The organism is Streptomyces carpinensis (genome assembly GCF_002154505.1).
In the GTDB taxonomy this organism is placed as follows: Bacteria; Actinomycetota; Actinomycetes; order Streptomycetales; family Streptomycetaceae; genus Streptomyces; species Streptomyces carpinensis.
The window spans coordinates 1-42909 of sequence record NZ_MUBM01000173.1; the positions used below are offsets into that span (position 1 = coordinate 1).

Sequence of the window (42909 nt, forward strand, 5' to 3'; positions counted from 1 at the left end):
GGATACAAGTCCTTCAAGGGCTCGTGGTCCCGCCAACGACCCGCTTGAGGTCAGCTGAACGAACCGCCGGATGCGGGCCCGCATGTCCGGTGGTGTGGGGGGCGGGCCGGGAAAACCGGCCCGCCTACCCGATAAAGCTGCACCTCCGAACCGGAGAGCCCGTAAGGTGCCCCCAATGCCGGCACTCCCGGCGGGCCCATGGCGCAGGGCGGGCGGTCGTCAAGACCGTCCGCCCCGTTTCCCTGTCGTTCCGGGAGGTCCGAGCCTCCCGCTCAGCTGCTCGCGGGAGTGCCGTATATCCCCATCTCGTAGATGGAGTAGCCCCAGCCGGTACGACGCTTGACGCCTTGCATGCGGACGTAGCTGACGGGCTGGTCGCCGGTGAGACGGATGACGTCGGTCCCGCAGGCCGTAGGAGTCAGGGTGGCGGCGGTGGTCCAGTGCACGCCGTCGTCGGAGGTCTCGACAAGGTACTCGGTCGCACAGGCGCTCTCCCAGGCGAGAGTCACCGCGGCGACCTTCGCGGGTGCGGCGAGTTTGACCTGGACCCACTCGTCGTCACTGTAACTCGAGGCCCAACGGGTGCCGGTGGAGCCGTCGTTGACGAAGCGCGCAGCCAGCCGGTCGAGGTCTTGCTCCACGCTGGACGCGCTTGCGGTGCCCGTCAGGGCGAGGTTCTCGCCGCCGCCCGCGGAGTCCCACAGTTGCAGCATCGTGTCGGCCTGGACGAGGAAGGCGTCGAGGACACCGTCACCGACCTTGACCGGAGCCTTCCCCCAGGCGTTGCGCGACGGGTCGACGCGTACCGCCTCGGCCTGCTGCTGGAGCGTGCGGGAGTCGGCGAGCAGTGCCTGTGAACGGTCCGCGTCGCCGTCGACCCGGGCGGCGAGGGCGTCCACCATGGACACCGCCGCCCTGCCCCACAGCGCGGTGGCGTCCAGCCACGGCCCGGCGTCGGCGACGAAGCCCGCCTGCACGGCCCCGCCGCGGATTTCCGCCGGTGCCTGTGCGATGGCGTCGGCGTACGCCCGAAGGTCCGACAGGGCGGCGGTCCGGTTCCCGGCCTTCCACTGCTTCCAGAACCGGGCGAGGCGGTCGCTCAGTTCCGGAGCCTGCGGCTGCCACGGCGTCGCCCCGAAGGTGGGGGCGAGGTGCTCGAGGTCGGCGAAGACGCGGAGGGCGCCAGCCGCGTTGCGGTCGCCGCCCGCGAGGTAGGCCAGGGCCTGCGTCCAGTTGCTGTTCGCGTCGTAGGCGCGGTCGTTCCAGGCGAAGCCGGCCGCGCCGAACACGGCGATCTTGCTGGCGTAGGGCTCGTTCATGGGGTTGGCGACGATGCCGCTCAGGTGCTCCGACAACCCGGCCTCGCGCTTGTCGTACGGTGCGAGCAGCAGCCGGCCACTGGTGTTGCCGTAGTCGTTGACCGGGTAGTTGTCCCAGACGAAGACCTTGCGGCCGAACAGCTTGGAGGCGGCGTCCGCCTGCTGGTTGGTGATGGCGGGCGGAACGACGTCGGTGCCGGTCCACATGACGACGACCGCGGGATCGAGTGTGGCCCGCATGGTCTGCTTGTACGGGGTGTCGGTGAGGTCCCCGTACTCGGTGGGCACCATCTGCAACGGCTGTGTGCCGGGGTGGGTGGCGACGAAGGTGCGTTGGATGTCGTTGAGCAGGTCGACCTGGGCCTTCGCCGCGGCGGTGCGCCCGGGCGCCCCGAAGGCCGCTTGGTCGCCGGCGCAGTTCCACCGGGTGTAGCTGATGTCGTCCAGCGGGATGGAGAATGCGCGTCCGCCCAGGTCGTAGACCGCCTGGAGCTTCGCCTTCAGGGTTGCCCGGTCGGCGGGGTCGGAGTAGCAGATGGAGCCGCCGGGGGAGACGGCGAAGGTGAACCGGACGTGGTTGGCGTTCGCCCGGTTGATCAGCTCCCCGAGTTCGGCGAGCTTGTCGGCCGGGTACGGCTGGCGCCACTTGTCGCGGTGGTAGGGGTCGTCCTTGGGGGCGTAGACGTAGGTGTTCGCCTTCACGTCGCCGTAGAAGTCCATCTGGTCGAGGCGCTCTGCCGGGGACCAGGGCTGGCCGTAGAAGCCCTCGATGGTTCCGCGCAGGGGCATCGAGGGGTGGTCACTGACCTGGGCACCCGCGATGCGCCAGCCGTCGTGGGTTTGGACGAACAACTGCCGCAGCGTCTGCACGGCGTAGAACTGCCCGGAGGCGTCCGTGCCCCCCAGGGCGACCTGCTTCTGCGAGCCCTCCGAGGTCACCCGCAGCGCGTAACCCTCGGCCTGGCCGGGCACGGCTGTGCCGTGGAGGTCCGCGGCGATGTCGGGCCGGGAGGCGGGTCCCAGACGCACCGTCAGCAACCCGGCCGGTATCCGGGTGCCGGGAGCGACGACGTCGACCCGGTCGGCGCCGTGCGCGCGCAACTCGCTCGCCAGGTGGTCACGGGCGGCGGGGTCGGTGTGGTCGTCCGCGACGACGACCGCGCGTTCGGTGACGTCGGCGTCCGCGCCCGCCCTGGCGATCCACTGCGGCGTCGGGGAGACCACGGGGAGGGCCTGTCCGGATGTGGCCGCGGGGGCGGGCTCGGCGTGCGACGGCGCCCCGAGACCGAGCTGGCCGGCGGCGAGGCCGACGAACAGGACCGACGTGCTGATGAGGGAACGGGATCTTTTCACGGGTCTCCGATCCGTTGCAGGGGTGGACGGACCGACGGGCCGTCCAGGTCTGGATCCGCGGAGCCGGCACCGGCTCCGCACACGGCCGTCCGTCTCCGCGGGAGCGGACACCGGCGTATCCGGAGGCGCGTCAACGCCCTTAGGGCTGTGTCCAGTTGTCGAACAGTGCTGGTGACTGGTGGCCTGCTCGTCACGGTTGCACAGAAGAGAACATGATGTCTAGACCTCTTGGTATAGACCAGTTCACCCCATCTCGCTGGACCGGAGCCGTCCAGGGTGGGCAGTGGGCGAATGAGGACTGCGTTCTGCGGTGTGGGCCATCGTTGTTTCCGGTGCGACGGCCGTGCGACCCGTCAGTCGTCCGCCGGGTCCGTCTCTTCCTGGAGGTGTGCGGCGATGCCGTCGTCAACTGCCGGGTCCAGCCGTGCAGCCGAGCGGATCACCGACCGACCGGCAGCCCTGCTGGTTCAGGCCCTGTACGCGACCGGCCCCGGTCGGGCGGAGCGCCGGTGACCTCCGGCCGCGCGCCACCTCGCCCGCCGTGGGAGGTCTGGTGCTCCTCGTCGGAGCGGGCGCGTTCGCCGCCGGGTGGCTGTGGATGCTGGGCTGCGGGCCCATCGCGCCGGAGTTCTTCCGCGGGGCGCCCCGGCCCGCCGAGGCGTCCGGCGGATCCGTGCCGAGCGCGTCGTGTCCCGCACAACCGAACTGACTCATCATTCAGTACCCACACTCATTGACATGGGTGATCCGCACTCCGAATACTGACTCACGATTCAGTAGCAGGACGTCCCTGTCGTGTCTGGAGAAGCCATGTCAGAGCTGCCCACCGAGCTGGTCCCGCTGAGCCGGGAACAGCGGGACATCATCGAGCTCGCCCGCTCCTTCGCCCAGGAGGAGATCCGGCCACGGGCCCGCGCCGTCGACGAGGCCGACACCGAAACCCCTTGGGACCTGTGGCGCAAGGCTGCCAAGGTCGGCATCACCGGCTTCATGCTTCCGGCCGAGTACGGCGGGGGCGGCTTCACCGACGTCTTCCCGCAGGTCCTGGTCCAGGAGGAGCTGTGCGTCGGCGACCTGGGCATCGGCAACCTGCTGTGCTCCAACGGCTTCTTCGCGGACCCGATCCTGGAACTCGGCACCGAGGAGCAGAAGCGCACCTGGCTCGCCCCGCTCGCCGGCCCCGACACCCCCATGACGTCGCTGGCCACCACCGAGCCCGGCGCCGGCTCCGACGCCGCCTCCATCACCACCACGGCCACCCGCACCACCGGCGGTTACCGCCTCAGCGGCCAGAAGGCCTGGATCTCCAACGCCGGGGAGGCCGAGCAGTACGTCGTCTTCGCGAAGACCGATCCGGCCCGGCGCTCGCGCGGCGTGACCGCGTTCCTCCTGCGCAGGGGTGCGGAAGGGATGGAATTCGGCGCGCCGATGCGGAAGATGGGCCAGCGCGCCATCGTCTGCCGCGAGATCTTCCTCGACGACGTCTTCGTCCCCGAGGAGGACCGGCTGGGGGAGGAGGGCCGCGGATTCCACGGCCTGATGCGCACCTTCGACATCTCCCGCACGGTGCTGGGCGCGGCGGCCACGGGCGTCGCCCGGGCCGCGTACGAGTACGCCCGCGACTACGCGAAGAACCGTGTGCAGTTCGGCAAGCCGGTGATCGAGCACCAGGCCGTCGCCTTCCGGCTCGCGGACATGCGCACCCGCATCGAGCAGGCACGGCTGATGACCTGGCGCGCGGCCAAGCGGCTGGACGCGGGTCTGGACGCCACGGCGGAGGCGGCGATGGCCAAGCTCACCGCGTCGGAGACCGCCGCGTACTGCACCTGGGCGGCCGTCCAGACGCTGGGCGGCTGGGGCTACTCGCGCGAGTACCCGGTGGAACAGTGGATGCGCGACGCCAAGCTGGAGGAGATCGAGGAAGGCACCTCCGACATCATGCGCCTGGTCATCTCGCGGAGCATGTGATGACGTCTGCCTTCCCGGTGACGAAGTCCGGGCCCTCGGTGCCCGGCGGCACCGTTTCCACCGGCGGTGAAGCCCTGGTGCGGGCACTCGCCGCGCACGGGGTGACCCGGGCGTTCGGCATTCCCGGCACCCACAACCTCGAGATCTACCGGCACTTGGCCGCCTACGGGATCGACCACCTCAACCCCCGCCACGAACAGGGCGCAGGCTACGCCGCCGACGCCTACGCCCGTGTCAGCGGGAACCCCGGCGTGGCGATCACCACCACCGGACCGGCCCTGCTGAACATCGCGGCCGCCGTCGGCCAGGCGTACTCCGACAGCGTCGCGCTGCTCGTCGTCTCGCCGGGCATGCCCCTGCGCCACCCCCGGCAGTCGACCGGTCTGCTGCACGAGATGCGCAGCCAGACCGAGGCGCTGCGGGGCGTCGCGGCCTTCAGCCACCGCGTGTCCTCGAACGAGGAGATCGGCGTCGCGGTCGCCCGTGCCTTCACCTTCTTCCGTACACGACGGCCCCGGCCGGTCCACATCGAGGTGCCGCTGGACCTCCTCACCGCTCCGGGCCCCGCCGCCGGACCGGTCAGGACCGCCCCGGCGGCCGGGCCCGCGGTGGCCGACGCGGACGCCCTCGCGGCGGCCGCCGAGAAGCTGCGCTCGGCCGCCCGCCCAGCGCTCGTCCTCGGCGGCGGCGCGCGCGGAGCCGCCGAGGAATGCCTGCGGCTGGCCGAGGAGCTGGGCGCCGCCGTGGTGACCACGGCCAACGGCAAGGGGATCGTCGCGGAGACCCATCCGCTCTCGCTCGGGGTCTCCCTGCACACCCGGGCCGTGCGACGCTGGCTGGGGGAGCGGGACACGGTCCTCGCGATCGGCACGGAGCTCGCCGAGTCCGACCTGTGGGACACCCCGCCCGCGCTCGGTGGCATCCTCATCCGGGCGGACATCGATCCCGCGCAGATGTACACGGGAGTGCCCGCGGACATCCCACTCGTCGGCGATGCTCGCGGCACCCTGCGAGCGCTGCTCGCCGCCGGATCCCTGGCGGGTGGACACGACGGTCGCACCGGTCAGGACACCCGCAGCGGCGGGGGCGCCGGCACCGCGGAGGGCACCGGCACCGCCCAGCCCGACGCCGACGCTCTCCACCGGGCCGTCGCCGCGCTGCGCGCCGAGCGGGACGAGGAGACGCAGAGCCAGGACGCGCATCTGCTGCCGTATCTGACGGCGATCCGGTCGGTGCTCCCCGCGAACGCGGTGATCACCTCGGACAGTGCCCAGTGCTGCTACTTCGGCGCCATCCCCCACCTGCCCGTCGCCCCGGAGGGCCGCTATCTGCACCCCACGGGCTTCGGCACGCTCGGCTACGCGCTGCCTGCCGCCATCGGCGCCAAGACCGCCGATCCCGGGCGAGCGGTCGTCGCGCTGAGCGGCGACGGCGGCCTGCAGTTCTCCGTGCAGGAGCTGGCCACCGCCGTACAGCTGCAACTGCCGTTGCCCGTCGTCGTCTTCGACAACGGCGGATACGGCGAGATCCGCGACGAGATGCGCGCCCGGGGCGACCGCCCCACCGCGGTCGACCTGCCCCCGGTCGACCTGCCCGCCCTGGCCCGCGCCTACGGCGGCCACGGCGCGCGAGCCGCCTCGCCCGACGCGCTCGCCGAGGCACTGGCCAAGGCCCTGGTGACCCCAGGTCCCACCCTCATCACCGTCCCCGAGGAGCACTCCCGATGACCACGCCCCCCACCACCTCGCCGACGCCCACCGGGTCAGAGACCAGCGGACCCCGGCGGCCCGGGACGGCCGCCCCCGCCCCTCTGGTCTCGCTCACCTGGACCGACCAGGAGACCGGGTACCAGGGATTCCTGGTCATCGACCGGCTGGTGCGCGGCGTCTCCAGCGGCGGCCTGCGCATGCGCGCCGGCTGCACGCTGGAGGAGGTCACGGGCCTCGCCCGGGGCATGACGATGAAGGAGGCGCTGCACTACAACCCGCAGGGCCGCTACATTCCGCTCGGCGGCGCCAAGGGCGGCATCGACTGCGACCCGCGCGAGCCCGCCGCCTACGGCGTCCTGGTCCGCTATCTGCGCGCCGTGCGCCCCTACATCGAGCACTTCTGGACCACCGGCGAGGACCTCGGCCTCACCCAGGACCTCGTCGACCGGGCCGCCGCCGAGGCGGGCCTGGTCTCCTCCATCCAGGCCGTCTACCCCCTCCTCGACGACGAGGAGGCCGCCCGGCGGCGCCTGGCCGACGCGTTCGCCATCGACGTGGACGGCATCGGCCTGGACGAGCTGGCGGGCGGCTGCGGCGTGGCCGAATCGGTGCTCACCGCGCTGGACCGGGCCGGTGTCCCGCACCAGGGGACCCGTGTCTCGGTGCAGGGTCTGGGCACCATGGGCGGCGCCACCGCCCGCTTCCTGGCCCGCGCCGGGCTGCGCGTCGTCGCGGTTGCCGACATCAAGGGCACCATCGTGAACCCGGAGGGCCTGGACGTCGAGACGCTGCTCGCCGCCCGCGACGGTCACGGTTGCGTGGACCGTGCCGCACTGAGGGCCGAGGACCGGGAACTGCCGGCCGGCGCCTGGCTGAGAGCCGACGCCGAGGTGCTGGTGCCGGCCGCGGTCTCCTACGCCGTGGACACCTCCAACCAGGCCGAAATCACCGCCCGTTGGATCATCGAGGCCGCCAACATGCCCGTGGTGCCCGAGGCGGAGGCGCTGCTGGCCGCCCGCGGTATCACCGTCCTGCCGGACGTCGCCGTGAACTCCGGCACCAACGCCTGGTGGTGGTGGACCCTGTTCGGCGACATCGGCGCCGACGCCGACGAGGCGTTCGCCCACATCCGCCGCTCGATGCGCGCCCTGGTCGACCAGATCCTGGTCCGAGCCGAGTCCGAGGGCTGCACGCCCCGCGCCGCCGCGCACGCCCTGGCCGCAGATCGGCTGCCGGTCATCGCGGAGCGTTTCGGATGGTTTCGTTGACAGCCCGCGACACTGAGCGGGCCGCCGGTCCCGGCCCGCTCGACACACTCTTCGACCCCCGGTCGGTCGCCGTCGTCGGCGCATCCGACAACCCCGAGAAGTGGGGTTACTGGCTCGCCTCGGGCGCGCTGGCCGGGCGCCACCGCCGCACCGTCCACCTGATCAACCGGCGGGGCGGCGCCCTGGACGGGACGCCGTTCCTGCCGGACCTGGCCGCGCTGCCGAGCGCACCGGAACACGTGGTGGTGGCGGTGCCCGCCCCGCACGTGCGCACGGTCGTCACCGACGGGCTCGCGGCCGGCGCGCGCTGTTTCACCGTCATCACCTCGGGAGGCGCCGGCGCCGACGAGGAACGCGCACTGGCGTCTGCGGTGACCGGGCACGGCGCGCGCCTGCTCGGCCCCAACTGCATGGGCGTCGTCGACACCACGGCCGAACTGTGTCTGAGCTGGGGCGACTTTCCGGCCGGACAAGTCGGCCTGGCCTCACAGAGCGGCAACCTCGCCCTGGAGATCGGCCGCCTGCTGGCCCGCGCCGGACAGGGCTTCTCCCGCTTCGTGTCCCTGGGCAACCAGCGGGACATCGACGCCACCGACGCCCTGGAAGCCCTGATCCACCACGAGCCGACGAAGGTCATCGCCGCGTACGTGGAGGACTTCCGTGACGGCCGGCGCCTGGCGCGCGCGCTCGCCACCGCGCACGCCGCGGGCAAACCGGTGCTGCTGCTGACCCTGGGCCGCAGCGAGGCCTCCGGGCGGGCCGCGGCCTCCCACACCGGCGCCCTGGTCAGCGCCCGGGCGACGGTGGCGGCGGTCTGCCGGGACGCCGGCGGGCTGCTGCTGGAGTCGGCCGGCGAGGTCGTGGACGCCGCGCTGTGCCTGCTGGCGGGCGCCGCCACGCGCCGGCGCGCGACCGGCGCCCGCCCCGCCCGGGTGGCCGTCGTCGGCGACAGCGGTGGCCAAGGTGCTCTGGCCGCGGACGCGTTCGCCGCCCGCGGCCTGGACGTACCGGCGCTGTCGGAGCACACCCGTGCCGCCGTCGCCGCACGCCTGCCGCCCGGTGCCGGCTGCGGCAACCCTGTGGACCTGGCCGGCGCGGGCGAGGCGCAACTGGACACCTACGCCCGCATCGCCCGGGTTCTGCTGTGCTCCGGCGAAGCCGAAGCCGTCGTGCTGACCGGCTACTTCGGCGACTACGCCACCGCCAACCCCGCGCAGGAACACCACGAGTGCGCCGTCGCCGGCCAACTCGCCGACGCAGCCGAGGAGTCCGGCCGTATGCTCCTGGTTCACACCATGGCCCGGGACACGGCCGCCCTGACCGTGCTGCGCGAGCGCGGCATCCCCGTCTACGAACGTATCGAGAATGCCGCGACGGCCCTCGCGGGCACCGAACGGGTCCGCACGGCGTCGTCCGTGCCCCCGGCCCCCGGGCAACCGGCGCCGGCCCCGGACCCCGTGACCGACGGCGGCTACCGCACCGCCCGGGAGATGCTGCGTGGATACGGACTGACGTTCCCCGACGCGGAGTTCGTCCGGACCGCCGACGAGGCCGTCCAGGCCGCCCGCCGCATCGGCCACCCGGTCGTCCTCAAGGCGATGGGCCTGGCCCACAAGACCGAGGCGGGCGGTGTGGCACTCGGGCTCGGTGACGAGCACGCGCTCCGCTCCGCCTTCACCGCGATGCGCGCCGCGACCGGCGCCGCCGAGTACGCCGTCGAGGCCATGGTCACCCCGCCCGACGCGGTCGAACTCATCGCGGGCGTACGGCAGGACCCGGCCTTCGGTCCGGTACTCATGGCCGGGATCGGAGGCGTACGCGCCGAACTCCTCGGCGACGTCGTGCTCGCCCTCGCCCCGGTCTCCCTGGAGCACGCCCGCGACCTGCTGGGTTCGCTGCGCCACGCGCCCCTGCTCGCGGGCTGGCGCGGGGCACCCGCCGTCGACCTGGACGCGGCGGCGCACGCACTGTGCGCGCTCGCCCGGGCCGCGGTCGACCACCCCGAGCTGACCGAACTCGAAGTCAACCCGCTGCTCGTCCACCCGGGCGGCGCCCTTGCCCTGGACGCACACGCGGTCCTCACCCCGACCGAAAGGCCCCGTACATGAGCCCCGAGACGGCCCCGCACAGCGGCGCGGAGTTCGCCGACCGCACGTACATCGTCACCGGCGGCGGCAGCGGCATCGGCCGCGCGATCGCCCTCGCCCTCGCGGAGGCCGGCGCCCGGCCCGTCGTCGCCGGACGCACCCCCGAGCGCCTGGACGAGACCGTCGCGTTGATCGAGAAGACCGGCCGCAGCGCGCTCGCCGTCCCCACCGACGTCCGCGACCCCCAGGCCGTCGACGCCCTGGTCGCCGCCGCCGTCGACCGGTACGGACGACTCGACGGCCTGGTCAACAACGCCGCGGGCAACTTCGTCGTGCCCGGCATCGACCTCAGCCCCAATGGCTGGCGCGCGGTCGTCGACATCGTTCTCAACGGCTCGTACTACTGCACCCGCGCGGTCGCCCGGCATCTGCGCGAGGAGGGCAGGGGAGGCTCGATCCTCTCCGTGATCGCGTCGTACGCCTGGCACGGCCACCCGGGCACCGTCCACTCCGCCGCCGCCAAGGCCGGGGTGCTCGCCATGACCCGTACCCTCGCGGTCGAACTGGCACCGCTCGGCATCCGGTTGAACTGCGTCGCGCCGGGACCGACAGAGACGGACGGGGCCGGAGCGGCGCTCTGGGCGACGCCCGAGGCACGGGCCGGTGTACTCGCGTCCGTCCCGGCAGGCCGCTTCGCGGCCCCCTCGGAGGTCGCGGACACGGCACTCTTCCTGCTGAGCGACCGGGCGTCCTACCTGACCGGCGAGTGTCTGACGCTCGACGGCGGACAGTGGCTGGGCAAGCAGATCTACGGCCGCACCACGGCGACCGCGTAGGCGGGAGCGCTCGGATCCCCGCGCCGGCTGTCCCGGCCCACGAGGGAAGGTCGGATGACGGAGCCCGGCCCCTGCCGACCGGCCAGGCTTGGGCTCTGCTGCCCCCGGGCACTGCCCAGGACCGCCGGACCGGTGCCGCCGCCGCCACAGGCCGGCGAAGGCGCGCTCTTTGGGGAAGGTCCGGCGATCACAGCGGCGAACCGGGTTGATGGGGCGCGGCGTGGCCTCCGGGGTGATCGGTGGCGCCACCAGCGTCCCGGCGCGTTACGTCCCCGACGACCGCCTGTGGGGAGAACGCTCACCCCAATCGGTGTGCCGCCGAGGGTCCGTGGGACGGGACGGGTACCCAGGGCGCGAACTGCCCCTCCGCACTGCACCGGGCCTTGGGGCCTCCGTATCGGGGGAGGACTGGCATGTGAGCCGAGCCGCGCGTGCCGGCGGCGGCCGGACCCGGTCAGTCGGCCATGAGGTCACTCGGCGCGAGTCCCAGTTCACGGGCCAGCGCCTCCTCGGCCCACGCCTGTGCGGTGCGCTTCGGCAGGCCTCCGGCGTAGGCGGTGGCCTGCACGGCGAGCCCGTCCAGCAGAGCGGTCAGCCGCCAGGCGGCCACCTTCGGGTCCGGGCAGACGTACTCGCCGGCCGCGACTCCCTCGGCGATCACCTCGCTGATCGCGGCCTTCCACCGCCGGTCCAAGTTCTCCGCCACCGCGCGCAGTTCGGTCTCCCGCAGGGACGCCGCCCAGCCCTCGATCCACAGCCTCCAGCCCTTGGCCTGGCCGGTGGGCGAGTACCACTGCACCGCTGCACGCAGCCTCCGTCGGGCGCTGCAGGAGCGCCCCAGGATGGACCGCAGGCGGGCCAGATCGCTCTCGGCCGCGTACTGGAAGGCCGCTGCGACCAGCTTCTCCTTGGTCTCGAAGTGGTACAGGACCAGCGCACTGCTGACGCCCAGTGCGGCGGCGACGTCTGCTACGCGCAGGGCGGCCACCCCTCGCTGCTCGATCTGTTCGACAGCCGTGCCCAGGATCTCCCTGCGCCGCTCCTCGACGCTCAGCCGCACTCTCGCCATCGGCCCATCCTACCCACCGGGAACACCACCCAGGTCGCGAAAAACCTGCTCACGCAGTCTTGACCGGCCTGTGCGACGCACGCCACAGTCTCCCTTACTGACTGTACGTTCAGTCAGTTCCCAGCGGTCGTCCATCCCAACGCCACGCCCGTAGGAGCCGTGCCCGTGACCCAAGCGACCTCATCGCCCGACCCGAGCACCCCCGACCTGTCCGAGGGATGGAGCGAGCAGCGCTCCCGCCTCCGCAAGGACCTGGGCCGTCTCGATGTGCTCTTCTTTCTGATCTGTACGCTCGTCGGCCTCGACACCATCGGCTCGGTCGCCGCCCAAGGACCGCAGGGACTGACCTGGATGGCCGTCCTCGCCCTCGTCTTCTTCCTGCCCTACGGCCTGCTGGTGGCCGAGCTCGGCTCGGCCTTCCCCGTCCAGGGCGGACCCTACGTCTGGACCCGGCTCGCCTTCGGCCGCCTGGTCGCGGGTCTCAACCAGGTGCTCTACTGGCTCTCCAACCCGGTGTGGCTGGGCGGCAGCCTGTGCATCATCGCCCTGACCACCTGGGAGGAGTTCTTCACCCCGCTGCCGGGGCTGTGGAAGTACGCGGCCGGGCTGGCCTTCATCTGGATCGGCGCCCTCGCCGTCGTCCAGTCCGTCCGCGTCGGCAAGTGGGTGCCCACCGCCGGAGCCGTGGCCCGGATCGTGCTGCTCGGCTTCTTCCTCGTCTCGGTGGTCGTCTACGCCATCGAGCGCGGCGTGCACCCACTTCCCGCAGGCGACTTCAACCCCACGTATGCCGGGTTCGTCGCCCTGGTGCCGGTCCTCATCTTCAACTACGTCGGCTTCGAACTCCCCAGCTCCGCAGCCGAGGAGATGACCAACCCCAAGCGCGACATCCCCCTGTCGATCCTCCGTTCCGGCTTCGCCTCGCTGGTCCTGTACGGCGGTCCCATCCTCGGCATCCTCTTCGTGCTGCCGGCCAAGGAGATCGGCAGCCTCGCGGGTTTCATCGACGCCTGCAAGGCGGTCTTCACGGTCTACGGGGGCCACATAGCGGCCGACGGCACCGTCGTCCTGACCGGCGCAGGCGCGGTGCTCGGCGGCATCGCGGCAGCCGGGCTCATCATCGGCCTCCTGACCAGCGGTGTCACCTGGGCGATGGGCGCCCACCGCGCGCAGGCGGTGGCCTGCGCGGACGGGGCGGGACCTGCCTGGCTGGGAAGGATCTCCGAGCGCTACGGGACTCCCGTCCGCGTCAACCTGCTCTCCTCCGTCCTCGCCTCGGTGCTGCTGATCGTCGCCCTCAACCTCACCGACGGCAACGGCGAGAAGTACTTCGCGGCCGGACTCGGCCTCGCGATCAGCACCACCTTCATCTCCTACGTCATCACGTTCCCGAGCCTCGTGGTGCTCCGCCGCAAGTACCCGGCCACTCCACGGCCGTACAGCGTGCCCGGCGGCCGGTTCGGCCTGTGGACGGTCACCGCCCTCGCCACCGGCCTGGTCGCCTTCACAGTCGTGGTCCTCATCTGGCCGGGCTTCGGCGTCGGCTGGTTCGGCACTGCCGGATCGGCCGCCGACTCGCTGCCGCCGAGCTTCGCGGGCGAGCGGCTTCAGTACACCCTGAGCCAGGTCGTCCCCCTGCTGCTCTTCCTGGCGGTGGGCGGGCTCTTCTACGCCTGGGGCACCCCGACGCGCCGCCGGGCACGGGCCGAGGCCGCCCACGATGGCCGCGACCTGGCGCACCAAGTGACGGGGGCGCCCGATCACCGACAAGGCACCGCCGCACGCGGAGGCCTTCGGTGACCGTTCCTGAAGACTGAGCATGAGTTGCACAGACTCAGCCGTGCGCCCGAACGGTGTTGGGCACGCTGGTCGCCCGCTTCCGTTCCGCATCCGGCTGCACGCTTGGTGCGCGTGGTCCGGGAATGCAGGGCGGGTTCCCTCACACCCGCGGGTGCCGTGTCCGGCCCGGGCGGCCGATGCCCCGTACGATCCCTCTGGTCGTGCGGGGCGGCGCCGTCCGTCGCCGCATGCGGTGCCCGAGGGCGCGTCGTCCGATCACCACACCTGCGGCGTGGTGCCGGGTGGTCTTCCTGGCCCAGCTGGTGAGGGGGTTGTGCCAGTGCTGGGCGCCCCACTTTCCACTTCTGCGACATCTCCAGCACTGGTTAGCGTGAGCTGGTCGAGGGAGAGAAGGCGACCCTCGACGTGACGCAGCGCCAGAAGGGGCCCCAGGCGGAGAACATCGTCCGCGGCTGACCTGGGCGCAACCTGCCCTCTCTGGCGTGTAGTGTTACTGGTGCCGACGCGGGGTGGAGCAGCTCGGTAGCTCGCTGGGCTCATAACCCAGAGGTCGCAGGTTCAAATCCTGTCCCCGCTACCACATGAGAGGGCCCGGTCTCCGGGCCCTCTCGCATGCCGCCGCTGATCAGGCGGTCGGCTCCTGGCCCCCGACAGCTCCCTGTCTCCCCGGAGAACGGCGCACCGGAGCGGCGATCTATCTGGAGCTGTGCCCGGTCGGGTCGGAGGCTTCTGCACCGCCGCCCGCGGCCACCGATGTGATCTCGCCTCTCGACCTCGATCACCTCGAAACCGAGCCCGCGCAGCTGGTTCGGTGATCGCCATGTTCGCCGGCTACCTGCTCGCGCTGTTCATCCTGGGCCAATAGGGCAGGCGGTGGGGTCCGCCGTCGGGGCTGCACATCGACGTGCTCGTGCTCGTGCTGGGCCGGCCGCCGGCGCTGTTGCTGTTCCTCTCCACGGGCTCCGGTGCGGTCGGGATCGTGGCCGCGACGGGCATGCTCGCACCGCTCGCCGCGCTCGGGTCGAGGCTGCACACCTCGGTGCTCGTGGCCGCCGTCCGTGCCGGATCGCTCGGCCTCAACTACCTGAACCACGCCGGTCTCTGGTCGGTGAAGGCGTCGTTCGGCATGACGCTGGGGCAGACGACCAAGTCGCACGTGGCGATCCGGACCAGCGTGAGCGCCTGCGGACTGCGGATGGCGCTGCTGGGGCCGACGGTGCGGTGACCGCGGCGCCCGGACCGGCGGGGGCCGGTCCGGGCACACTGGTCCGGATCAGGTGCGGACGCCCAGCGCAGGCAGGATGGTCTCCGCCACCCGGTAGGCCTCCTCCAGCAGTGGGTTGGCGGACAGGATGAAGGTGTCGACGCCCAGGTCCTCGTACTCCTTGAGGCGCTGCACCACCTGGGCGGTGGAGCCGACCACCGCGGTGCCGGGGCCCGGCCGGAACAGGCTCATGCCCGGCCACAGGTTCGGGTGGATCTCCAGCTCGCGGGCCCTGGCCGGTACCCGGCCGCCGTGCTGGCGGAACTGCCGCTGCCAGCCGACGCCGTCCTCCCCGGCGCGGTCGCCGAGCTGCCGGGCGTACGTCGCCTCGCTGGTGACGTCGAGCAGCCGGTCGGCCGCCGCCCACGCCTCCTCCTCGGTGTCGCGGACGATCAGGTGCAGGCGCAGACCGATGCGCAGGGTGCGGCCGTGGGCCGCCGCGCGTTCGCGCACCCGGTCCAGCTTCTCCTTCAGCAGGTGCGGCGGCTCGCCCCAGGTGAGGTAGACGTCCACGTGCTCGGCGGCCATCTCGATGCCCGGCGCGGAGGAGCCGCCGAACCACAGCGGGACGTGCGGGCGCCGCACGGGCCCGAGGTCGCCGAAGGAGCCGCCGGCGTTCTTCAGATCGTAGAAGCGGCCCTTGTGGTCGAAGACCTCGCCGGCAGTGAGCCGCTTGACGATCGACCAGTACTCGGCGCTCAGTTCATAGCGCTCGTCGTGCTCCACGTTCAGGCCGTACTCGCGCAGCGCCTTCGTCGAGCCGTTGACGACGTTGAAGCGCAGGCGGGGGCCGAAGAGGGTGTCGAAGGTGAGCGCCATCTTGGCGAGCAGGGTCGGGGCGATAAGGCCGGGGTGGACGGCCAGCAGCGGCTGGAAGCGGGCGCTGGTGGCGGCGGCGAGGGCGCTGCCCAGCGGCCACACGTCGTACAGGTCGGTCGCGAGCAGCGCCCCGCTGAAGCCGAGCCGTTCCACGGTGCCGGCGAGCTGCTGCAGGTAGCCGAGGTCGACCGGGCGCCGCCCGTCGGGCTCCCAGGGATAGGCGCCCTCGCGCGGGATGATGTACCAGAGGACTTCCGAGGCCATGTGCGGTCTTCCCTCAGTCTCGTCGGGCGACCGCGTCGGCGACCGTGACCGGCCGCTCGATGAAGCCGGTGCGGACGAAGACGTCGGCGGCCTGCTGCTGTTCGGCGAGGAACGCGTCGCTGACGTCCTCGATGCTCCAGGGCAGGGCACGCAGGGCGGTCTCCCAGTCGTCGACCGTGCCGCCCTGGTGGTCGGCGGCGATCGCGGCGGCCTCGCGCGGGTGGGCCTTCGCCCAGGCGTCGGCCCGGCCGAGGGCACGGACCAGCGCCTCGATAACCTCGGGCCGCTTCTCGGCCAGGTCCCGCCGGGTGAAGAACACGGAGCGGTCGGTGATGACGTCGCCGGTGCGGACCAGGATCCGTACGCCTCCGGTGCGCAAGGCCGCCGCCAGCTGCGGGCCTTGGGCGACCCAGGCGGCGACGGCGCCCTGGCGCAGTAGCCTCTCGCTGTCCTCGCCGCCGCGTACGGGGGTGATGTCCTCGGCGTAGGACAGTCCGGTGTCGTCGAGGGCCTTGGCGACGAGGTGGGTCTGCCAGGAGCCGATGGCCAGGTGCACGGTGCCGCCCTTGAGGTCGGCGACCGTCCGCGCGGGGCTGTCCTCGGTGACGAGGAGGGCGCCGTGGTCGGGGCGCGGGGCGGAGACGGCGACGTAGACGATGTCGTGGCCGGCGGCCTGGGCGGTGACCGGCGGGGTGGAGCCGGTGCCGCCGAAGTCGATCACGCCCTCGGAGAGCAGCCGTCCGGTGCGCACGCCGTCCGTGTAGGGGTGGAAGACGACGGTCTCCCCCACCTTGGCGAGTTCCTCGGCGGCGTGGTCGAGGCGGGAGAGGTAGTAGAGAGTGGGGTTGCTGTTGTGGACGCCGATGGTGACGGTCATGCGGAACGCTCCGGTGGTGTGGTGGTGGCGGGCGGCACGCCCAGGTCGGTCAGCAGGCGGCGGCGCAGGGCGGTGAAGGCCGGGTCGCCGGGATCGCGCGGACGCGGGACGTCGACGGTCTCGTCCGTGACGAGCCGGCCCTCCCGCAGGACGCAGACGCGGTCGGCGAGCCGTACGGCCTCGTCCACGTCGTGGGTGACGAGCAGCACGGCGGGCCGGTGGACCCGGCACAGCTCGCTGACCAGATCCTGCATGCGCAGCCGGGTCAGGGCGTCCAGGGCGGCGAACGGCTCGTCCAGGAGAAGGAGTTCCGGCTCGCGGACCAGGGCCCGGGCGAGCGCCACACGCTGGGCCTCGCCGCCGGAGAGGGTGGCGGGCCAGGCGCGGGCGTGACTCTCCAGGCCGACCTCTGCGAGGGCGCGGCGCCCCCGGTCCGGGTCGGTCCTCCGCAGGGCGACGATGACGTTGGCCAGCACCCGCTTGGACGGGATCAGCCGCGGTTCCTGGAAGACGATGGTGCGGGTCTCGGGCACCAGCACCTCGCCCGCGTCGGCGCCGTCGAGGGCGCCGAGGATCCTCAGCAGGGTGGTCTTGCCGCTGCCGCTCGCGCCGAGCAGGGCGACGAACTCGCCGGACCCGATGGTGAGATCGAGGCCGTCGAGGACGGTCCGGTCGGCGAAGGTCTTGACGAGGGAGCGGACTTGGACGGCGGTGGTGGCCGTCGGGCCGGCCGCGGTGGTCATCGCTCCGCCCTCCGCCACGGCATCAGCACTCGTTCGAGCAGGCGGACGAGCGCGTCGGCGAGCAGGCCGAGCAGGCCGTAGACGAGGATGCACACCGCGAGGACGTCCGTACGGGCGTAGCTCTGCGCCTGGGCCATCAGGTAGCCGATGCCGGCGGTGGCGTTGATCTCCTCGGCGGCGATCAGCGCGATCACGCTGAGCGTCATCGACAGCCGCAGCCCGGCGAGCAGCGAGGGCAGCGCTCCGGGCAGGACGACCTCGCGGACGATCGCGAACCGGCTCATGCCGAAGCTGCGCATGGCCTCCACCAGCCGGGCGTCGGTGCCGCGGACGCCGCTGGAGGTGGAGACGTACATCGGGAAGGTGGTGGCGACGGCGATCAGCAGGATCTTGGCGATCTCGTTGATGCCGAACCACACCATGAACAGCGGGACGAGGGACAGGAAGGGAACGGTCCGCAGGGTCTGCATGGTGGAGTCGAGCAGTTCGTCGCCGAGGCGGGTGAAGCCGGTGACGACGCCGGCCGTGAGGCCGACGGCGAGACCGAGCAGCAGGCCGAGGCCGGAGCGGGTCAGGGAGGCTCCGAGCGCGTCGGGCAGCTGGCCGTTGCCCCACAGCTCGCCGACCGCGCGGACCACGTCGGCGGGCGAGGCGAGCACGTCCGGGGTGAGGGCGCCGGTCGCCGAGGCGGCCCACCAGAGCACGAGCAGCGCGAGCGGCCCGAGGGCGCGTACGGCCGTCCTGAACCGGCGCGGCCGTGGGCGGCGTGCGACGGGCCGGGGCGTCACCAGCTCCCGCTTCTGGGCCGGCGCGGCCGGGATGTCGTGAACGGCGGTCATGACAGCTCGGTGACGTCGATGAGATGGGCGGCGACGTCGACCTCGGTGCGCGTGACCTCGTGCTCGGCGTAGAAGCGGGCGACGGCCTCGAACCGCCTGATGTCGGCGTCGGTGATCGGCTCGACGGTCCCGCCCTTCGCGGTGAACTCGCTCTGTACGCGCTTCGCCTCGCCGGTGAGGGCCTGGGGGCCGGCGCCGGTGTTGACGTTCAGGTAGGCGGCCGGGTCCTGCTTCTCCTTGACGCTGCCCTCGTGCAGGTAGGCGTAGAGCGCCTTGACCACCTCGGGGTGCTTGTCCGCGAAGGCGGTGCGCACGGCGTTCAGGCTGTAGTTGTCCGAGCCGATGGCCGCGCCGTCGGTGAGGAAGTGCGCCTTGCCGGTGCCGAGTTCGGCCACGGAGTACGTCGCCCACACCGCCCAGGCATCGACCTTGCCGCTGTTGAAGACGGCCGCCGTCTGGTCGGGCCGCAGATAGACCCGTTCGACCTTGTCCTCGGGGACGTCCGCCTTCTCCAGGGCCTTGAGCAGCAGGTACTCACCGGTCCCGCCCTGGTTGACGGCGACCTTCTTGCCGATCAGGTCCTTGACGGACGCGATCGAGGAGCCGTTCTTGACCAGGATGCCCTCGCCGGCGCCGTCGGGTGCGGTGGCGGTGAAGAACTTGAAGCCGGGGTTCTGCGCCAGTGAGGTGATGCCGGAGGTGATGGAACCGGTGGCGATGTCCAGCTGGCCGGCGGTGAGGGCCTGCGCGGCCGGCGCGAACGGGCCCGCGCTGCCGGTCCAGGCGACCTTGGCGTGCACCTTGGCCAGGGCCTTGGCGAGCGAGCCGTCCTTCTTGCCGACGGCGAGCACACCGGAGTTGCCGGGGTCGGGGATGCGGACGGTGACCGTGGCGGTGGAGGCCGGGCCGGTGTCGGCCTGCGAGGTGCCGCAGGCGGTCAGGGCGGCGAGCGCGGTGACGGTGGCGAGGGCGGCTGGGAGGAATCTGGAGGTGCGCATGGAAGTCCTACGGGTGGAGTGAGCGGGGTCGGGACGTGGGCTCGGCGAGCCGGCGGCGGGCTCGGCGCAGGGGTTCCGGGTCGGCCCAGGCGTGGACGTCGACGGGTTCGGCCAGGAAGCCGTGCCCGCGCAGCGCCGTTTCCTGGAGGGCCAGCAGGGAGAGACGTTCGGCGGAGAGGTCGGGGTGCAGGGTGCGGTGCGTGCCGGGGCGGTAGGCGCCGCGCACGCCCTCGGCGCCGGCCCCGGTTTCGGCGCCCAGGATGCGGGCGACCTCGTCCGGCTGCTCGGCCGCCCAGTCGGCGGCGCGCAGCAGCACCCCGAGGAACCGGTCGACCAGGTCGGGGTGTTCGTCGAGCAGCCGCTGGTGGACGGTGATGGGGCGCGGGGTGCCGTTGTTCACGCGGTGGCGGCGGTCGGGCAGTCCGTCGAGTTCGACGGCGACCTCGGCACCGGCCCGACGCGCCGCCTCGACGGCGACGGCGCCCTTGACGTACACGGCGTCGACGTCACCGCGGGCCAGCGCGGCCAGTTCGGCCTGCCACTGCCCGGTGTGGCCGTCGGCGGGCACGTCGACCGGCCGGGTGTCGTCGAGGTCGAGTCCGGCGGAGGCGAGCGCGCCCTCGAAGCCGCGCAGCGCCATGGCCCGCCAGAAGTCGATGGGCAGTGAGTGCCGGGGCAGGGCCGGCCGCAGCCCGCGCAGGGCGGCGGCGCCCCGGATCCCGGATCCGGGCCGGACCAGGATCACTTGGCGTTCCTCGATCCAGGTCAGGCCGATCAACCGGGTCTCGGCACCGCGTGAACGGGCCCACAGGGCGGGCACGTTGCCGCCCTCCCGGAACAGCGCCGGCAGTTCGTGGGTGTAGTGGGTGCCGCGGATGTCCGCGCCGACGGCGGCCTCGGTGTCCTGAAGGGACCGCACGGTGATCCCCTCCGGCGCGAACTCCTCGGCCAGCCACCGCCGGTCGGCGGCGATACCGGTCGCGGTGGGCACAGGACAACGGGTGAACCACAGGGTCTCGGGCAGGGGTGGGTGCGTCATGAGTTCCTTCCCCGGAGGGCTGCTCACCGCTGGGACGGCGAGAGGGAGGTGGGTGCTGTGCGGGGCGCTTCGCCCGCCGGCTGCCGGGTGGCGCGTCTGGCGGCGGGCAGCACAGCGGCTGTCGCGGCGAGCGGAACCCCACCGTGCGGTGAGGCACGGAGGTGTCGTCGGTCTGGTGCGGGGCATGCCGACGTCCGGCGCGGCGGCTGTCCCGAGCGGCCTGGCATGGAGGGACGAGCGGCGGGGTGCGCCGCGACCACGCCGATGGCCGACGTCACGGGGTGGCTGTGCGGCGGTGCGGGGCAGCGGGGCCGCGAGGGGCAACCGCGGACGGCCGCGGGGACCTCGCGGTGCCGGTCAGCGACAGATGGCGCTGGCGACGCGGCCGAGGTCGACGTGGCGGCGCAGCGTCAGCGGAGGCGTGGCCACGGCGTGCATCGCTACGCCCCTTCCGACAACTCGCGCCGGACCCGTTCCGGCGGCGTGACGGCAGCCTGGCATGCGCCGCGAGCGGGCGGCAAGTTGCTTCCCATGATGTGGGAGCGAGCGTGAACAGACTGTTTCAGCAGGGAGTGAGGGGCCCTCCGGCTTGCCGCCATGTGGGAATCTCGAAGCGACCTGAGGGGCCCGTGACCGGGCTCGTATCGCCCGCGCCGAGGCCCGGGCGGGCGAGGGGAAGCCGATGAGGGGAAGGGGTACGCGATCGTGGTGCAGACTCCGGTCGCCGGGGCCCAGGCGGTGCGACGGGCCCTGGACGTGCTGCACTGCTTCCACGACAACGCCCCCGACCTCAGCGCCTCGGAGATCTCCCGCAGGCTTGGTCTGTCCACGTCCACGGCGCACCGGCTGGCCCGCACCCTGCTCGGCGCCGGGTTCCTGGAACAGGACCCGCGTACCGCCCGCTACCGGCTCGGTCCCGCCGTGACCGAACTCGGGCGGCTCTCCTACCACCAGCGCGGGCTGCACCTGGCGTCGCCCGAACTCGCCGACCTGGCCCGGCGCACCGGCGCGACCGCCGACCTGGCGCTGCGCAGCGGTCCGCACGCGGTGATCGTGGCCGGCGGCTCGGTCACCCCGAAGGTGGGTCTGCGCCGCCCGCTGCACTCCACCGCGCTGGGCAAGGTTCTGCTGGCGTGGCCACGCCCGGGAGAGGCGGGGACGCAGTCGCTGCCGCCGTTGCGCGCGTTCACCGACCGCACGATCGTCGACCGGGAGCGGCTGGCCGAGGAACTGGAGCGGGTGCGTGCGCAGCGGTACGCCCTCAACGACGGCGAGTCCGCCCTGGGCGTGCGCACCGTCGCCGTGCCTGTCCTCGACAACCTGGGGTCGGCGCGGTGCGCGCTCGCTGTGCGGGGCACTCCCGACCTCATCGCCGGTGACCGTGTCGAGTGGTTCCTCGAACAGGCGCGGGCGTGCGCGGGGGCGCTGGAGGTCCTGCTGCTCCCGCCGTCGCAGCGCAGCACGGCCGCCGCCGCGTGACCAAGCGGTCTGCGGCGGCGCCCTCGGACACCGCGGGCACGGGCAGGAAGGTCCCGGCGGCATCAGGTCGGCGTCCGGTGGTGCGGCTCAGATCCTCCAGGACCGCAGTGCCTCGGCGACGGCGTACACACTCAACCTTGTGTCTCGAACCTTTCGAACGAGATCGGACAATGCGCCATAAGGCGGGTCGATGCCCTCACCGGACTGGACCATGTACTGGGCGGCGACAAAAGCGGCAAAAAGGCTGTTGCGATGTGGCAGCGGCTCAAGGCGCACCAGGGTGTGCAGGAGAGCGGCCGCACGCCAGGCCGCATCCGGATCGGAGGCCTCAAGGGTCGGCATCCGCGTCTTGTGCCGCGCTACGGCCGCCACCAGCGCGGAGTAGTCAGTGACCGAGACGTCCTCATGCCCCAGGGCGGCCTCCTGGACGTCGAGCAGCCAGGAGACGTCGATGTGCAGAACCATCAGGCGGCCGTGACCCCACGCTCCGAGGGCGGGATCTCCTCGGGGAACGCCTCGTCGAACTCACCCCGCAGCCTGTCAGCCCACACGGCGGCGCCGGCGACGAACCGCTTGCGGTGCATCTCGCGCACGCCCAGATCGTGAAGGTACGCCTTCAGGCTCTTGCCCTCCGCAGCGGCGGCCGCGCGGACGCCTTCCATTTCCTCGTCGGAGAAGGACACGTTCAGTGATGGCATGCACCGCATGGTACCTAGTTGGTGCCAATGTCGACAGGCCACATCTCTGAGCGCAGCAAAAGGCACCAGCTCCCCACGGCTGGACGGCGAAGGCCGGGTAGAGGTTCTGCGCGGCGCTCGACGAGGTGTTGATCAGGTCGGCCACGCCGCGCTCGCTGGCGGCCCGCACCAGCTGCGGGGCGGTGCTCCACGACCTCAACCAGGCGGCCCGCTACGCCGACCACCTCTCGCCATGGAGGCGGAGCGGATCGTCGCGCAGGGGCGCCGCGCGAGATCGTGACGGCGGAGCTGGTCCGCGATGTCCTCGGACTGAGCTCGTTGGTCGTGCCGGACTCGGTCACCAGCAGCCCGCTCGTCGTCCCCGGGGCGTTCTGGCGGCCGGCCGCGGCGGGCTGACCACGGGGCCGGCGAGGCAGCCTCGCGATCCGCCGGCCGCGGCGGGCAGCCGGCGGCCCGCCCGGACGGGCGGCCTGTCGGTCGCGGCCGCCCGTCGACCCATGCTCAGCGCCAGCCGAGTTCCGGTGCCACGTGGGTGAGGATGCTCTCCAGTAGATGGGCGTTGTAGTCGACCCCGAGCTGGTTCGGGATGGTCAGCAGCAGGGTGTCCGCGGCCTGGATCGCCTCGTCGTCCCGCAGCAGCTTCACCAGTTCCTCCGGCTCCGCGGCGTAGGAGCGTCCGAAGACGGCCCGGGTCGTGTCGTCGAGCATGCCGACCTGGTCCCGGGAGTTGCGGTCGCGGCCGAAGTAGGCCCGGTCGAGGTCGTCGGTCAGGGCGAAGATGCTGCGGCTGACCGACACCCGTGGCTGCCGAGTGTGGCCCGCCTTCCGGTACGCCTCGCGGTACGCCTCGATCTGCTTGCGCTGCTGGACGTGCAGCGGCTCGCCCGTCTCGTCGTCCTTCAGCGTCGAGCTCTGCAGGTTCATCCCCAGCTCGGCGGCCCACACGGCGGTCGCGTTCGACCCGGAGCCCCACCAGATCCGGTCGCGCAGCCCTTCGGAGTGCGGTTCGATCCGCAGCAGCCCGGGTGGGTTGGGGAACATCGGCCGCGGGTTGGGTTGGGCGAAACCCTCGCCGCCGAGGACCTTGAGGAATGCCTCGGTGTGGCGGCGGGCCATGTCGGCGTCCGTCTCGCCCGGCGCGGGGTTGTGGCCGAACAGGCGCCAACCATCGATCACCTGTTCCGGTGAGCCGCGGCTGACGCCCAGTTGCAGGCGTCCGGCCGATATGAGATCGGCGGCGCCCGCGTCCTCGGCCATGTACAGCGGGTTCTCGTAGCGCATGTCGATCACGCCGGTGCCGATCTCGATCTCCGAGGTCCGTGCACCGATCGCCGCGAGCAGCGGGAACGGGCTGGCCGCCTGCCGGGCGAAGTGGTGCACCCGGAAGTACGCGCCGTCCACGCCGAGCTCTTCGGCGGCGACCGCGAGGTCGATGGACTGGTGCAGGACGTCCGCGGCCGACCGGGCCTGGGAATGCTCGCTGGGCGACCAGTGACCGAAGGAGAGGAATCCGATTTTCTTCACCCGGTGCCCAGCGTCCGGAGGCCGCGTTTGATTCCCGCCCGGACGAGCGCGCCCGCATCCGTAGTGAGGAGGGCATCCGCTGGGGCGGGCGACCGGCGAGAGCCGCGCGACCATGCGAACAGCACCGACGACGCTGACGTGAAGACCCTTGATCGCGAGGCACTTCAGGCCAGTTGGAACCGGACCCGCGGCCACCTCGACGCCGCTCGGGCCCGCCTGATGGGCCTGCCGAGCGTCGACCTCTCAGCAACGCTTGAGTTCCTGGAGCACAACGAGCTGGAACTCGCCTTCGACGGTCTCAGTGACGACCTTGACCTGCCGCTCGCCTTCTGGCAGCACCTCGACCGGGCAGCTCGTGAGATGCGGCTCTGCAGCGATGCGCTGCACACACCCCACCTCACGGCTGCCGACATCTGACGCCGCCATCTCGCAGCTGCCGCGGAGAAGGAACGACCAGGCTACTGATGCAGGGCGACCGCGAGTGCCTCGGCCAGGGTCACGGGCGGGCGGCCGATCAGGCGGCGCAAGTCGCCGGAATCGGTGTACATCTCGCCGCGCTTCATGCCGCGGTCAGCGTCAGCGAGGACCTCCGCCAGCTCGGCGGGTAGGCCCGCAGTGGCCAGTACCTGGGCGAAGTCGGTCACCGGGAGGTCGGCGTAGGTAACCTGCTTTCCGGACGCAGCGGAGATCGCGGCGGCGAGCTCAGTCAGGGTGAAGGATTCGTCGCCGCCGAGCTCGTACACGGCGCCGGTGTGGCCTTCGGTGGTGAGGACGACCGCTGCGGCGTCGGCGTAGTCGGCGCGGGACGCGGCGCTGATCCGCCCCTCGCCTGCGGCGCCGACGACGGCGCCGTTCTGCAGGATCTGCGGCAGTTGGCTGGTGTAGTTCTCGAGGTACCAGCCGTTGCGCAGCATCACGCTGTGGATTCCGCGGTCCCGCAGATACTCCTCGGTCTCGCCGTGCGTGGCACCGATGACGGTGGTGGCCGTGTCCGCGTGCGTCGTGCTCGTGTACGCCACTAGCGACACGCCTGCGGACGCTGCGGCGTCGATCACGCGGCGGTGGTTGGCGACCCGCTCGCCCACGGGGACCGAGGCCGAGATCAGCAGCAGCCTGTCCGCCCCTGCGAATGCCTCGGCCAGGCCGTCGGTGTCCGCGAAGTCGGCGCGGCGTACCGTGATGCCTCGGTCGGCCAGGTCCTTGATCCTGGTGATGTCCCGGCCGGTCGCGATGATGTCCGCGGCCGGGAGCCCGCGCCGCAGCAGTGCCTCGACGGTGAGCCTGCCCAGTTGGCCGGTGGCTCCGGTGACGACGATCGACATGATGGTCATTCCTTCCTTCCGCGCACCTCGCACGCCTGCCGCGGTCCGTCCGCGGCGGGATGGAACACACAATGACCTGGGCACTCTCTTTTAGGGAGTAGCCACCTGTTGGTACGGTACTTACCTGAGCGAAAGCATTGAGGTGAGCCGTATGGCTGCTGTCGAGAACGTGACCGGGCCCATACCGTCATTCGATCCGTACGAGCGCGGCTGCCCGTCGCGGGACCTGCTCGACCAGATCGGCAGCAAGTGGGCGGTCCTCGTGCTGGGCGAACTCGGCCGGAACGGGACCTCCCGGTTCGGCCATCTCCGGCAGGCGCTGGCGGGCGTGAGCGAGAAGATGCTCACCCAGACGCTGCGCACCCTCGAACGCGACGGGCTGGTCAGCCGGACCGTCTACCCAGAGGTGCCGCCGCACGTGGAGTACGAACTGACCGCGCTCGGCCAGACGCTGCGGGAACCGCTGAAGGCGCTCACGGAGTGGTCCGTGCTGCACATCGAAGAAGTCATCACCGCCCGCGAAGAGTACGACGACCGCACTGAGCGCACCCGGTAATCGGCGGCGGCCGGCAATTCTTCCCTCAGCCCAGGTCGCAGGCGGCGGCTCCGGTGTCGGCATCGCGCTGCGCGGGGGACACTGGGATGCGTGCAACGCCCGGGGCCAGTGGGAGTTGATCACTATGCATCCATGCCACGTGACCGACCGAAGCGGCTCGCCGGACGAGCCCGGGGCGCGACAGCAGGCCCATGTCGTGATCGACCGGCGGGGCAGGGTCGTCGAGTGGGATTCGCAGGCCGAGGCGCTGCTCGGCTATCCGGGCGAGGAGGCGCTGGGACGTTCGGCAGCAGACCTGCTGGGCGCCCTGGCCGCCGGGGTCTCGGCGGCCGCCGGTGACGGCCCCGCCGTCGTGTTGCGGCGCCGCGACGGCGGCCTGCTCACCTGCCGACTGACGGTGACCCCCGATCACGCGGGTGACGCCGGCACGCGCTTGGCCGTGGCAATCTCGCCCGTCCAGCCCGAGGAACAGGGCCGGCCCGACGAACTCGAACGGGCGCTTCTCGAGACGCTGTTCACCCTCTCTCCCACGGGTTTGTACCTCCTTGATCCTCAGTTGCGGGTCATCCGCTTCAACGTCGCGGCCGAGGGCATGCAGGGCACCTCGGTCGAGGAGGCCGCCGGCAGGCGTCCCAGGGAAGTCTGGCCCGGCTTCGCCGCTGCGAAGGTGGAGCGGGTGATGGCACGGGTGCTGGCGACAGGACAGCCGGCGATCGGCGTCGAGAAGCGGATGCGCCCGCCGGGCGACCCCCACCACGACCACGTGTACTCGACTTCCGTCTTCCGTCTGGAAGACGCCCAGGGCCGGATCCTCGGCCTGGCGGACGCCACGGTCGACGTCACCGACCTCCATCTGGCCCAGGAGCGGCTGACCGTACTCGCCCGGGCCAGCGACCGGATCGGGTCCACGCTCGACGCGCTGGACACCGCCCGGGGCCTGGCGGAGGTGTCGGTGCCGGTACTCGCCGACAGCATCGCGGTCGACGTGGTGCAGGCCGTGCTTGCCGGCGAGGACGTCGAGCCCGGACCGGTACGACCCGGCGCGGTGCTGCGCCGGGCGGCCTCCCGGTCCCGGAACGACCAGGCTCCGGGGACCGGAACCGACCAGGACGGTGACCTTCCACCGGTGTCCACCGCCGGGGCCCTCGCCGGCCTCGCACCGCGGCTCGTCGACCCGCAGGGCCCCGAAGGAGAGCCGATGTTGCGGTGCCTGTGGACGCCGGCTGGCGAAGAGGTCCATTCGCTGATGGTCATGCCCCTGGTCACCCAGGACCGTACCCTCGGGCTCGCCACGCTCTGCCGCTGGGGCGACCAGAGGCCGTTCGAGCCCGGCGATCTGACCCTGGCCGGCGAACTCGCGCGACGCACGGCCGCATGCCTGGACAACGCCCGTCGCCATCTGCGCGAGCACAACTCCCTGGTCGCGTTGCAGCACATCCTGGGCCCAGCCGTACTCCCCTCGGACCAGGCGCTGGAGGTGGCGCACACATACGTGCACGCGGGATCCGGCGGGGACTGGGTCGACGTCCTGCCGCTCTCCGGGGCCCGCGTGGCACTCGTGGCCGGCCGGGTACCCGGGCGCGGCATCCAGCCGGCGGCCGCGGCAGGACGCCTGCGAGCCGCCGTGCACACACTGTCGGAACTGGACCTGGAGCCGGACGAACTGCTGGCCCGCCTCGCCGACTCGGTAGGCCCGCCCGGGACCGCCGACGGCTTGGAGGAGAACAACGGCCGACCACGGCCGGTGCCGGACGCCGCAACGACCACGCACGGCCCGGACTCCAGCGCCACATGCCTCTATCTGATCTACGATCCGGTGTCGCGGCGCTGCTCGGTCTCCAGCGCCGGCCACCCCTGGCCCGTTGTGCTGCACCCCGACGGCACGGTGAGGACCATGGACCGTCCGCTCGGCGACACCCTGCGCTCCCTCGGCGCGCCCTTCGGCAGTGAGGAATTCGAGCTTCCCGAGAATTCCACGTTCATGCTGTACACCCCAGGGCTCCTGCAACAGGAACAGGAGCAGGAGCACGACCAGGACCAGGAACAGGAGCACCAACATGAGCCGCCCGGGGCCGGCCGGGAGCGCCTGATCGCCCAACTCGCCGGTACCGCCGGTTCCGTGCAGGCGATCTGCACCACGCTGACGAAGGCGCTGGTCCCGGCCCACCCCCGCGACGACGCCGCACTTCTGGTCGCCCGCACACACGCCTTGGGCCCGTCCCACGTGGCGTCGTGGGACCTGGCGAGCGACCCCGCTGTCGTCTCCGAGGCCCGGACCCTCGCCGCGCGACAGCTCGAGTCGTGGGACATGAACGATGCGGCGTTCACGACAGAACTCGTCGTCAGCGAGCTCGTCACCAACGCGATCCGGCATGGCAAGCCGCCCGTGACACTACGACTCGTCCGCGGCCATGTCCTGACGTGTGAGGTGTCCGACGGCAGCAGCACGTCTCCGCGGCTGCGACACGCACGCAACACCGACGAGGGCGGCCGCGGACTGCTCCTGGTGGCACGCTGCTCCGACCGGTGGGGAACCCGCTACACGCAGGACGGCAAGATCGTCTGGGTGGAGCAACGCCTGCCCTGAGGCCGCGGACGCGAACGGCAGGAGCCGCACCGCACAACGTGTCAGGGCCATGGGTCTGCCGCGGTGGTTGGGGCCGCGGTCAGGACGGCCGCCGCCCTCGCCGCGGGTACGCCGGTGCTGCCCATGCGGCAGAACGAACGGTATGTCGGCCACCCGGGACGGCGTTCACGAGGGCCGGGTATTGTCTCCCCCTGTTCGTGACCCTTCAGCTGTGGGACCTCGGCCGTGGTATGAGCGGTTGACGTCTCTCCTGGGGCCTGCCCGCACCGGGCCCGGCCCGCCCCCGCGCCAGGACGGTGGCCCGGGATTGACGAGAACCGAAGGCAAGGCACATTCAGTGAAGATACGCAACCAGTGGTCGGCCCTGCCCATCACGGCGGGGGTGGCCTGCGGTCTGTTGACCGGATGCGGCTCCCAGAGCAGCGGGTCCGACGCCGCGGGCTCCCACGTGGTCGTGGGGATGTCCGACGACGTGCTGGCCACGGATCCGGCCTCCGGCTACGACCCCGGCTCCTGGCTGTTGTTCGACAACGTTTTCCAGACATTGCTCGGCTTCCCCAAGGGCGGCACCGAGCCACAGCCCGAGGCGGCCAAGTCCTGCTCCTTCACCGACAGCCGGACCCGGATCTACCAGTGCACGCTCAAGGACGGTCTGAAGTTCAGCAACGGTGACCCGCTGACCGCCCAGGACGTCAAGTTCTCCTTCGACCGTACGCTGAAGATCAACGACGCGGCCGGACCGGCGATCATGTTCTCCGTACTCGACTCGGTCCAGACACCCGACGACAAGACCGTCGTCTTCAAGCTGAAGGCCCCCGACGCCACCTTCCCCAGCAAGATCGCCTCCGGTGCCGGCTCCATCGTCGACCACAGGCAGTACGACGCGAATGGACTGCGCAAGGACGACCAGGCGGTCGGCTCCGGCCCCTACAAGCTGGACTCCTTCAGCAAGGACGAGGCCGTCTTCTCCGCCAACCGGAGCTACAAGGGCACTGCGCAGGTCAAGAACGCCGGCGTGACCCTGAAGTTCTTCCACGGCGACCAGCCCGCCCTCAAGCAGGCCCTGCTCGACGGCAAGGTGGACGTCGCCTACCGCGGCCTGACCACCAAGGACATCGCCGGCATCGGCGCCCAGGACGACACCAAGGGCATCGAGGTCGTGGAGGGCAGCAGCGCAGAAGTCCAGCACCTGGTCTTCAACATGGACGACCCCGTGGCCGGAAAGCTCGGCGTGCGCAAGGCCATCGCCTACCTCCTCGACCGCGACGCCCTCATCCGGGACGTCTACCAGGACACGGCCACCCCGCTGTACTCGATCATTCCGGCCGGCATCGCCGGCCACAGCACGGCCTTCTTCGACACCTACGGCGCCCGTCCCTCCAAGGCCAAGGCCACCGCCGCGCTGCACGCCGACGGCATCACCGGCAAGGTGCACCTCACCCTCTGGTCCACCCCGTCACGCTACGGCCCGGCCACTGACGACGAACTGAAGGCGATCGCCACCCAGCTCGACGCCAGCGGACTCTTCCAGGCCGACGTCAAGTCGGTGCCCTTCGACCAGTACGAGAAGGACATCGCCAAGGGCAAGTACGGCGTTTACGTCAAGGGTTGGGTGCCCGACTACCCGGACGCCGACAACTTCACAGCGCCCTTCTTCGGTCAGGGCAACGTGCTGGACAATCACTACACGAACAACACCATCACCGGCAGGCTCATCCCGCGCACCGCCGCCGAGAGCGACCGCGCCGGCACCGACAAGGACTACGGACAGCTCCAGGACATCGTGGCCCAGCAACTGCCCGTCCTTCCCATCTGGCAGGCCAAGCAGTACGCGGTCGTCCGCGACGGCGTGTACGGCCTGGAGTACTGCCTCGACGCCTCTACCGTGTTCCGATTCTGGGAGCTCAACAAGAGCTGACCACCGCATCGCGCGCGGTCCTGCCCGCGGCCGGCACGTGGCCGCGGGCAGGACCGCCGAACTAGCCCGTCTAATAAGGCGCACCGTTCGAGATCGCCAACCGTTACCACGTGTGCCACCGCCGAGCGGACCAGCGCGGCGACTACGACGAGGCGTTCCTGGACTGGATCAACTGGTACTACCTTCCCACGGCGGAGCTGACCAAGGTGTTGACCGCATCGCGGGGCTCTGTTTGAGCCCAGCGGGTCGGATTGCTCGATCGGTGGATCTCGCGTCAGCGGCGTGTGTAGGGGGCCACGAGCGCCGCCGAGGCGAAGGCTCGACTCTTGATCTCCTGCAGCGTCCGGGCAGGCTGCGTACTGCCGTCGAAGGATGCGGGCATCGGTTCGTGGAGCACGTACAGCGTCAACTGGTACCTGTGGGTGCTGCCATGCGGTGGGCATGGTCCGTGGTAGGCGGCCTCACCGAAGTCGTTGAGCGCCTCACGGGTACCTGCGAGAAGGCGGTGGGCGCCGATTCCGTGGGCACTTGGGGGGATTCCGAGCAGGAGCCAGTGAATCTTGTGGATATCGAGGTCGACCATGGTCAGGGCGAGCTCCCGAGTTCCGTTCGGCATGTTCGCGAAGTTCAGCCCCGGCGAGTAATCCCTTGGATCATCGCAGGTCATGAGCGAGGTGAACGCTCCGGTGCGGTCGAATCCCTCTCCCCGAGCAAGGGCGAGGGGCCGCCCGGCAGGCGAAGTGGTGGCGCGTGTGGTTTCCGTGGCGAACGTGTGTGCGCTGGGCGCGGGCTCTGATGTGCCGGAGCAGGAAGCGCAAGCCAGCAGTGCCGCCGTGACCGCGACGGTTGCCAGGGTCGGGTGTCCTCGCATGCCGCCCACTGTAGAGACGCGGATTCGCAGGACGAGTCATCCACGCTGGGCCGCCCCCCAAACGACACATCGTCGCGTCCACGCGACTGCGGCGTTCCAGTACGCGGTCTCCGGTCGCCTCGGCGTCCAGCCCGTCTTGACCGCGTCGACGGCTTCTCGGATCGAAACGGCGGTCTCGAAGGGGGCGTCTTGCTCCTCGGTGCCGAGCTGGTAGACGACAGTACGGCCGCAGCATGCTCGGGCTGCGTCGCCGCAACGATTTCCGATCCGCGGGATGGAGTCGACGTTGATCTTCCCTGACCTCGTGAGACGCCGAGCCGCACCTTCCTGGAGCGCTCACCGGCGTTCCCCGTCACTTGCTGCCGGATCGGGCACGTAAAGGCACGTGCGGCCTGGTGATGAGGGAACTGCTCGCTCGCGCGAAGCTCCGCGCCAGCGACTAGGCGGTGGCCGCACCGATGCCGCCCACGGGCCGCGTCGGCGTCGAGCCGACCTTCTCGACGTGCCCACCTCCCCGACCTTGACGAACGTCGGGCCCGTGGAGTGCTCGGAGCCCAGCCTGCGGCACCCCGGGGCCCGCGCCGCACCATCGGAGCCGACGGCCGGCAGGACGACGATTCGACCCAGAGTCTCGGCTGACGAGCCCTCACCACCGGGCCGCGGCACGGGTCGGTCCGACGTCACAGCCAGCCCGACGGGTTCCTCAGTCCGGGGGGCCCGGCCAGTACGCCAGGCCGTCGTGCGATGGCGGCTGGCTGGTCGCTTCCTGCGGCGAGTCGTAGAACTCGTAGGCTCCGCGCAGGCCGCCGTGCCGGAAGACCTTGAGTATCTGGGCGGACGGGCACGTGATCCGCAGGGAGCCCTCCTGTTTTCTGATGTGCTTGGTGATCGCCACGACCGTGCTCAGGCCCATCGAGTCCAGGAAGGGCACGAAACACAGGTCCAGGACGAAGTGGCGGTGCCCCTGGTCGAGGAGCCGGGCCACGGCTGTGCGGATCTCGGCGTGGGTGCGGATGTCCACTTCGCCGTCGATCTCCAGCACGGTCCAGCCGTTGATCACGTCGTAGCTGACGGTGATGTGCTGGTCGCGGATGAGGGTCGTTCGCATGGCCACCCCTCTTCCCGGCTTCGGGCGGGCACAGGTTCCCCCAGCGACGCGTTGCGCGGCGGTCGGGAAGTGTCTGTCCTGCCGGCAGATGCCGCCTGCCTCCATCCAAGACGTCCGTCCGCTGATCGCAAGCCCAGCGGCATCTCGATCACCTCAGGGGTATCCCTGGGGGCGGTGTAGAGGTTTCCGGAGAGTGCGGGGTGTGTCGGCCTGAGGAGGAGTTCCAGCCGCTGACGGAGGACGGTCCGCGGCTGGTCCAGCGCGCGCGGGAACTCACGCAGGGATACTTGACGGCCCTGGCACCCGGCCGGCGGCGATGTGGCGGTGTCGGTGCTGCTGGTAGGCCTGAGCTGGTCAGTAATGCAGTGCGGCATGTCGTGGGATGACCGGCCGGGCCACACCGCGGGACGGCCGTCACCCGATCCACGAGGCAGAAGCCGCGGGGGTCGTCAGGCTTCTCTCCGCCGCCCCGGCGCGCGGACTGCGGGAGGTAGGATACCCGCAGGGGTATACGGAGGAGTGCGTTGTGGAACTGGCGATGGCGGAGAAGGAACTGAAGTCGGTGGTCAACCGCCTGCGCCGGGCGCAGGGCCAGATCGCCGGCGTGATCAAGATGATCGAGGAGGGGCGGGACTGCGAGGAGGTCGTCACGCAACTCGCGGCGGCTTCCCGGGCTCTGGACAGGGCCGGATTCGCGGTCATCGCCACCGGCCTGCAGCGCTGCCTCAGCGACTCGGAGATGGCCGCCGGCGGAGACCAGGAGCAGATGCGGGCCCGGCTGGAGAAGCTCTTCCTGTCGTTGGCCTGAGCCGAGTGCCCTGATGGGCGCGCCCGGTCAGGTCGCAGACGGGCAACCGAGCCCTCGACGAAACCGTGCGCTCACGGCCTGCCCCACCGTCTCGGGCGCGGCTCGTCATCCATGAATCACAACTAGCTGCCCGGCGTCGAGGCACGGGCTTCCAGAATCCGGCGGGATCAAGCAGAGGCGGCGGGCTTCCAGAATCCGCCGGGATCAAGCAGAGGCGGCATTCCATCCGGGCCGCTCCAGGGAGCCGGGAGGGGATGCCGCCGAGCGCTCGATACCCTGCCCCGGTATGGTCGGTGGCGGGTGCCGAGCGAGACGGAAGAGAGGGCAGGACCGTGGACAGCGTGCGGGCGCGAGCGGGCAGGCGGGGCATGACCCGGCTGCTGGCGGTGTGCGCGGTGCTGTGCGGCCTGTTCCTCATGCACGGCGCCCCGGCCACCGCCGCGGAGGGCTGCCACGGCGCCATGACCGCTGCCTCCGCCATCTCGACCTCGCCGATGCCCAGCGGCCACGACGCCGCCCCCATGCCCACGGCCCAAGGGCCCGACGCACACGGTCAGGGTTCAACGGTCCGGGCCGCCGGCACATCGCAGATGTCCGGGGAGCTGTGCGTCTCGACCCCGGCCCATGAGCGGGTCCCCTTGCCTGCGCCCGCCCTGCTCGCCGTGGCAGGCGCCGGCGTGCTCGCCCTGTGGGCGCCGGCGCGACTGCGGGCGGCGGCCGGCGGGACGGGGCGGCGGGGGCCACCGGGCGGCGGACGACATCTCCTGCTTCAGGTGTGCATCGCGCGGACGTGACAGGCACGCGCCGGAGCCCGGCCCAGGCCGGAGCCGGCACCGTGTCCTGCTCGTCTCCGCGCGCCACCGGTGTGGTGCGCCCACCCGGAAAGACCCACGTCGATGTCCACCTCTTCCCGTTCCACCGCACGCCGCGGCTCGGCCGCGGCCGGTGCCGCGGCCGCTCTGGCGCTGACCCTGGCCGCCTGCGGCTCCTCCGGCGACTCCTCCTCCATGCCCGGCATGGACCACGGCGCCAAGGCCTCCGCGCCCTCCTCGCCCAGCCCATCTCAGGCGATGGGCGACATGCCCGGCATGGATCACATGGCCACCGGCGACGGCCTGTCCGACGCCCAGGACGGCTACCGCCTCACCTCCACGGACGCCACGCTGCCGTCGGGTAAGCGGACCGCCTACCGGTTCACGGTCGCGGGCCCGGACGGCAAGCCGGTCAGCGACTTCGCCGTCGACCAGACGAAGCGGATGCACTTCTACGCCATCCGCTCCGACCTGACCGGCTTCCAGCACATCCACCCTGCCATGGCCGCCGACGGCACCTGGAGCGCCGACCTGGCCTCCCTCGCCCCGGGCTCATGGCGCATGTTCGCCTCCTTCACCCCCGCCGCCGGACCCGGCAAGGGCAAGGACCTCGTGCTGTCGCGCACCCTCACAGTGCCCGGCGACGCCACGAAGACGACGCTGCCCGCGCCCGCGGGCAGCACGCAGGTCGACGGGTACACCGTCACCGTCAAGGGCGAGCCCATGGCGGGGATGTCGCACCCGCTGACCGTCTCCGTCGCCAAGGACGGCAAGCCCGTCACCGACCTGCGGCCCTACCTCGGCACCTACGCCCACCTGACCGCCTTCCACGAAGGCGACGCCGCGTTCGCCCACCTCCACCCGACCACCGAGGTGACCGCGGACCACGGCGGCCCGGACCTGAACTTCCAGGCCGAACTGCCCACCTCCGGCAACTGGCGGTTGTTCCTGCAGTTCCGGACCGGCGGCACGCTCCACACCGCCGCCCTGACCCTGCGCGTGGGCTGACCCCCGGCGGGGCGCCGCCTCTGCGGCGGCGCCCCGCACCCCGGTCGGCAGGCAACTACTCCGGCCCATGGAGTGTCCGCCGGTCGTACGCCGCACTTCGGAGGGAACGCTTCACAGATGCACGCCGTACTGCACGCACTGTCGATCACCGGTTCCATGACCTGGGAGATCACCTGGGCCCTCATCCTGGGCTTCGCCCTGTCGGCCATCGTCCAGGCCGTGGTCCGCAAGTCCACCGTCGTATCCCTGCTCGGCGACGACCGGCCCCGCACCCTCGCCGTCGCCGCGGGCCTGGGCGTGGCGTCCTCGTCGTGCTCCTACGCCGCGGTGGCGCTGGCGCGCTCGCTGTTCCGCAAGGGCGCCGACTTCACCGCCGCGATGGCCTTCGAGATCGCCTCCACCAACCTCGTCGTCGAGCTCGGCGTCATCCTCGCGCTGCTGATGGGCTGGCAGTTCACCGCCGCCGAGTTCGTCGGCGGTCCCATCATGATCGCCCTGCTGGCAGTGCTGTTCCGGCTGCTTCTGCGCGCGCGGCTCCTGCGCCAGGCCCGCGAGCAGGCGGAACGCGGGTTGGCCGGGTCGATGGAGGGCCACGCCGCGATGGACATGTCCGTCCGAGGCGAGGGTTCCTTCACCCGGCGGCTGCTCTCCCGTGAGGGCTTCACCGCCACCAGCCACGTGTTCGTCATGGAGTGGGCGGCGATCCTGCGCGACCTGGTCGTCGGCCTGCTCATCGCCGGCGCCGTCGCCGCCTGGGTCCCGGACTCCTTCTGGCGCACCTTCTTCTTCGAGGGCCACCCGCTCGCCGCCAAGCTGTGGGGACCCGTCGTCGGCCCGCTGGTGGCGATCGCCTCCTTCGTGTGCTCCATCGGCAACGTGCCGCTGGCGGTGGTGCTGTGGAAGGGCGGCATCAGCTTCGGAGGCGTGGTGGCGTTCATCTTCGCCGACCTGCTGATCCTGCCGATCCTCAACATCTACCGGAAGTACTACGGCGCGAGGATGGCCGTCTTCCTCCTGGGCACCTTCTACCTGGCGATGGTCATCGCCGGATACGTCGTGGAGTTCGCCTTCGGCGGCCTCGGTCTGATCCCCGACCAGGCCGCCGCGAAGGTTCCCATGCAGGGCGTCAACTGGAACTACACCACCTGGCTCAACATCGCCTTCCTGGTCCTCGCCGCCGTGCTTCTGGTGCGGTTCTGGCGGACCGGCGGGCTGTCCATGGTGCGCATGATGGGCGGCGCTCCGGACACCGGCCGCGACCACACCGCACACACGCAGCACGGACACCACGCGGGCGACCACGCGAACCTCGACGAGGAACGCCAATGACGGAGCAGCCCTCCACCAGCGGGTCGACGGCCGACCCCACCCCGGGGCCGGTCCGCCGAACGGCACAGTCCGCAACCCGCCCCGCCGGAGCTGCCGCCGGCCGTCGGGGTCAGCCGTCGGAGCGAGGGGCCGCAGGCGGAGAAGAGCGGTAGGTGCGGAAGAACTCGGTGATGTCCTGGGCCAGCAGGTCGGGTTCCTCGTGGGCGGCGAAGTGCCCGCCGCGGGGCATCTGCGTGTAGCGCGTGACGTTGTACGTGCGCTCTGCCCAGCTCCGCGGTGGCCGGCTCAGATCGGCGGGGAACAGTGCGACGGCCGTCGGAACGCCGACCCGCTCCACGCGTCGGGTCAGGCCGTGGGCGTACTAGTAGTACGGCCGGAATGAGGTGGAGATCGTGCCGGTGAACCAGTAGAGGGAGGCTTGGGTGAGGAGGAAGTCGTCGCTGAAGCGGGCGGACAGGTCGCCGCCGCAGTCGCTCCAGGCACGGTACTTCTCGACGATCCAGGCGAGCAGTCCGGCCGAGGTCGGCGAGGTGTGAGGGGAGGGCGTTGATGGCGGCCTCGTGGGCTCGCCAGTCGTAGCCGCGGGCCCAGTGGGTGACGAGGCGCCGGAGTTCTGTCGCGTCGGTACCCGCCTCCCAACCCTCGACCGGCCAGGGCTCGGCCCATCGTGTGGCCTCCAACCGGGCACGGAGGTCGGCGAGTTCACCGTCACTGACCGCGATCATCGGCGGGTTGCTCGGCATCGGATTCTCCTTGGTGTACTGAGGGTCTCGGCGTGACGGGGGAGGGGCGGTCCGAGCCGGTGCGGGTGAGACCGGCAGGTCGGGGCGGTCGGCGCCGGCGAGTCCCGGGCCGGCTTCCTGGCCGTCGAGGACGGACAGCCGTGCATCTCCGCCTGGAACGTTCCGTAGCGGCGTGCCTACCGCGTCTCACTCCCGCCGGGAGAAGCGCCGGGGCGGAGATCGGGTTGGACGGCGTTCGCCCGAGTGGCCAATTATGGGTGGCTCATGTTCCCGAACGCGTCAGGCGGCGACAGTGACACCCCCCGCGCCCTCCATGAACCGGCGTCGACTGCTCACCCGGACCCTTCCCGCGGTGGCGGCCACTTTGCTGACCACCACCTCTGGCTCCCGGCGTGAGGCCGAGCCGCTGTCGGCGTTGGTCTACCGCGGTCCGGGTGCCTGCGACGGATGCGCGGAGGCGGTGGCCGCACTGCTGAAGCTGGGCCCTCGCCCGTTCAAGGTCAGGTACGTCGGTCCCGGCGAGGAGGTGCCGCTGACCGCGGCCGGTCTGGCGGAGGCCGATGTGTACGCCCAGCCCGGTGGCGACGACGACCTCGACGGGACCTGGGAGGGGCTGAAGGGCGCCGCCGGCGCGATCCGCGACTGGACCCGCGGCGGCGGCCGCTACCTCGGGTTCTGCATGGGCGGCTATCTGGCTGGGAGCGATCCGGGCTTCGGTCTGCTGCCCGGTGACACCGACGAGTACATAGCCTCGTCCGGGGCCTCGGTCCGCGACGAGCGGGACACGGTCGTGCCGGTGATGTGGAAGGGCGCGTCGCGGCACATGTATTTCCAGGACGGCCCGGTCTTCGTTCTGGACGACGGTGCGGACGCGTCCGTACTCGCCAGGTACGACAACGGGACCGTGGCGGCCGTCGTCGCGCCGTACGGCAAGGGCCGGGTCGGAGTGGTCGGGCCGCACCCGGAGGCCGACAGCTCCTGGTACTCGGACGCGGGGCTGAGCAATCCCGACGGCGTGCGTTTCGATCTGGCCCACGACCTGGTCGAGGAGACCCTCAAGGGCCTGTAGCGACCGGTCCGCGGCCGGGAGCGTGTGCGTGCCGGTCAGTCGGCTCCGCCGAGGACGGTGGCGAGGCGGTCCAGGACGTGGGGCCAGCCGTGTCCCATGCCGTTGTACGCCTGCCGGCCCATCGGGGAATCGAGGTCGAAGCCGGCGTGGGTCAGGCGCAGGCGGGTGCCCTCGCCTTCCGGCTCCAGCCGCCAGGTGATGGTGGTGTCGAGCGTGCCCTCGGCGAACCGGTAGGCCAGCAGCCGCTGTTCCTCCACTTCGGTCACCTCGCAGGGCTGGGCGCCGAAGTCGCCCATGTCCAGGGTGAAGCGGTGGCCGACCACCGGTTTGACGTCTCCTGCGGCCCACCAGCGGGCGTGGAGGTGGGGATCGGTCAGGGCGTTCCACACCGCGGCCGGGGGGTGGGGCAGAAACCTGTCGAGGTTGATCGTGTTGTTCTCGGTCACTTCTCGCTCTCCTCGTCCAAAAGATCGGCCAGCGCGTCCAGGCGCTGGTTCCAGTAGTGCTCGAAGGGGTGCAGCCACTCGCTCACCTCGGCCAGCGGTGCCGGCTGCAGGTGGTAGAAGCGGTGCCGGCCACGCGGCTCCTCGCGCACCAGTCCGGCGGTGCGGAGCACCGCGAGGTGCTCGGAGACCGCCGGCCTCCCGAGCTCGAACATCCCGGCCAGCTCACCGGTGGAGCGTGGCCCTTCACGCAGGGTCTCCAGCAGTTTGCGACGCACCGGGTTGGCCAGCACGCCGAACACGTCGGCAGGCATGACGGAACTGTACGTCGGGAATATCCGACGCGTCAAAGATTTCCGACGGGTCAGTGAGGGAGATCGTGGAGGGGCGAGGTCCACCCGCGTCGGGCCCCCAGACGCGCGGCTGCCCTGGCTGGACAGCCGCCCCTGGCCGACGGGGGCCAGGGGCGGCTGGAGAGGCGGGGCTGGGTGCGCGGCTTCGAGCGGGCCGCGCAGGCGGGTGGCCGACCTGCGCACCAGCCGGCCCGGCCGGAGGAGTGCGCGCCACGCTGTGCGAACGCCTCCCGCAGACCGCCGCGCCGACGCAGAGCCCGTAGCCGAGACGCATCGAGCCGGGCACGGCTTCATCACCGGCACCCCGCAACCCGCCACCCGGGCGTCCGGGCCGCGCTCGCCGTGATCATCACCACGGCACGGGCGTGCCGTCCCAGGAGAAGAACCCGCCGTTCGGCCCGTCGTCCGGCAGGAGCGCCAGCCGTACGGCACCCTGAGCGGCCTCCGCCGGGTCCCCGCCCGCCGCGGCTGCCCGGGAGTTGAGGTCGGTGGCCCTCAGGCCGGGGGCGAGCGCGTTGACCTTGAAGCCCTCCTCGGCCAGCGTCTGGGCGTACAGGACGGTGAGGGCGTTGAGGGCGGCCTTCGACGATCGGTACGCGGCCGCACCGCCGCCGGTGGTGGCGAACTGGGGGTTCGGGGTCGTGCTCCAGGTCAGGGATCCGGTCCCGCTGGACACGTTGACGATCCGGGGATGCGGGGAGCGGCGCAGGGCCGGCAGGAAGGCGTTGGTGACCGCGACGACCCCGAACACGTTGGTCTCGTACGTGCGCCGGAAGTCGTCCGCGGTGGTTTCGGCCGGCGGCGCGAGCGAGGGCGAGATGCCCGCGTTGTTGACCAGGACGTCCAGGCGGTCGAGTTGCCCTGCGGCCGCGGCGATGCTGTCCGGGTCCGTCACATCGAGGACCAGCGGACGCGCGGCCCCGCCGATCTCCTCGACGGCCCGGCGCCCGCGCCCGGCGTCGCGGGAGCCCACGTACACGCCGAACCCCTCCGCGGCGAGCAGGCGGGCGATCTGCTTGCCGATGCCCTTGTTGGCACCGGTGACCAGTGCTGTGCGATCGTTCATGGCAGCCACGGTCCCCTGGCGGCGACACCCCTGCCAGGGACAACCTGTACCAGGCACCGGGAGGAGAGCCCATGGCGCGGCAGGAACTGGCCCGTTTCCTGCGGGATCGCCGCACGGCCCTGCGTCCGCACGAGCTCGGCCTGGCCACCGGCGCCCCGCGCCGCACCCCGGGCCTGCGCCGCGAGGAGGTCGCGGAGCTGGCCCACATGTCCGTCGACTACTACGTACGGCTCGAGCAGGCCCGCGGCCCTCGTCCGTCGCCCCGCATCCTGGACGCGCTGGCCCGAGCCCTCCGCCTGACCCCGGCCGAACGCAGCCATCTGTTCCGCCTGGCCGGGACGACCGCGCCGCCGCCCGCCACCGGCGCCGTACGGCGCGTTCGCCCCCACGTGGCCCGGATGCTGCAGCGCCTGCCGGAGACCGGCGCGATCGTCACCGACGCCGCCTACGGCGTCGTCGCCTTCAACCCGCTGGCCCAGGCCCTGCTGGGCGGCGACCTCGGGCAAGGGGCGGCGAACCTGGCCCGGCGCCGGTTCCTCGGCGAGGGACGGTTGTACGAGAGCTCCAGCGCCGAGGAGTTCGGCCACATCGTGGTGGCACGCCTGCGCCGGGCCGCCGACCGCTACCCGCACGACCCGCAGCTCGCCGCCCTGCTGGCGGAACTGCACACCGGCAGTGAGGAGTTCCGCCGGCTCTGGGAGACCCGCCCGGTCCACGCCCCGGGCCACCGCACCAAGACCCTCGACCACCCCACGGCGGGCAGGCTCCGGCTGAACTGCGACGTGCTCCTCGTCCCCGAGGACGACCAGGAAGTCGTCCTGATCACGGCCGACCCCGGATCACCCTCGGCCCGAACCCTGCGCAGGCTCGCGGCGGCGGCCTAGGCGTGCCGGCGCTGGTCACTGCGCAGGCAGGCCCGGTTACCACGGGTGTCGTAGCGCCGTACCGTCGGTCGCATGACCGACGAGATCTTCGGGCACCCGCGGCTGGCCGCGATCTACGACATCCTCGATCCGGACCGCAGCGATCTGCATTTCTACCTCCGTCTCGCCGAGCAGTCGGACGCGAAGCGAGTACTGGACGTCGGCTGTGGGACAGGGGTGTTCGCGCTCGCGCTGGCCGATCGCGGAGTCGAGGTCGTAGGAGTTGATCCCGCCCGGGCATCGATCGAGGTCGCACGGGCGAAGCCGGGCAGCGATCGAGTTCGCTGGGTGTGCGGTGAAGCCACGACCGTTCCACCGCTGCAAGCCGACCTCGTCACCATGACGGCCAACGTCGCCCAGGCGATCGTCACCCCGCAGGCGTGGCACGGGACGCTGAAGGGTGCTCACAGGGCACTGCGGCCAGGCGGGCAGCTGGTGTTCGAGACACGGGATCCGTCCAGGCGTGCCTGGGAGGACTGGAACCGCGAGGCTTCCTTCAGCGCCACGGAGGTTCCAGGCATCGGTGCGGTGGAGAGCTGGGTCGAGCTGATCGAGATCGCGGGTCCTCTGGTGACCTTCCGCTGGACGTACGTGTTCACAGAGGACGGGCAGGTGCTGACCTCCGATTCGACCTTGCGGTTCCATGAGCGTGACGAGATCGAAGCGGATCTGGCCGACCATGGTTTCGTCCTGAGAACGGTGTGCGACGCCCCCGACCGGCCCGGCAGGGAGTTGGTCTTCGTCGCCCTCCGGCCGACGCCCTGATCCACGTCTCCCGTCATGCGGAACGGAATCGACTCACCGGGGCCGCACGCCCTCCCCGCGACGGGTGACGGCGGCGGCCGTGTCAGACATGGGTGAGGAGGCGCTCCAGCGGCCGGGGAACGCGCGCGAGGTCCAGGTGCGCGACCAGCGCCTGGGCGTAGAGCGCCTTGCGACCGCTGTGCGTGCCCATGAAGCGCCGCAGTTGGTGTTCCACGGGCCGTTCCCGCTGTGCCGGCTGGCTCTGGAAGGTGTGGAAGGGACGCGTCTCGCCCTGGGCCTCGATCACCTGCTGCACGCCCTCGGCCCCGAGAGCCCGGATCAGCTCGTCCTCCAGGTCGGCGACACACACCTGGAACCCGAGTGCCTCCAGCCCGGCCTGTGTGAGACCGGACCCGAGCCCGACCCGCTCCAGATGACGCCGGAAGTGCCGCTCCTCGCCGATGTCGCAGAGACCGGCCAGCGGGAGTCCGAGCCCCAAAGGACCGCACACGTCCAGGAACCGCCCGATGCTCGTCGCGCCTCCGAGCGGCACGACCGCGACGCCCTCCGCACCGAGATCGCGGCCGACGCGCGCGGCCAGCGTTTCGAGCGCGACCTGATCACTGCTCCCCTCGACGAGCACGATCGTCCGCACACCGCAGGCCGACTCCCGCGCCACGGCGGCCGCCGCACCCGCCCTCGCTCCGCCGGCCGCCCAGGCGGCCAGCGCCAGGCGGAATCGCCTCAACTCGTCCACGAGACCTCGCTTCCCGCCGCCATCCTGGCACGGCCGAGTTCACGTACGCACGTACGTTTTCCGGGAGCGCCGACTCAGGACGCACCCGCGCGTGGACGTCTCCGGCGACGGCACTCCGTCGTGCCGGCGAACACGCAAGCGGGTTCGGAAACAGTTCCTGATCTGGCTATGAACTCTGACGGCGGCACCGGTGTGCCTGGGACGCCGGCTAATCAATCGGCCTGCGCGTCGACGCTCTCGTAGAGTGCGCAGGTTGTCGTGGCGGAGAGGCGGTTCGGAAGCATGGCACCCAGGACAGTGACCAGAAATCAGTTGGAAGGCGTGGCCCGGGCCGCGCTGGGGGGCGGGCGGCGGCTGGAGGGGGTCGAACGGGTCGCGGGCGGCAGCAAGAAGGGCGTGTACCGCCTGGTGATGGACGACGCGACGACGGCGGTTGCCTATCTGTGGGACGACTCCGAGAACTACTGGCCGGCGGCTGAGAGCGACGACGACCTCACCGATCCGTTCTCGCCCGGTCTCGGGCTCGACCTGTTCGAAGC

Annotated in this window: 40 protein-coding genes, 1 tRNA gene and 4 pseudogenes; 24 read left to right on the forward strand and 21 right to left on the reverse strand. The window is 71.6% G+C overall.

Translation table 11 applies throughout. The features are described 5' to 3' along the window. Nucleotides 1-272 precede the first annotated feature (272 nt). Nucleotides 273-2672 (reverse strand): glycoside hydrolase family 84 protein, encoded by a 2400-nt coding sequence (locus BZY54_RS23155; protein WP_244217294.1) that lies wholly within the window; start codon nucleotides 2670-2672, stop codon nucleotides 273-275. Nucleotides 2673-3482: 810 nt separating this feature from the next. On the opposite strand from BZY54_RS23155, the gene BZY54_RS23160 reads away from it, so the two are divergent. Genes BZY54_RS23160 through BZY54_RS23180 form a run of 5 tightly spaced genes read left to right on the forward strand, consistent with a single transcriptional unit; the run spans nucleotide 3483 to nucleotide 10540 of the window. After that, nucleotides 3483-4640: an acyl-CoA dehydrogenase family protein gene (locus tag BZY54_RS23160; protein WP_086727256.1), complete on the forward strand. Its 1158-nt coding sequence runs from the start codon at nucleotides 3483-3485 to the stop codon at nucleotides 4638-4640. Further along, complete coding sequence (locus BZY54_RS23165) at nucleotides 4640-6367, forward strand: thiamine pyrophosphate-dependent enzyme (RefSeq protein ID WP_086727257.1); 1728 nt, start codon at nucleotides 4640-4642, stop codon at nucleotides 6365-6367. The genes BZY54_RS23160 and BZY54_RS23165 overlap by 1 nt, the downstream gene beginning before the upstream one ends. After that, nucleotides 6364-7617, forward strand: a complete 1254-nt coding sequence (locus BZY54_RS23170; protein WP_086727258.1) for a Glu/Leu/Phe/Val dehydrogenase dimerization domain-containing protein — start codon at nucleotides 6364-6366, stop codon at nucleotides 7615-7617. The genes BZY54_RS23165 and BZY54_RS23170 overlap by 4 nt, the downstream gene beginning before the upstream one ends. Next, nucleotides 7605-9725, forward strand: coding sequence for an acetate--CoA ligase family protein (locus BZY54_RS23175; protein ID WP_086727259.1), 2121 nt, complete (start codon nucleotides 7605-7607; stop codon nucleotides 9723-9725). Before BZY54_RS23170 ends, BZY54_RS23175 begins: the two co-directional genes overlap by 13 nt. Next, entirely contained in the window at nucleotides 9722-10540 is an 819-nt protein-coding gene (locus BZY54_RS23180) for a glucose 1-dehydrogenase (protein WP_086727260.1), read from the forward strand. Before BZY54_RS23175 ends, BZY54_RS23180 begins: the two co-directional genes overlap by 4 nt. A gap of 454 nt (nucleotides 10541-10994) precedes the next feature. Here the strand turns inward: BZY54_RS23180 and BZY54_RS23185 are convergent, their stop codons facing one another. Continuing rightward, complete coding sequence (locus tag BZY54_RS23185; protein WP_086727261.1) at nucleotides 10995-11609, reverse strand: TetR/AcrR family transcriptional regulator; 615 nt, start codon at nucleotides 11607-11609, stop codon at nucleotides 10995-10997. A gap of 165 nt (nucleotides 11610-11774) precedes the next feature. Here BZY54_RS23185 and BZY54_RS23190 point away from each other — a divergent pair, with 165 nt between their 5' ends. The 4 genes and pseudogenes from BZY54_RS23190 (at nucleotide 11775) to BZY54_RS23210 (ending at nucleotide 14634) form a co-directional block, all read left to right on the forward strand. Then, on the forward strand, nucleotides 11775-13409 hold the full coding sequence (locus BZY54_RS23190) for an APC family permease (protein ID WP_086727262.1): 1635 nt from the start codon (nucleotides 11775-11777) through the stop codon (nucleotides 13407-13409). A 360-nt stretch (nucleotides 13410-13769) separates the two neighbouring features. Then, nucleotides 13770-13865 (forward strand): annotated as a pseudogene (locus tag BZY54_RS53455) (S1 domain-containing protein); the annotation flags it as partial. A gap of 47 nt (nucleotides 13866-13912) precedes the next feature. Further along, nucleotides 13913-13989 (forward strand) — tRNA-Met (locus BZY54_RS23205). Nucleotides 13990-14313: 324 nt separating this feature from the next. Beyond that, a complete protein-coding gene (locus BZY54_RS23210) occupies nucleotides 14314-14634 on the forward strand; it encodes a GntP family permease (protein WP_244217295.1) in 321 nt (106 codons plus the stop codon). 48 nt (nucleotides 14635-14682) lie between these two features. Here BZY54_RS23210 and BZY54_RS23215 read toward each other — a convergent pair whose 3' ends face one another. The 7 genes from BZY54_RS23215 to BZY54_RS55510 form a co-directional block, all read right to left on the reverse strand. After that, a complete protein-coding gene (locus tag BZY54_RS23215) occupies nucleotides 14683-15756 on the reverse strand; it encodes an LLM class flavin-dependent oxidoreductase (RefSeq protein WP_086727264.1) in 1074 nt (357 codons plus the stop codon). A 13-nt stretch (nucleotides 15757-15769) separates the two neighbouring features. Further along, nucleotides 15770-16633: an ABC transporter substrate-binding protein gene (locus BZY54_RS23220; protein WP_086727265.1), complete on the reverse strand. Its 864-nt coding sequence runs from the start codon at nucleotides 16631-16633 to the stop codon at nucleotides 15770-15772. Then, nucleotides 16630-17376, reverse strand: coding sequence for an ABC transporter ATP-binding protein (locus tag BZY54_RS23225; RefSeq protein ID WP_086727289.1), 747 nt, complete (start codon nucleotides 17374-17376; stop codon nucleotides 16630-16632). The genes BZY54_RS23220 and BZY54_RS23225 overlap by 4 nt, the downstream gene beginning before the upstream one ends. Continuing rightward, nucleotides 17373-18215: an ABC transporter permease gene (locus tag BZY54_RS23230; RefSeq protein WP_086727266.1), complete on the reverse strand. Its 843-nt coding sequence runs from the start codon at nucleotides 18213-18215 to the stop codon at nucleotides 17373-17375. The genes BZY54_RS23225 and BZY54_RS23230 overlap by 4 nt, the downstream gene beginning before the upstream one ends. After that, on the reverse strand, nucleotides 18212-19213 hold the full coding sequence (locus tag BZY54_RS23235) for an NrtA/SsuA/CpmA family ABC transporter substrate-binding protein (RefSeq protein WP_086727267.1): 1002 nt from the start codon (nucleotides 19211-19213) through the stop codon (nucleotides 18212-18214). The genes BZY54_RS23230 and BZY54_RS23235 overlap by 4 nt, the downstream gene beginning before the upstream one ends. A gap of 7 nt (nucleotides 19214-19220) precedes the next feature. Next, a complete protein-coding gene (locus BZY54_RS23240) occupies nucleotides 19221-20252 on the reverse strand; it encodes an ABC transporter substrate-binding protein (RefSeq protein ID WP_086727268.1) in 1032 nt (343 codons plus the stop codon). 357 nt (nucleotides 20253-20609) lie between these two features. Continuing rightward, nucleotides 20610-20753, reverse strand: a complete 144-nt coding sequence (locus tag BZY54_RS55510) for a putative leader peptide (protein WP_425276304.1) — start codon at nucleotides 20751-20753, stop codon at nucleotides 20610-20612. A 204-nt stretch (nucleotides 20754-20957) separates the two neighbouring features. Between BZY54_RS55510 and BZY54_RS23245 the strand changes: the two genes are divergently transcribed. Beyond that, complete coding sequence (locus BZY54_RS23245) at nucleotides 20958-21731, forward strand: IclR family transcriptional regulator (RefSeq protein WP_244217296.1); 774 nt, start codon at nucleotides 20958-20960, stop codon at nucleotides 21729-21731. Between the two features lie 87 nt (nucleotides 21732-21818). Here BZY54_RS23245 and BZY54_RS23250 read toward each other — a convergent pair whose 3' ends face one another. Together BZY54_RS23250 and BZY54_RS23255 are read right to left on the reverse strand one after the other, a co-directional pair. Further along, nucleotides 21819-22196 (reverse strand): toxin Doc, encoded by a 378-nt coding sequence (locus tag BZY54_RS23250; protein ID WP_086727270.1) that lies wholly within the window; start codon nucleotides 22194-22196, stop codon nucleotides 21819-21821. Continuing rightward, nucleotides 22196-22429, reverse strand: coding sequence for a hypothetical protein (locus tag BZY54_RS23255; protein WP_167414049.1), 234 nt, complete (start codon nucleotides 22427-22429; stop codon nucleotides 22196-22198). Before BZY54_RS23255 ends, BZY54_RS23250 begins: the two co-directional genes overlap by 1 nt. A 182-nt stretch (nucleotides 22430-22611) precedes the next feature. Between BZY54_RS23255 and BZY54_RS53460 the strand changes: the two are divergent. Then, nucleotides 22612-22825, forward strand: a pseudogene (locus BZY54_RS53460) (cobalamin/Fe(3+)-siderophore ABC transporter ATP-binding protein); the annotation flags it as partial. A gap of 105 nt (nucleotides 22826-22930) precedes the next feature. Here BZY54_RS53460 and BZY54_RS23265 read toward each other — a convergent pair. Continuing rightward, nucleotides 22931-23953, reverse strand: coding sequence for an LLM class flavin-dependent oxidoreductase (locus tag BZY54_RS23265; protein WP_086727272.1), 1023 nt, complete (start codon nucleotides 23951-23953; stop codon nucleotides 22931-22933). Nucleotides 23954-24091: 138 nt separating this feature from the next. Here BZY54_RS23265 and BZY54_RS23270 point away from each other — a divergent pair, with 138 nt between their 5' ends. Beyond that, entirely contained in the window at nucleotides 24092-24370 is a 279-nt protein-coding gene (locus BZY54_RS23270; protein ID WP_086727290.1) for a hypothetical protein, read from the forward strand. A 41-nt stretch (nucleotides 24371-24411) separates the two neighbouring features. On the opposite strand, the gene BZY54_RS23275 is transcribed toward BZY54_RS23270, so the two are convergent. After that, nucleotides 24412-25284 (reverse strand): SDR family oxidoreductase, encoded by an 873-nt coding sequence (locus BZY54_RS23275; protein ID WP_086727273.1) that lies wholly within the window; start codon nucleotides 25282-25284, stop codon nucleotides 24412-24414. 142 nt (nucleotides 25285-25426) lie between these two features. Between BZY54_RS23275 and BZY54_RS23280 the strand changes: the two genes are divergently transcribed. From BZY54_RS23280 to BZY54_RS54790, 4 genes are all read left to right on the forward strand, one after another. Further along, the gene (locus BZY54_RS23280) at nucleotides 25427-25831 is read left to right on the forward strand and encodes a winged helix-turn-helix transcriptional regulator (RefSeq protein ID WP_086727274.1); all 405 of its coding nucleotides are present in this window, start codon (nucleotides 25427-25429) and stop codon (nucleotides 25829-25831) included. A 139-nt stretch (nucleotides 25832-25970) separates the two neighbouring features. Beyond that, complete coding sequence (locus BZY54_RS23285; RefSeq protein WP_244217297.1) at nucleotides 25971-28418, forward strand: SpoIIE family protein phosphatase; 2448 nt, start codon at nucleotides 25971-25973, stop codon at nucleotides 28416-28418. 337 nt (nucleotides 28419-28755) lie between these two features. Continuing rightward, complete coding sequence (locus tag BZY54_RS23290) at nucleotides 28756-30336, forward strand: ABC transporter substrate-binding protein (RefSeq protein ID WP_086727276.1); 1581 nt, start codon at nucleotides 28756-28758, stop codon at nucleotides 30334-30336. A gap of 110 nt (nucleotides 30337-30446) precedes the next feature. After that, nucleotides 30447-30572: a hypothetical protein gene (locus tag BZY54_RS54790; protein ID WP_279634699.1), complete on the forward strand. Its 126-nt coding sequence runs from the start codon at nucleotides 30447-30449 to the stop codon at nucleotides 30570-30572. A 38-nt stretch (nucleotides 30573-30610) separates the two neighbouring features. Here the strand turns inward: BZY54_RS54790 and BZY54_RS23295 are convergent, their stop codons facing one another. Continuing rightward, on the reverse strand, nucleotides 30611-31207 hold the full coding sequence (locus tag BZY54_RS23295; RefSeq protein ID WP_143668102.1) for a YbhB/YbcL family Raf kinase inhibitor-like protein: 597 nt from the start codon (nucleotides 31205-31207) through the stop codon (nucleotides 30611-30613). Nucleotides 31208-31910: 703 nt separating this feature from the next. Then, a complete protein-coding gene (locus BZY54_RS23300; protein WP_086727291.1) occupies nucleotides 31911-32315 on the reverse strand; it encodes an STAS domain-containing protein in 405 nt (134 codons plus the stop codon). Nucleotides 32316-32841: 526 nt separating this feature from the next. Between BZY54_RS23300 and BZY54_RS23305 the strand changes: the two genes are divergently transcribed. From BZY54_RS23305 to BZY54_RS23320, 4 genes are all read left to right on the forward strand, one after another. Further along, nucleotides 32842-33123 carry a metal-sensitive transcriptional regulator gene (locus tag BZY54_RS23305; protein WP_086727278.1) on the forward strand — a complete coding sequence of 94 codons (282 nt, stop codon included), beginning with the start codon at nucleotides 32842-32844 and terminating at the stop codon, nucleotides 33121-33123. Between the two features lie 341 nt (nucleotides 33124-33464). Then, nucleotides 33465-33917, forward strand: a complete 453-nt coding sequence (locus tag BZY54_RS23310) for a hypothetical protein (RefSeq protein ID WP_244217298.1) — start codon at nucleotides 33465-33467, stop codon at nucleotides 33915-33917. A gap of 102 nt (nucleotides 33918-34019) precedes the next feature. After that, on the forward strand, nucleotides 34020-34943 hold the full coding sequence (locus BZY54_RS23315; protein WP_086727279.1) for a hypothetical protein: 924 nt from the start codon (nucleotides 34020-34022) through the stop codon (nucleotides 34941-34943). Nucleotides 34944-35060: 117 nt separating this feature from the next. Further along, a complete protein-coding gene (locus BZY54_RS23320; protein ID WP_086727280.1) occupies nucleotides 35061-36272 on the forward strand; it encodes a permease in 1212 nt (403 codons plus the stop codon). A 109-nt stretch (nucleotides 36273-36381) separates the two neighbouring features. On the opposite strand, the gene BZY54_RS53465 is transcribed toward BZY54_RS23320, so the two are convergent. Next, on the reverse strand, nucleotides 36382-36609 hold the full coding sequence (locus BZY54_RS53465) for an alpha/beta fold hydrolase (RefSeq protein ID WP_244217300.1): 228 nt from the start codon (nucleotides 36607-36609) through the stop codon (nucleotides 36382-36384). A gap of 241 nt (nucleotides 36610-36850) precedes the next feature. Continuing rightward, nucleotides 36851-37015, reverse strand: a pseudogene (locus BZY54_RS53470) (epoxide hydrolase N-terminal domain-containing protein); the annotation flags it as partial. A 352-nt stretch (nucleotides 37016-37367) separates the two neighbouring features. Between BZY54_RS53470 and BZY54_RS23330 the strand changes: the two are divergent. After that, nucleotides 37368-38084 carry a BPL-N domain-containing protein gene (locus tag BZY54_RS23330; protein ID WP_244217299.1) on the forward strand — a complete coding sequence of 239 codons (717 nt, stop codon included), beginning with the start codon at nucleotides 37368-37370 and terminating at the stop codon, nucleotides 38082-38084. Between the two features lie 35 nt (nucleotides 38085-38119). On the opposite strand, the gene BZY54_RS23335 is transcribed toward BZY54_RS23330, so the two are convergent. The 3 genes from BZY54_RS23335 to BZY54_RS23345 form a co-directional block, all read right to left on the reverse strand. Then, complete coding sequence (locus BZY54_RS23335; RefSeq protein WP_086727282.1) at nucleotides 38120-38530, reverse strand: SRPBCC family protein; 411 nt, start codon at nucleotides 38528-38530, stop codon at nucleotides 38120-38122. After that, nucleotides 38527-38841, reverse strand: coding sequence for an ArsR/SmtB family transcription factor (locus tag BZY54_RS23340; RefSeq protein WP_086727283.1), 315 nt, complete (start codon nucleotides 38839-38841; stop codon nucleotides 38527-38529). Before BZY54_RS23340 ends, BZY54_RS23335 begins: the two co-directional genes overlap by 4 nt. A 388-nt stretch (nucleotides 38842-39229) precedes the next feature. Further along, nucleotides 39230-39946: an SDR family oxidoreductase gene (locus BZY54_RS23345; RefSeq protein ID WP_086727284.1), complete on the reverse strand. Its 717-nt coding sequence runs from the start codon at nucleotides 39944-39946 to the stop codon at nucleotides 39230-39232. Between the two features lie 71 nt (nucleotides 39947-40017). Between BZY54_RS23345 and BZY54_RS23350 the strand changes: the two genes are divergently transcribed. Both BZY54_RS23350 and BZY54_RS23355 read left to right on the forward strand, forming a co-directional pair. After that, on the forward strand, nucleotides 40018-40830 hold the full coding sequence (locus BZY54_RS23350; protein ID WP_086727285.1) for a helix-turn-helix transcriptional regulator: 813 nt from the start codon (nucleotides 40018-40020) through the stop codon (nucleotides 40828-40830). A gap of 72 nt (nucleotides 40831-40902) precedes the next feature. Next, nucleotides 40903-41634, forward strand: coding sequence for a class I SAM-dependent methyltransferase (locus tag BZY54_RS23355; protein ID WP_086727286.1), 732 nt, complete (start codon nucleotides 40903-40905; stop codon nucleotides 41632-41634). 82 nt (nucleotides 41635-41716) lie between these two features. On the opposite strand, the gene BZY54_RS23360 is transcribed toward BZY54_RS23355, so the two are convergent. Further along, complete coding sequence (locus tag BZY54_RS23360) at nucleotides 41717-42370, reverse strand: TOPRIM nucleotidyl transferase/hydrolase domain-containing protein (RefSeq protein ID WP_086727287.1); 654 nt, start codon at nucleotides 42368-42370, stop codon at nucleotides 41717-41719. 282 nt (nucleotides 42371-42652) lie between these two features. Here BZY54_RS23360 and BZY54_RS23365 point away from each other — a divergent pair. Continuing rightward, nucleotides 42653-42909, forward strand: a pseudogene (locus BZY54_RS23365) (aminoglycoside phosphotransferase family protein); the annotation flags it as partial.

Bases quoted from the DNA above. Each gene is read 5' to 3' on its own strand.
- BZY54_RS23250 (WP_086727270.1), bottom strand. From the start codon at position 22,196: ATGGTTCTGCACATCGACGTCTCCTGGCTGCTCGACGTCCAGGAGGCC.
- BZY54_RS23220 (WP_086727265.1), bottom strand. From the start codon at position 16,633: ATGACCGTCACCATCGGCGTCCACAACAGCAACCCCACTCTCTACTAC.
- BZY54_RS23225 (WP_086727289.1), bottom strand. From the start codon at position 17,376: ATGACCACCGCGGCCGGCCCGACGGCCACCACCGCCGTCCAAGTCCGC.
- BZY54_RS23255 (WP_167414049.1), bottom strand. From the start codon at position 22,429: ATGCCATCACTGAACGTGTCCTTCTCCGACGAGGAAATGGAAGGCGTC.
- BZY54_RS23295 (WP_143668102.1), bottom strand. From the start codon at position 31,207: ATGCGAGGACACCCGACCCTGGCAACCGTCGCGGTCACGGCGGCACTG.
- BZY54_RS23180 (WP_086727260.1), top strand. From the start codon at position 9,722: ATGAGCCCCGAGACGGCCCCGCACAGCGGCGCGGAGTTCGCCGACCGC.
- BZY54_RS23340 (WP_086727283.1), bottom strand. From the start codon at position 38,841: ATGCCTGCCGACGTGTTCGGCGTGCTGGCCAACCCGGTGCGTCGCAAA.
- BZY54_RS23300 (WP_086727291.1), bottom strand. From the start codon at position 32,315: ATGCGAACGACCCTCATCCGCGACCAGCACATCACCGTCAGCTACGAC.
- BZY54_RS23355 (WP_086727286.1), top strand. From the start codon at position 40,903: ATGACCGACGAGATCTTCGGGCACCCGCGGCTGGCCGCGATCTACGAC.
- BZY54_RS23315 (WP_086727279.1), top strand. From the start codon at position 34,020: ATGTCCACCTCTTCCCGTTCCACCGCACGCCGCGGCTCGGCCGCGGCC.
- BZY54_RS23280 (WP_086727274.1), top strand. From the start codon at position 25,427: ATGGCTGCTGTCGAGAACGTGACCGGGCCCATACCGTCATTCGATCCG.
- BZY54_RS23240 (WP_086727268.1), bottom strand. From the start codon at position 20,252: ATGACGCACCCACCCCTGCCCGAGACCCTGTGGTTCACCCGTTGTCCT.
- BZY54_RS23275 (WP_086727273.1), bottom strand. From the start codon at position 25,284: ATGACCATCATGTCGATCGTCGTCACCGGAGCCACCGGCCAACTGGGC.
- BZY54_RS55510 (WP_425276304.1), bottom strand. From the start codon at position 20,753: ATGCCAGGCTGCCGTCACGCCGCCGGAACGGGTCCGGCGCGAGTTGTC.
- BZY54_RS23320 (WP_086727280.1), top strand. From the start codon at position 35,061: ATGCACGCCGTACTGCACGCACTGTCGATCACCGGTTCCATGACCTGG.
- BZY54_RS23345 (WP_086727284.1), bottom strand. From the start codon at position 39,946: ATGAACGATCGCACAGCACTGGTCACCGGTGCCAACAAGGGCATCGGC.
- BZY54_RS23215 (WP_086727264.1), bottom strand. From the start codon at position 15,756: ATGGCCTCGGAAGTCCTCTGGTACATCATCCCGCGCGAGGGCGCCTAT.
- BZY54_RS23160 (WP_086727256.1), top strand. From the start codon at position 3,483: ATGTCAGAGCTGCCCACCGAGCTGGTCCCGCTGAGCCGGGAACAGCGG.
- BZY54_RS23350 (WP_086727285.1), top strand. From the start codon at position 40,018: ATGGCGCGGCAGGAACTGGCCCGTTTCCTGCGGGATCGCCGCACGGCC.
- BZY54_RS23230 (WP_086727266.1), bottom strand. From the start codon at position 18,215: ATGACCGCCGTTCACGACATCCCGGCCGCGCCGGCCCAGAAGCGGGAG.
- BZY54_RS23235 (WP_086727267.1), bottom strand. From the start codon at position 19,213: ATGCGCACCTCCAGATTCCTCCCAGCCGCCCTCGCCACCGTCACCGCG.
- BZY54_RS23185 (WP_086727261.1), bottom strand. From the start codon at position 11,609: ATGGCGAGAGTGCGGCTGAGCGTCGAGGAGCGGCGCAGGGAGATCCTG.
- BZY54_RS23170 (WP_086727258.1), top strand. From the start codon at position 6,364: ATGACCACGCCCCCCACCACCTCGCCGACGCCCACCGGGTCAGAGACC.
- BZY54_RS23175 (WP_086727259.1), top strand. From the start codon at position 7,605: ATGGTTTCGTTGACAGCCCGCGACACTGAGCGGGCCGCCGGTCCCGGC.
- BZY54_RS23165 (WP_086727257.1), top strand. From the start codon at position 4,640: ATGACGTCTGCCTTCCCGGTGACGAAGTCCGGGCCCTCGGTGCCCGGC.